This window comes from Virgibacillus sediminis, from assembly GCF_042643265.1.
Lineage (GTDB): Bacteria > Bacillota > Bacilli > Bacillales > Amphibacillaceae > Virgibacillus_O > Virgibacillus_O sediminis.
Genome location: NZ_JBHRRZ010000015.1, coordinates 115,344 through 172,347, shown reverse-complemented (window position 1 = coordinate 172,347; position 57,004 = coordinate 115,344). Strand labels below are relative to the sequence as shown.

64 protein-coding genes, 1 tRNA gene, 2 pseudogenes and 1 other annotated feature (1 of these 68 running past the window's edge) are annotated in these 57,004 nt (G+C 42.5%); of the genes and pseudogenes, 61 read left to right on the top strand and 6 right to left on the bottom strand.

Annotated elements, in window-relative coordinates; all coding sequences use genetic code 11:
• The 31 genes from ACFODW_RS09340 to ACFODW_RS09190 form a co-directional block, all read left to right on the top strand.
• Window positions 1-519, top strand: the final stretch of a protein-coding gene (locus ACFODW_RS09340) for a DUF2213 domain-containing protein (protein WP_390305642.1). Its footprint begins 570 nt before the window's first position; only the last 519 of its 1,089 coding nucleotides appear in the window; the start codon falls outside the window, past its left edge; the stop codon is at window positions 517-519.
• A gap of 14 nt (window positions 520-533) precedes the next feature.
• Complete coding sequence (locus tag ACFODW_RS09335) at window positions 534-992, top strand: structural cement protein Gp24 (protein ID WP_390305640.1); 459 nt, start codon at window positions 534-536, stop codon at window positions 990-992.
• A gap of 23 nt (window positions 993-1,015) precedes the next feature.
• Complete coding sequence (locus ACFODW_RS09330; RefSeq protein ID WP_390305638.1) at window positions 1,016-1,912, top strand: DUF2184 domain-containing protein; 897 nt, start codon at window positions 1,016-1,018, stop codon at window positions 1,910-1,912.
• 2 nt (window positions 1,913-1,914) lie between these two features.
• Complete coding sequence (locus ACFODW_RS09325; RefSeq protein WP_390305636.1) at window positions 1,915-2,241, top strand: hypothetical protein; 327 nt, start codon at window positions 1,915-1,917, stop codon at window positions 2,239-2,241.
• Between the two features lie 11 nt (window positions 2,242-2,252).
• Window positions 2,253-2,585 (top strand): DUF4054 domain-containing protein, encoded by a 333-nt coding sequence (locus tag ACFODW_RS09320; RefSeq protein ID WP_390305634.1) that lies wholly within the window; start codon window positions 2,253-2,255, stop codon window positions 2,583-2,585.
• Entirely contained in the window at window positions 2,585-3,076 is a 492-nt protein-coding gene (locus ACFODW_RS09315) for a hypothetical protein (protein WP_390305632.1), read from the top strand. The genes ACFODW_RS09320 and ACFODW_RS09315 overlap by 1 nt, the downstream gene beginning before the upstream one ends.
• A complete protein-coding gene (locus ACFODW_RS09310; protein WP_390305630.1) occupies window positions 3,073-3,444 on the top strand; it encodes a hypothetical protein in 372 nt (123 codons plus the stop codon). Before ACFODW_RS09315 ends, ACFODW_RS09310 begins: the two co-directional genes overlap by 4 nt.
• Entirely contained in the window at window positions 3,444-3,914 is a 471-nt protein-coding gene (locus ACFODW_RS09305; protein WP_390305990.1) for a phage neck terminator protein, read from the top strand. The genes ACFODW_RS09310 and ACFODW_RS09305 overlap by 1 nt, the downstream gene beginning before the upstream one ends.
• A 17-nt stretch (window positions 3,915-3,931) precedes the next feature.
• Window positions 3,932-4,948, top strand: a complete 1,017-nt coding sequence (locus ACFODW_RS09300; protein WP_390305628.1) for a DUF3383 family protein — start codon at window positions 3,932-3,934, stop codon at window positions 4,946-4,948.
• A gap of 16 nt (window positions 4,949-4,964) precedes the next feature.
• Window positions 4,965-5,366 (top strand): phage structural protein, encoded by a 402-nt coding sequence (locus ACFODW_RS09295; protein ID WP_390305626.1) that lies wholly within the window; start codon window positions 4,965-4,967, stop codon window positions 5,364-5,366.
• 5 nt (window positions 5,367-5,371) lie between these two features.
• Window positions 5,372-5,725 (top strand): hypothetical protein, encoded by a 354-nt coding sequence (locus ACFODW_RS09290; RefSeq protein WP_390305623.1) that lies wholly within the window; start codon window positions 5,372-5,374, stop codon window positions 5,723-5,725.
• 211 nt (window positions 5,726-5,936) lie between these two features.
• Window positions 5,937-9,146: a peptidoglycan DD-metalloendopeptidase family protein gene (locus ACFODW_RS09285; protein WP_390305621.1), complete on the top strand. Its 3,210-nt coding sequence runs from the start codon at window positions 5,937-5,939 to the stop codon at window positions 9,144-9,146.
• A gap of 3 nt (window positions 9,147-9,149) precedes the next feature.
• Window positions 9,150-9,725, top strand: coding sequence for a LysM peptidoglycan-binding domain-containing protein (locus tag ACFODW_RS09280; protein ID WP_390305619.1), 576 nt, complete (start codon window positions 9,150-9,152; stop codon window positions 9,723-9,725).
• Between the two features lie 10 nt (window positions 9,726-9,735).
• The gene (locus ACFODW_RS09275; protein ID WP_390305617.1) at window positions 9,736-10,050 is read left to right on the top strand and encodes a phage baseplate plug family protein; all 315 of its coding nucleotides are present in this window, start codon (window positions 9,736-9,738) and stop codon (window positions 10,048-10,050) included.
• Window positions 10,047-10,829: a phage protein gene (locus tag ACFODW_RS09270; protein ID WP_390305615.1), complete on the top strand. Its 783-nt coding sequence runs from the start codon at window positions 10,047-10,049 to the stop codon at window positions 10,827-10,829. Before ACFODW_RS09275 ends, ACFODW_RS09270 begins: the two co-directional genes overlap by 4 nt.
• Window positions 10,830-10,840: 11 nt before the next feature.
• Complete coding sequence (locus ACFODW_RS09265; RefSeq protein ID WP_390305613.1) at window positions 10,841-11,218, top strand: Gp138 family membrane-puncturing spike protein; 378 nt, start codon at window positions 10,841-10,843, stop codon at window positions 11,216-11,218.
• Window positions 11,215-11,571 (top strand): GPW/gp25 family protein, encoded by a 357-nt coding sequence (locus ACFODW_RS09260; RefSeq protein WP_390305611.1) that lies wholly within the window; start codon window positions 11,215-11,217, stop codon window positions 11,569-11,571. Before ACFODW_RS09265 ends, ACFODW_RS09260 begins: the two co-directional genes overlap by 4 nt.
• Window positions 11,572-11,716: 145 nt before the next feature.
• A complete protein-coding gene (locus tag ACFODW_RS09255; protein WP_390305609.1) occupies window positions 11,717-12,742 on the top strand; it encodes a baseplate J/gp47 family protein in 1,026 nt (341 codons plus the stop codon).
• Window positions 12,735-13,373, top strand: coding sequence for a DUF2612 domain-containing protein (locus ACFODW_RS09250; RefSeq protein WP_390305607.1), 639 nt, complete (start codon window positions 12,735-12,737; stop codon window positions 13,371-13,373). The genes ACFODW_RS09255 and ACFODW_RS09250 overlap by 8 nt, the downstream gene beginning before the upstream one ends.
• Before the next feature lie 15 nt (window positions 13,374-13,388).
• Window positions 13,389-14,132 (top strand): hypothetical protein, encoded by a 744-nt coding sequence (locus tag ACFODW_RS09245; protein WP_390305605.1) that lies wholly within the window; start codon window positions 13,389-13,391, stop codon window positions 14,130-14,132.
• Complete coding sequence (locus ACFODW_RS09240; RefSeq protein WP_390305603.1) at window positions 14,132-14,692, top strand: hypothetical protein; 561 nt, start codon at window positions 14,132-14,134, stop codon at window positions 14,690-14,692. The genes ACFODW_RS09245 and ACFODW_RS09240 overlap by 1 nt, the downstream gene beginning before the upstream one ends.
• 18 nt (window positions 14,693-14,710) lie before the next feature.
• The gene (locus tag ACFODW_RS09235; RefSeq protein WP_390305601.1) at window positions 14,711-15,082 is read left to right on the top strand and encodes a hypothetical protein; all 372 of its coding nucleotides are present in this window, start codon (window positions 14,711-14,713) and stop codon (window positions 15,080-15,082) included.
• The gene (locus tag ACFODW_RS09230) at window positions 15,082-15,321 is read left to right on the top strand and encodes a hypothetical protein (protein ID WP_390305599.1); all 240 of its coding nucleotides are present in this window, start codon (window positions 15,082-15,084) and stop codon (window positions 15,319-15,321) included. The genes ACFODW_RS09235 and ACFODW_RS09230 overlap by 1 nt, the downstream gene beginning before the upstream one ends.
• Before the next feature lie 120 nt (window positions 15,322-15,441).
• The gene (locus ACFODW_RS09225) at window positions 15,442-15,651 is read left to right on the top strand and encodes a hypothetical protein (protein ID WP_390305597.1); all 210 of its coding nucleotides are present in this window, start codon (window positions 15,442-15,444) and stop codon (window positions 15,649-15,651) included.
• On the top strand, window positions 15,630-15,851 hold the full coding sequence (locus ACFODW_RS09220) for a hypothetical protein (RefSeq protein WP_390305596.1): 222 nt from the start codon (window positions 15,630-15,632) through the stop codon (window positions 15,849-15,851). The genes ACFODW_RS09225 and ACFODW_RS09220 overlap by 22 nt, the downstream gene beginning before the upstream one ends.
• 172 nt (window positions 15,852-16,023) lie before the next feature.
• On the top strand, window positions 16,024-16,332 hold the full coding sequence (locus tag ACFODW_RS09215; RefSeq protein ID WP_390305593.1) for a hypothetical protein: 309 nt from the start codon (window positions 16,024-16,026) through the stop codon (window positions 16,330-16,332).
• Between the two features lie 104 nt (window positions 16,333-16,436).
• Window positions 16,437-16,631, top strand: a complete 195-nt coding sequence (locus tag ACFODW_RS09210; protein WP_390305591.1) for a hypothetical protein — start codon at window positions 16,437-16,439, stop codon at window positions 16,629-16,631.
• Between the two features lie 94 nt (window positions 16,632-16,725).
• Window positions 16,726-17,013, top strand: coding sequence for a hemolysin XhlA family protein (locus ACFODW_RS09205; RefSeq protein WP_390305589.1), 288 nt, complete (start codon window positions 16,726-16,728; stop codon window positions 17,011-17,013).
• A 10-nt stretch (window positions 17,014-17,023) separates the two neighbouring features.
• Window positions 17,024-17,263: a phage holin gene (locus ACFODW_RS09200; protein WP_390305587.1), complete on the top strand. Its 240-nt coding sequence runs from the start codon at window positions 17,024-17,026 to the stop codon at window positions 17,261-17,263.
• Window positions 17,263-18,336 (top strand): LysM peptidoglycan-binding domain-containing protein, encoded by a 1,074-nt coding sequence (locus ACFODW_RS09195; RefSeq protein WP_390305585.1) that lies wholly within the window; start codon window positions 17,263-17,265, stop codon window positions 18,334-18,336. The genes ACFODW_RS09200 and ACFODW_RS09195 overlap by 1 nt, the downstream gene beginning before the upstream one ends.
• Before the next feature lie 135 nt (window positions 18,337-18,471).
• On the top strand, window positions 18,472-19,290 hold the full coding sequence (locus ACFODW_RS09190) for a DUF3800 domain-containing protein (protein WP_390305583.1): 819 nt from the start codon (window positions 18,472-18,474) through the stop codon (window positions 19,288-19,290).
• 431 nt (window positions 19,291-19,721) lie between these two features.
• On the opposite strand, the gene ACFODW_RS09185 is transcribed toward ACFODW_RS09190, so the two are convergent.
• The gene (locus ACFODW_RS09185) at window positions 19,722-19,943 is read right to left on the bottom strand and encodes a hypothetical protein (protein WP_390305580.1); all 222 of its coding nucleotides are present in this window, start codon (window positions 19,941-19,943) and stop codon (window positions 19,722-19,724) included.
• Window positions 19,944-20,178: 235 nt separating this feature from the next.
• On the opposite strand from ACFODW_RS09185, the gene ACFODW_RS09180 reads away from it, so the two are divergent.
• Complete coding sequence (locus ACFODW_RS09180) at window positions 20,179-21,279, top strand: hypothetical protein (RefSeq protein WP_390305578.1); 1,101 nt, start codon at window positions 20,179-20,181, stop codon at window positions 21,277-21,279.
• Window positions 21,280-21,734: 455 nt separating this feature from the next.
• The gene (locus tag ACFODW_RS09175; protein WP_390305576.1) at window positions 21,735-22,055 is read left to right on the top strand and encodes a YolD-like family protein; all 321 of its coding nucleotides are present in this window, start codon (window positions 21,735-21,737) and stop codon (window positions 22,053-22,055) included.
• Window positions 22,056-22,456: 401 nt separating this feature from the next.
• On the opposite strand, the gene ACFODW_RS09170 is transcribed toward ACFODW_RS09175, so the two are convergent.
• On the bottom strand, window positions 22,457-22,711 hold the full coding sequence (locus ACFODW_RS09170) for a hypothetical protein (protein WP_390305574.1): 255 nt from the start codon (window positions 22,709-22,711) through the stop codon (window positions 22,457-22,459).
• 296 nt (window positions 22,712-23,007) lie between these two features.
• On the opposite strand from ACFODW_RS09170, the gene ACFODW_RS09165 reads away from it, so the two are divergent.
• From ACFODW_RS09165 to yihA, 7 genes are all read left to right on the top strand, one after another.
• Window positions 23,008-23,385, top strand: a complete 378-nt coding sequence (locus ACFODW_RS09165) for a hypothetical protein (RefSeq protein WP_390305572.1) — start codon at window positions 23,008-23,010, stop codon at window positions 23,383-23,385.
• Window positions 23,386-23,660: 275 nt separating this feature from the next.
• Window positions 23,661-23,723 (top strand) — tRNA-OTHER (locus tag ACFODW_RS09160).
• Between the two features lie 137 nt (window positions 23,724-23,860).
• On the top strand, window positions 23,861-24,847 hold the full coding sequence (locus tag ACFODW_RS09155; RefSeq protein WP_390305570.1) for a tetratricopeptide repeat protein: 987 nt from the start codon (window positions 23,861-23,863) through the stop codon (window positions 24,845-24,847).
• Between the two features lie 139 nt (window positions 24,848-24,986).
• Window positions 24,987-26,273 carry a trigger factor gene (tig, locus tag ACFODW_RS09150; RefSeq protein WP_390305568.1) on the top strand — a complete coding sequence of 429 codons (1,287 nt, stop codon included), beginning with the start codon at window positions 24,987-24,989 and terminating at the stop codon, window positions 26,271-26,273.
• 319 nt (window positions 26,274-26,592) lie between these two features.
• A complete protein-coding gene (gene clpX / locus ACFODW_RS09145; RefSeq protein WP_390305566.1) occupies window positions 26,593-27,870 on the top strand; it encodes an ATP-dependent protease ATP-binding subunit ClpX in 1,278 nt (425 codons plus the stop codon).
• A 211-nt stretch (window positions 27,871-28,081) separates the two neighbouring features.
• Window positions 28,082-30,412: an endopeptidase La gene (gene lon / locus ACFODW_RS09140; protein WP_390305564.1), complete on the top strand. Its 2,331-nt coding sequence runs from the start codon at window positions 28,082-28,084 to the stop codon at window positions 30,410-30,412.
• On the top strand, window positions 30,399-30,980 hold the full coding sequence (yihA, locus tag ACFODW_RS09135) for a ribosome biogenesis GTP-binding protein YihA/YsxC (RefSeq protein WP_390305562.1): 582 nt from the start codon (window positions 30,399-30,401) through the stop codon (window positions 30,978-30,980). The genes lon and yihA overlap by 14 nt, the downstream gene beginning before the upstream one ends.
• Window positions 30,981-31,085: 105 nt before the next feature.
• Here yihA and ACFODW_RS09130 read toward each other — a convergent pair whose 3' ends face one another.
• A complete protein-coding gene (locus ACFODW_RS09130) occupies window positions 31,086-31,574 on the bottom strand; it encodes a LiaI-LiaF-like domain-containing protein (protein WP_390305560.1) in 489 nt (162 codons plus the stop codon).
• A gap of 236 nt (window positions 31,575-31,810) precedes the next feature.
• Here ACFODW_RS09130 and hemA point away from each other — a divergent pair, with 236 nt between their 5' ends.
• From hemA to ACFODW_RS09090, 8 genes are all read left to right on the top strand, one after another.
• A complete protein-coding gene (gene hemA, locus ACFODW_RS09125) occupies window positions 31,811-33,184 on the top strand; it encodes a glutamyl-tRNA reductase (protein WP_390305558.1) in 1,374 nt (457 codons plus the stop codon).
• 17 nt (window positions 33,185-33,201) lie between these two features.
• Window positions 33,202-34,020 (top strand): cytochrome C assembly family protein, encoded by an 819-nt coding sequence (locus ACFODW_RS09120; RefSeq protein WP_390305556.1) that lies wholly within the window; start codon window positions 33,202-33,204, stop codon window positions 34,018-34,020.
• A 26-nt stretch (window positions 34,021-34,046) separates the two neighbouring features.
• Window positions 34,047-34,976 (top strand): hydroxymethylbilane synthase, encoded by a 930-nt coding sequence (hemC, locus tag ACFODW_RS09115; protein WP_390305554.1) that lies wholly within the window; start codon window positions 34,047-34,049, stop codon window positions 34,974-34,976.
• A complete protein-coding gene (locus ACFODW_RS09110) occupies window positions 34,976-35,743 on the top strand; it encodes a uroporphyrinogen-III synthase (RefSeq protein ID WP_390305552.1) in 768 nt (255 codons plus the stop codon). Before hemC ends, ACFODW_RS09110 begins: the two co-directional genes overlap by 1 nt.
• 2 nt (window positions 35,744-35,745) lie before the next feature.
• Complete coding sequence (gene hemB / locus ACFODW_RS09105) at window positions 35,746-36,729, top strand: porphobilinogen synthase (protein WP_390305550.1); 984 nt, start codon at window positions 35,746-35,748, stop codon at window positions 36,727-36,729.
• 36 nt (window positions 36,730-36,765) lie between these two features.
• A complete protein-coding gene (gene hemL / locus ACFODW_RS09100; RefSeq protein ID WP_390305547.1) occupies window positions 36,766-38,052 on the top strand; it encodes a glutamate-1-semialdehyde 2,1-aminomutase in 1,287 nt (428 codons plus the stop codon).
• Window positions 38,053-38,223: 171 nt separating this feature from the next.
• A complete protein-coding gene (gene spoVID, locus ACFODW_RS09095; RefSeq protein WP_390305544.1) occupies window positions 38,224-39,309 on the top strand; it encodes a stage VI sporulation protein D in 1,086 nt (361 codons plus the stop codon).
• 98 nt (window positions 39,310-39,407) lie between these two features.
• The gene (locus ACFODW_RS09090) at window positions 39,408-40,418 is read left to right on the top strand and encodes a hypothetical protein (RefSeq protein ID WP_390305542.1); all 1,011 of its coding nucleotides are present in this window, start codon (window positions 39,408-39,410) and stop codon (window positions 40,416-40,418) included.
• On the opposite strand, the gene ACFODW_RS09085 is transcribed toward ACFODW_RS09090, so the two are convergent.
• On the bottom strand, window positions 40,415-40,603 hold the full coding sequence (locus ACFODW_RS09085; RefSeq protein WP_390305540.1) for a hypothetical protein: 189 nt from the start codon (window positions 40,601-40,603) through the stop codon (window positions 40,415-40,417). The genes ACFODW_RS09090 and ACFODW_RS09085 overlap by 4 nt on opposite strands.
• A gap of 137 nt (window positions 40,604-40,740) precedes the next feature.
• Window positions 40,741-40,981: a binding site (T-box leader), on the top strand.
• 43 nt (window positions 40,982-41,024) lie between these two features.
• On the opposite strand from ACFODW_RS09085, the gene ACFODW_RS09080 reads away from it, so the two are divergent.
• Window positions 41,025-43,670 carry a valine--tRNA ligase gene (locus ACFODW_RS09080; protein ID WP_390305538.1) on the top strand — a complete coding sequence of 882 codons (2,646 nt, stop codon included), beginning with the start codon at window positions 41,025-41,027 and terminating at the stop codon, window positions 43,668-43,670.
• 23 nt (window positions 43,671-43,693) lie between these two features.
• On the opposite strand, the gene ACFODW_RS09075 is transcribed toward ACFODW_RS09080, so the two are convergent.
• Window positions 43,694-44,563 carry an ATP-grasp domain-containing protein gene (locus ACFODW_RS09075; RefSeq protein WP_390305536.1) on the bottom strand — a complete coding sequence of 290 codons (870 nt, stop codon included), beginning with the start codon at window positions 44,561-44,563 and terminating at the stop codon, window positions 43,694-43,696.
• A 5-nt stretch (window positions 44,564-44,568) separates the two neighbouring features.
• Window positions 44,569-45,471, bottom strand: coding sequence for an ATP-grasp domain-containing protein (locus ACFODW_RS09070; protein WP_390305534.1), 903 nt, complete (start codon window positions 45,469-45,471; stop codon window positions 44,569-44,571).
• A 59-nt stretch (window positions 45,472-45,530) separates the two neighbouring features.
• Between ACFODW_RS09070 and ACFODW_RS09065 the strand changes: the two genes are divergently transcribed.
• The 12 genes and pseudogenes from ACFODW_RS09065 to ACFODW_RS09010 all read left to right on the top strand — a co-directional run bounded on the left by ACFODW_RS09065 (window position 45,531) and on the right by ACFODW_RS09010 (window position 56,957).
• Entirely contained in the window at window positions 45,531-46,808 is a 1,278-nt protein-coding gene (locus tag ACFODW_RS09065; protein ID WP_390305532.1) for a bifunctional folylpolyglutamate synthase/dihydrofolate synthase, read from the top strand.
• A gap of 116 nt (window positions 46,809-46,924) precedes the next feature.
• Window positions 46,925-47,812, top strand: coding sequence for an SPOR domain-containing protein (locus ACFODW_RS09060; RefSeq protein WP_390305530.1), 888 nt, complete (start codon window positions 46,925-46,927; stop codon window positions 47,810-47,812).
• A gap of 172 nt (window positions 47,813-47,984) precedes the next feature.
• Window positions 47,985-48,476 (top strand): annotated as a pseudogene (radC, locus tag ACFODW_RS09055) (RadC family protein); the annotation flags it as partial.
• 496 nt (window positions 48,477-48,972) lie between these two features.
• Window positions 48,973-50,571, top strand: a complete 1,599-nt coding sequence (locus ACFODW_RS09050) for a reverse transcriptase/maturase family protein (protein WP_390305528.1) — start codon at window positions 48,973-48,975, stop codon at window positions 50,569-50,571.
• Between the two features lie 265 nt (window positions 50,572-50,836).
• Window positions 50,837-51,040 (top strand): annotated as a pseudogene (locus ACFODW_RS09045) (JAB domain-containing protein); the annotation flags it as partial.
• Between the two features lie 208 nt (window positions 51,041-51,248).
• The gene (locus ACFODW_RS09040; protein WP_390305526.1) at window positions 51,249-52,286 is read left to right on the top strand and encodes a rod shape-determining protein; all 1,038 of its coding nucleotides are present in this window, start codon (window positions 51,249-51,251) and stop codon (window positions 52,284-52,286) included.
• Window positions 52,287-52,298: 12 nt separating this feature from the next.
• On the top strand, window positions 52,299-53,168 hold the full coding sequence (mreC, locus tag ACFODW_RS09035) for a rod shape-determining protein MreC (protein ID WP_390305524.1): 870 nt from the start codon (window positions 52,299-52,301) through the stop codon (window positions 53,166-53,168).
• Complete coding sequence (gene mreD / locus ACFODW_RS09030) at window positions 53,168-53,707, top strand: rod shape-determining protein MreD (protein WP_390305522.1); 540 nt, start codon at window positions 53,168-53,170, stop codon at window positions 53,705-53,707. The genes mreC and mreD overlap by 1 nt, the downstream gene beginning before the upstream one ends.
• Window positions 53,708-53,740: 33 nt before the next feature.
• Window positions 53,741-54,427 carry a septum site-determining protein MinC gene (gene minC / locus ACFODW_RS09025; protein WP_390305520.1) on the top strand — a complete coding sequence of 229 codons (687 nt, stop codon included), beginning with the start codon at window positions 53,741-53,743 and terminating at the stop codon, window positions 54,425-54,427.
• Complete coding sequence (gene minD, locus ACFODW_RS09020; protein WP_390305516.1) at window positions 54,420-55,217, top strand: septum site-determining protein MinD; 798 nt, start codon at window positions 54,420-54,422, stop codon at window positions 55,215-55,217. The genes minC and minD overlap by 8 nt, the downstream gene beginning before the upstream one ends.
• Before the next feature lie 113 nt (window positions 55,218-55,330).
• The gene (locus ACFODW_RS09015) at window positions 55,331-56,107 is read left to right on the top strand and encodes a peptidoglycan DD-metalloendopeptidase family protein (protein ID WP_390305513.1); all 777 of its coding nucleotides are present in this window, start codon (window positions 55,331-55,333) and stop codon (window positions 56,105-56,107) included.
• Complete coding sequence (locus ACFODW_RS09010) at window positions 56,091-56,957, top strand: M50 family metallopeptidase (RefSeq protein ID WP_390305511.1); 867 nt, start codon at window positions 56,091-56,093, stop codon at window positions 56,955-56,957. The genes ACFODW_RS09015 and ACFODW_RS09010 overlap by 17 nt, the downstream gene beginning before the upstream one ends.
• Window positions 56,958-57,004: the final 47 nt, after the last annotated feature.

The following is a 57,004-nucleotide window of genomic DNA, read 5'->3' as shown; positions in this document are numbered from 1 at the left end:
AAAATTGACGGTAAAGAATACGAGGTGGATCCGGTCGTAAAATCTCGATTGGACGCACTAGAAGCTCAGAAGGACTCAGCGGAAAATAAGGCGAAAGATTATGATGCACTGCAGGGTAGATATGATGCACTTGAAGCGGATTACAAAAATGCAAAAACAGAATTAGAGGATGCCAAGAAACAGAATCTCTCTGAGGATGAACTGGATAAGAAGGTACAGGAGCGTGTGGAGCTTGTCTCTGGGGCAAAATCCTTCTTAGGTGATGAGTATGATTTCACAGGCAAAAAAGAGCGTGAGATCAAAGAAGCGGTCATCCAGAAGGTAAAGCCGGATTTCAAAGGAGACGGCAAGTCAGATGAATATATCAACGCTTTCTATGACGCTACAGTGGAACGTTCGAAGCAGGACGGATTCTCCTCTACTGGTGAAAATCATTTGCATACTGGCGGTTCTTATACAGGAGATAGCGATCTGGAAGAGAAGCGGAAGAAACGTTTAAATCTACGTGATTCTAAATAAAAGGAGGATAAACGATGCCAATTACAAGCTATGAAAAGTACATGTCTGAAGCAAAGTCGAAAGGTAAACTAGCAAACTATCAGGATTACAGCGCAATTACTAAAGGTGCTGCAGCTGATGTTGCTTATGGTATCGCTGTACAGCTGGGGACCGACCCAGAAACCGTCGTACCATTTGCAGGCAGTACACCAGAGGGAATTGCACTTGCCAGGGAACAGCATGACTGGATCACTAACGCAGATGACCAATTCTATCCGGTCAATAAGCCGGTTGCTGTTGTTACGAAAGGCGTTATCTGGGTGGAAGTCGAGGAAGACGTCCTTTCTGGAGATACACCGGTAGTTGACAATGCCACTGGAAACTTCCGTCCAAGCTCTACAGCCACCACCGAGGTAACGGAAATGCCTTCCGCTAAGTTTCGTTCAGCGGCTGCAGCTGGTGATCTTGCTCAACTAGAAATTAACCTACCATAACTTACAATGAGGAGTGAATAACTATGACGACATTTAGAGAAGACGCATTGATCCGCCCACAGGACCTCAATGCCATTGACAATACGATTTATGAGACAAACCGCGAGGAACTAAAAGCTCGCGGTATTTTTAATGTGAAAACAAACGTGCCAGCCGGTGCAGAAACTTATTCCTATGATGTAATCAAGCGTTCTGGCGCCGCCAAGATATTGGCCCCTGGAGCAGAGGATATCCCGTTGGTTGATGCAGATATGGAGCGCCACACAGAACAAATTTACTCTATTGCTGCAGCTTTCCGTTACTCTATTCAGGAATTGCGCCAAGGGCAAATGTCAGGTACGCCTATTGAAACAACGAAGGCAGCCACTGCTCGTCGGGCCATTGCTGAAAAAGAAAACAAAATCGTGTGGAAAGGCGATGCTAAACACAACATTCTGGGCGTGGCAAACGCAGAAGGAATTCAGATCAAAGCACTTGATAATGGTGCTGATGGTTCTGCAAGGTGGACGGACAAGACAGGCAAAGAGATTGTTGCCGACCTACGTCAAGCGCGTTCTGCCATCAATCGTCTTCCTGGCCATCAGGCGGACACACTCATTGTGACACCTGATGCCATGGAAGAGTTGGAAAAAGAGTACAACGAAAATACGGATAAAACGGTCTTGGAATACCTGAGAAGCCAGAACTGGTTCTCTCGCATTGAATCCACTTCTGACCTTGAAGGGATGGGCGACAGCGACACAAACAGCTTCCTGGTATTTGATAGTTCCCCTGCGGTAATCGAGGTACTGATACCGATGGACATTACTCGTCATCAGCAGGAATACAAGTTCCCTAACTACAAAATCCCATTGGAAGAACGCACAGGCGGTCCAATTATCCGCTATCCTATGGCAATTGTGAGAGGAGATGGCATTTAATCATGATTATTCATAATAAAGGAAATTACGTAAGGCATGCAGCTGGTGTAATGCTAGTGCCAGGTACTAATGAGGTCACAGAAAAGAACTGGAAAAAATTCAGTTCCCATCCAATCATCAAGTCGCTAATCAAAAAAGGGGAAATCGTTTCCCATGAGAAAGCGAAAAGCACGAAGGATTTCAATGTAGATGAAGCGGTGGAGCTGGTAGAAGACACCACTTCCATCTCACTACTGGAGGAGTGGCAGGAGACGGACGACCGCAAAACGGTGCAAGAGGCTATTGAAGTTAAGCTTTCTGAGCTCCAGGGTAACGACGAAGAGGAATAAGGAGTGGTCTTATGGAATCTCTCACAACAGCTGCAAGAGTCAAGTCAATTGCCTCCCATTTAAAAGCAGTAAGCAATGAGGATATGGATGTATATATTGAGGACGCCTCTCAGGAAGTGTCCTCTTCTCCAATCAAGGAAGAGTATCGGGAACGAGCAACACGTTATCTGGCGGCGCATATGGCTTCTCTGAATGTCCGACAAGCACAGAATCAAAAAGTCGGAGAAATATCGCAGACATTTACCACAACAGGTGGTGCAGGAATTGACTCCACACCATACGGCCAAGAATACGATCGCATTCTTAAAAAATCCAAGCCTCTTCTTAATTTGACGGTGATATAATGAAGAATTCTCAAATGAATATCACCATAAAAGAAGATAATTTTCCGAAACTGCAGAAAGTCATCGACGATCTGGGGCGCTATGCATTGAGTATTGGAATCTTCGGTGAGGATGATACGGGCGACGAGTCTTATGTCATGATTGCCAATGTCCATGAGTTTGGTATCACCATTGCTTTGCCAAATGGTGAAATTCGTGTTCCAGAACGTTCATTTATGAGGTCCACCTTCGAAGAAAAAGAACGGGAATGGACGGCATTCATAGAAGAACGACTGGATCGTGTCTTAGCTTTCCAGATGAGTGTCGAGCAGATGTATGAACAGATGGGAGCTAAAGTGGTTTCGGATATCCAAAATAAAATTAGAACGCTCGACACCCCGGAAAATGCTGAAAGTACAATCAAGAAAAAACGTTCATCCAATCCATTGATCGACAAGGGTGGCGCCGGTGGCCTGATAACTCGTGTAACCTGGAAAGTGATCAGAGAATGACGATATTCGATTTCAGTACGGTGTTTGGCGAATTCAGCCGTCCTTTTCAACACATCCCTTACTCTGAGAGTTACCGAGACTACACAAACGGTGGCCAGTGGGTCAAAGGAGCAGAACTCCCGCCAGTAAATATGGAGGGAGTCATCCTCCCCCTTGGCAATGATGACTTGCAATTTGACACAGCTGGCACTTATACCATTCAAGACCGAAAACTCTTCCTCCAGGAGCCGGAAACATTGGAGGAAGAAGCCGTTGTGGAGGTGGACGGCTTAAGATACCGGGTGACTGGCGATAAGCCATATGGCCATTATGCAGGATTCAATGTCTATTTCCTCAAGCGGACAGACATAGGAGGTGAAACCTCTTGATGACCTTAGAAGTCCGAAACAACTTGATACAAGCGTTGTATAACCATTTGAATATCCCGATTATTCCAGATGATGATGACGGGTCCATCCCACCGAGACCTTATGTAGTCTATTCCGTCACCTCAGACAACCAAAAAAACGGAAGTGACAGCATTACCTATACCGAAACAGACACGGGCTTTACCAAAACCTATGCTAATCAAAAAGAGGCATCTTATTCGTTTAATGCACACTCAGACAGCCGAGATGAAGCGTTGGAAATTTGCTACAACCTTATCGAATATTTCGAGCGTATTGGTCGGGATATTTTAAACGACAAGGGGATTGCTGTTGCCGAGGTATCGACCACGCAAAACAGAAGTGTATTACTTGGAGAACATTACGAGCGCCGGCATGGATTTGATGTGCGGATCCGTTATGTAGACCGCTCAGAGTACGAAGAAGAACCGATAGAAGAACTTAACTTATAAAACAGGAGGTTAGATAAATGCCTTTAAGTGATGTAACAGTACGAATTAATACCAATAACCCAACGGGCACTGTCGGTTTTGGTAAGCCGTTGATTGTGGGTGAAGCAACAGGGGGCCATCCTTATACCGAATATGTAGGCTTGGAAGGGCTGGCAGAAGACTTTGATGATACCACGGAAGTTTACGCAAAAGCGAGCGCTCTTCTGGAGCAAACAAACAGACCAGCCCGGTTTGCAGTGGCCGCCTACGATCCAGCCTCAACAGATGCAGGAGCAGCAACAACTGCCGCTGATCTGGTTGACAGTTTGCTATCCAGAGACTGGTATTTCTTAATTGCCACTAATACAGATGTGGTGGATATCGGGGATGTTTCGGATGTGATTGAGGGGTCAACTAAATTTCCGAAACTATATACCGCTCGAGTCGCATCTGTAACTGATCTAACAACACTCGGGACCACTAATGATCGTACTTTTGTGGCGGTTCATCCGGCGGACGAACACATTGACGCGGCCATTGTCGGAGAAATCGGATCACAGGAAGTCGGTTCTGTCACTTGGCAGGGACACACGCTCAAAGGAATCACACCACAGGACCTTTCTCCAGGAGAGCTTACAGACATTGAGGACGCCAATGGTTACGCTTATGTGACGAAGGCAGGAGACGATGTCACGTCTGAAGGCAAGGTATTGTCTGGAGAGTATATCGACGTCATGCATGGCAAGGACTGGGTGAAAGCCAATATCGAGCATACCGTTCAAAAAATAAAGAACCGAGCAGGGAAAATTCCTTATACAGACGGCGGCATTTCCACATTGGAGGCAGGAGTCCTCTCTGTGCTGAAAACAGGATATAATCAAGGAATTATTGCTGATGATGAGGGCGGGACTCCACTCTATAACACAAATTTCTTGAGCCGTGCAGAAACATCAGAAGAAGATCGTGCGTTACGTCGATACACAGGCGGAAACTTCGGTTTCGAACTAGCGGGGGCCATCCACGATGCGGAAATCAGCGGCTCTCTCAGCTATTAATAAGGAGGGGTAGACAATGCCAGTAGGAACTTATGATTCCAGTAAGGTTATTTTAACAGTGGATAATACACACATCACCGGCCTTGCAGACGGGACTTTTATCTCGTTTGAATCAGCCGCAGATGGATTTTCTTATGTAGTAGGGGCAAACCCCGGAGATGTAGTTGTTTCAGAAACAAACGACGAGACACGTACAGCTACAGTCGTATTGCAGGCAACAAGCCCATATGTAAAGTTTCTGGACGATATTGCCAAGTCAAAGCGGATGGTGCCGGTTTACTGCATGAACAACAATGAACCGAAAGAAAAAGCAGGCGGAACAATGGCACGGATTCAACGTCCAGCCTCAAGATCATATGGGAAAGAAGCGGAGAACAGGGAATATACGATTGTCGTATTTGATTACACCGAAGAGTGATCTAGATGAGTAAAAAAGCGAAAAAGCAAAGCAGATCAACGAGGCAGTCCAACAGGGCTGCTTCTTTGTATTTAAAACAAAAATCGGAGGTAGACAAAATGCCAAAACTAGGAACCAAGAAAACAGTTGAAATCGAAGGAATCGAATATACATTGCAACACCCTGGCACACGAGCCTATGCGCAAATTCAAGACCGAATTCAGCTTGGAGGCGGAAAGGTTTCATCTGAGAAAATGTCAGAAGAACTTTTTAAGCATGTCGTTGTAGAACCGAAAGTAAGTTTTGAGTATTTCGATGAGCATGACGGGTATGAAGAGGTGGTCGAAGAGGCCATGACCTTTCTTAGGTCTGGAAAGTGATGGCCGAGACGACGTTTATTACAAGAACAAAGTAAAGAAAGACTGGTGGTTTTGGCGCCCGATTGTTGCCAAGGTGATTTCTTATTCGGAAGCACTGGAAATGAGCCAACACCAATTATACGAAGTAAACGCGGCGATAGACCGCCAAATTGAGTTAGATAATAATGCCTTGAAAAACAGGTGACGAATTCAAAAAGAAGGGAGGGAGAGCATGGCTTTACGCGACCTGATTGTAAGTGTTTCAGCCAATACCTCGAGTCTTCAAGATTTAAATAAACACATGGATCACATGACAGGCAACACCAGCAATGCCAACAAAGAAATGAAAAATATGGAGAAGCGCACCAGCAAGGTTGGCAAAGTGATGAAGGGTGCGGCCATTGGAGTGGGAGCTGTTGGTACTGCAGCCGCCGGTGCGGGCGCCGGATTGTTTGCAATGACCAAAAGTGCAACAGAGGGCTTTGACCGCATTGCCAAAACAGCACCGAAGTTGGGTATAACAACCGACGCTTTTCAAGAGATGGAATACTGGGCCGGGCAGAATGGTATCGCTTCCCAAACAATGGAGCGGGCTGTAGGGCGTTTGAACCAACGTATGGGGTTAGCCGCAGAAGGTAACGAAAAATACGCTAGCGCCCTTACGAAATTGGGTGTAGACATGAATGCTGTAAAAGATGGCACAGTGTCCACAGAGGACGCCATGGCACAAAGTATTCAGACGCTATCACAAATGACCAGTGAGCAAGATAAATCAGCCCTAGCTTCTGAATTGTTCGGAACAAAGATGGCACGTGATCTGATGCCAGCATTAAAAGATGGCGCGTTGACGATTGAAGAGGCGAAGGAAAAAGCGGCAGATTTAGGCATTGTAATTGGCGAAGACACCTTATCAGCAGCCGAAAAATTTCAGGATTCCTGGGACGACATTTCTCAATCGTTTACTGCTGTTGGCCAGAAAATTCTTATCCAGTTTATGCCGATATTTCAATCCATGATGGACTGGTTTATGGCAAAAATGCCGCAGATACAAGCCATTATTCAAAAATCCTTCGATGTGATTGGCTCTGTATTCAACACAGTCACTAATTGGGTCCAGTCCCTGATTGCTAGTTTCCGCGAATGGTACTCCAGTAACGAATCCACGATGACTGGAATCTGGCAGACGATCCAGACGACATTCGGTCAAGTGGTTTCGTTTTTGCAGGAATCTTGGGCTAATATACAGTCATTTTGGGAGGAAAACGGCGAATCAATTTTCCAGAATGCCAAAAACATATTTTCCTCTGTCCGCGACACCGTAATGACAGCTTTTAATGCTGTTTGGACCATCATCCAAGAAGTTTTAAGCATGGCCGTACCATTTATCCAAGAAAAACTTGGCGTTATTCAGAAGTTTTGGGATGAAAATGGCTCGCAAATTATGGATGCCGTACAGAATGCTTTCTCCTTTATTCAATCTGTAATTCAGTTTGTGATGCCGTTGGTACTTGGCATTATTAAAATGGTCTGGGGCAATATCCAAGGTGTCATATCCGGAGCTCTAGATATCATTATGGGTCTTGTGAAGACGTTCTCGGGGCTTTTTACTGGTGACTTCTCCAAAATGTGGGAAGGAATCAAACAAATGTTCTCGGGTGCTATCGAATTCATTTGGAATTTCATTCAACTGACGTTCTTTGGTCGCATCCTGAAAGGTGCTAAAGCTTTTGTAGGGGCATTCAAAAGCGGTTTCTCCGCAATGTGGACAGCCTTGAAAGCTCTGTTTACTGGAAGTATTTCCGGTTTAATCTCTGGAATACGGACAGGGTGGACGACTATTTCCAAGGCTACTTCAAAAGTATTTACCGGTATTTGGAATTTCCTTAAATCTATCTGGGCTAAAGTCTATGCCTTTATCTTCACTTCTGTCTCGGGAATACTTGGCAAGGTGAAAGATACCTGGTCAACCTTGAAGACTGCAACGGCTGATGCATTTAAATCGGTGTACAACGGGATTAAGGATCGATTTACCGATATTGTCGATGCAGCGAAGGCTTTACCGGGGCGAATTGGTGATGGAATCGGTAGTATGGCTTCTAAGGTGAAAAGCGGTGTTACCAGTGTGATTAACACCTTGGCAAGAACCCTTGGAAAAGGGGTAAATGGCGTTATCGGCGGAATTAACACAGTGCTAGGCTGGATCGGCGTGAAAGAAAGCAATCACATTGACTTATGGGATGTTCCACAATGGGCTCAAGGAACTGGCAACGGCTCACACCCTGGGGGGTTGGCTATGGTCAATGATGGAATTGGTTCCAATGCCGGCCAAGAATTAATCAGAACACCTGATGGACGTACTGGCATGTTTGAAGGCCGGAATGTTATTGCTAATCTACCAAAAGGCACGCAAGTATTATCTGCTACTGATACCAGAGCCTTGCTTGGGTCTATACCGCAATACAACAGTGGAACAGACGACAATTCAGGGTTCTTCGGGAACGTCAAGAATGTTGCGACTGACCTGTACGACGGTGCAAAAAACATCGGTGGAAAAATAAAAGATATGGCAGTTAACGCTTTTGATTACATCAAAAATCCGGGAAAGCTCCTGAATAAGGCACTTAATGCGCTAGGAATTAGCTCACCTGCAGGTGGAAGTTTTATCGGTGATATGGCAAGAGGCGCGTTTAACAAAGTCAAAACTAGTGCGGTTGATTTCGTTAAAAACAAGCTGGCTGACTTGGGCGGAGATGGAAGTGGTGGCTTCGGTTTCGGCGGAGCATTTAGAAAAACATCCTCTTATGGATTTCGGATAAACCCAGTTACCGGACAACCGCAATTACATGCTGGTGATGACTACGGTGCCCCTGTCGGTACACCAATCCCTGCGCAAGCTGCAGGACGTGTCGTACAAGCTGGATATCATGCCATACGAGGGAACTATGTCCGGATTAAAAGCGGCATTATGGAGCGTATCTACCAACACAACGCACGCAACCTGGTCAGTGTGGGGGATGTCGTAAGAAAAGGACAGTCGATCGGGACAGCAGGCTCTACCGGACGTTCAACTGGCCCTCACTTGCACTATGAAGTGTTGCGTAACGGTCAGAATATCAATCCGAAAGGCTATGCCAACGGTACTAACGGACCTCTCAAGCGCTCCGAATGGGCTTGGGTAGGTGAGCGTGGTCCAGAGCTAATGCGCCTTAATAGAGGTACCGAGATTTTCAGTAACCGAGAAAGTAAGGCCATGGTCTCCGGTGGTTATACGCCACGGTCCACATCTTCTGGAGGCGGAAACTTCGCCCCAGAAATCAATATCACCATTGAAGGAAATGCCGATGAAGGCACAGTGGATAAGTTGGAAAGAATGATTGACGAAAAGATTGAAGAAATGTATGCGACATACAACCAACGCATGCTCTTCAATAGGGAGGGATAAGGATTGGAATTAAACGGAAAAGCGATGTTGGAAGGTTATGAGCTGCATGTGACTAGCGAAGATTACGACCATGGCGGAAAGGTTACTAGCCACAAAACCGAAAGCGGAATTGATTTAACTGACCATACAGAAAGCGATCCACAGGTTGTATCGTTGTCCGGCATCCTTACCCGCCCTACTCAAGAGCGAGTCCAGACGCTCATCAATAAATTGTTGGATTGGAAGGAAAATGGAACCAAACTGCAATATGAGGGGCGGCAAATCGTCCCGAACGTACTGATAGAAAGCTTGAGTTACAATGCGGATAAAAATATCGCCAACGGCTTCAACTTCAGCATGACACTTAAAAAAGTGCGCTTTGGAGAGACTTCTTATACACCACAGACGAAACCAGTGACAAACTCTGGACAGAAACAGACGAAAAATAAAAACGAAGAGGCTGTTTATCATGTTGTCAAGAGAGGTGATACCTATTGGGGGCAAGCCCGGAAATACGGAACTACTGTTAAGCAGCTGGAAGAATGGAATCCTTGGCCCGCCCGAGGAATACCTATCGGGGTGAAAATGCGGGTAGGATAGGAGAGATAATATGCGATATGAATACGTACCTGTCGAAAAAGAAAATATCCCTTACCGATTCGATATTGCACTGCCTATTGAAATATTCACTTTCGAAGTAAAATACAACGAAACCCATGACTTTTTTACGATTGATTTATTTAAGGGTGACGAGACCTTGGTGCTCGGAGAAAAAATTGTATACGGCATGCCGCTCTTTGACGACGTATACGATCATCGTTTCCCAGCTCCCACCATTATCCCTTGGGATGAATCGGGCAATGAGCAAGAAGTCACTTACGATAACTTAGGGGAAACGGTCTTTTTGGTGGTGGATAATCAATGAGTTTATTCGGCAGAAAAGCTGAAATCAATTGTGAGGGTCTGACACTGGACAGTGAAGCGTTGGACATCGAATTTGATGTTCCGTTTGATAACGATGTAGAACCAAACAAGTCTAGTATAAAGATCTACAATCTGACAGACGACACCATTAACCGGTTTAAACGCAATAAGAAACTGATACTGAATGCCGGATATAAGGGAGACATCGGTGTCATCCTGTCCGGTTATATATCGAGAACAAAAACAGCGCGTCAGGGAGTGGATAAAGTCACCACCATTAACGTTCTGGACTCCGAGCCTCTCGACACACAGAAAACCCTCAATAAAACATACAAGAAGAACATCAAGGCTTCACAAATCATAAACGATCTGCTCTCCATTCTAAAACTGGATGCTACAGTCAATCTGGCACGGAATAGAACTTATTCAAAGGGTTATACCGTCGATGGGGAAATTGTAGAAGCACTCGCCAATATCGCCAAGGATTGTGGCGTTACTTTCTTTATGTCGAAAGGGAAAGCCTATATCAGCGGCATACACAGCGGGGAAGCAAGTCAGTTTACCCTGAGCGAGGAGACTGGTCTGATTGGCACGCCTGCTATCTTTGAAGAGGATGGACATTCTGGATTTAGCGTCACTTGCCTGCTGCAACACCGTATTGCCACTGCCAATGCCGTAACTTTGCAATCTGAGATTGCTGACGGGAAGTTTTACGTCTATAAGGGTAAACATCGTTGGAGTGGCAGTGAGTTTGTCACTGAGCTGGATATCATATATTAGGAGGTGTGTCTTTGAGTGAAGATATGGTTTTCTATCGGCAATTTAAGCGGGATATCCTCCTTTCCATCAACACGTCGATGCCAGGTAGAGTTATAGAATACGATAAAACGAACAGAGAAGCCAAGGTACAACCGTTATTCAAAACGAAAGAAAAAGGGAAGAATCCTGTATCTCTGCCAGTATTGGAAGGTGTGCCGGTACTCTCTCAGAGATTCGAGGTAGACGGGATAGAGAAAGAGTACGTACCTATCCTCAAAAGGGGTGATGTGGTCTTGCTATCTATCTCTCAGCGGGAGATTGATGATGTATTAGGTGGGAAGAGTGCATACCCTAGCCCGAACCTACTGTTTCCCTTAACTGGCGCCGTTATTGTGGGGGTGATTAGTTGAAAACGATAAAACTGGATGACAACAGAGATCTAGCTTTCGAAAAAGGTGACTTTGTCATGATTGACGAGGAAGAAGAAGTGTTGCAATCAATTTACATCTTACTCGAGACGAATAAAAAAGAATGGTTCTTCGATCCAGATATGGGACTGAGGCGCAGGTCCGTAACCGGAAAGCCTACCGACGGCGAAGTTCGTGCAGCAGTCACGGAGACAATCAGCCAAGAAGAACGTGTTGATATAGAAGAAATAAAGATTAATCAAGACCGCAAAGCCAGGAGGCTAACGGTCTTTTTTCGTGCGCGCATACGGCGAAGTGGATCAGTAGTGCAAGGGGAGGTGGAAATGAATGCTTGATAAGAATGGATATCGCAGAAAAACGTATGACGAAGTTCTCACCGAAATATTGAATAGAGCTAAAGAATTGTTTGGCGAAAACACCAACGTTTCAAAGCGCTCTATCTTAGGCATTCTCCTGCGTATAATAGCATGGTTTTTGTCCTTGTTATGGAAAGACAATGAGGACGTTTATTATTCCGCTTACCCTTCTACGGCAACAGGAGTTCAGCTAGACAGAATCTTACCTTACGCTGGTATTAGACGGAACCCTGCTACACGTGCAATTGGAACGATACAATTAGCAGGAACAGCAAACTACACGGTGCCGGCCGGATTTGCTGTGGCTACTGATACAGATATATTTTTTCTCACAACGAACGATATTACACTTGATAGCAATGGTACAGGAACAGGTACGATCGTTGCTCAATCGCCAGGAGAACAAGGGAACGTCGGCGCTAATGTCATTACGGTTATCGTTAATCCTGATGCGAATATAGATAGTGTCACCAACCCTGAAGCCACAGAGGGCGGAAGAGAAAAGGAAACCACTCAAGAAGCTAGAGAGCGTTTCTATGCTTCCCGAGAGGGTCTAGGATCACGAACAGAGCCTTCCATCCGTAGCGCAATATTGGATGTTCCGGATGTCCGTGCGGTATATGTAAAAAACAATCCAAGCAACACAACGGATCCATATGGAACGCCACCTAAAAGCTATCAGACGTTTGTCTTAGGCGGGAGCGATGCTGGTGTGGCTCAAGCTATATTGAATACTGGATCATTAGGCATTCAGCCTTATGGCACTACGCAAGTGATATTAAAGGATGATAGCGACAACGACCAGGTCATTGGCTTTACAAGAGCGACTGAGGTACCTATTTATGTTCGGGTAACTGTTACAAAAAACTCTCTTTTCCCAGCTGACGGGGTGGAGAAAATCAAATCGTCCATTATCCGTTATATCGGCGGCGAAAACAAAAGTGGATCTGTGTATACCGGATTAAACATGGGAGACACGGTGACGTTATCGCGCTTGATAGCTAGGGCATACCAAGTCGAAGGCATTGAAGATATATATATTGAGATTTCTAAAGATGGCGTGACATACAGTGATACAAACATATCTATTGATATCCTAGAAGTGGCACAGGTGAATCATGCGGATATCGAGGTGGCTGTCAATGTATAACATTCAAGATATTATGAATCGGTTCGCATCGTTTTTGCGTAAAGATCCAGACAGTAATCTAAGAAAATTGATGACCATCTTTTCTGAACAACTTCAAGACCTTGAAAATACGAATGCAAAAATCAAGGAATGGCGAGACATCGACAATGCCGAAGGGCAAGGATTAGACCAAATCGGAGAAATTGTCCGTCAATCTAGAGGGGTTGCCTCAGATGAAATATACCGTGTGCTCCTGAAGGCGAAAAATGCTCAGGCGTATTCAGACGGCGCTGTGAATAGTGTTATCAAGGTTATTTCGATTGCTTTAGATATTGAGCCAACCCAATTCAAAGTGACCCCTAAGTGGAATGATGCAGACGAACCGGAAGAGGCAGCTGTGAAAGTGTTAGAAGTACCAGTTCACAGGTTGAATGAAGTTGGTTTAACTACAAGTCAATTCAGCGTTTTAGTTCAACGTACCTTATCAGCAGGGGTTCGCTTAGATTCTATTGAATTGTCCGGGACATTCTCTTTTGGAGGCATTCCGATAGAAAATGATGCAAATGCCGGATTTGCTGACATAGATGGAACAACCGGCGGATATTTCGGAACAGTATTTATTCCTGCCACAGACGAAGAATTGCCATTATAGGAAGGAGGAGCTTAAATGCCATTTCAAAATCCACTATTAGGGTGGAATGTCGCTGGTGTAGAACCACCTCAATCATTAAAAGACGTGGGATGGGAAGCTACACAGAAACCGCCAGCAGCTTACTTCAACTGGACATTTTATTTGTTAGATCAAGCATTGGCTGAATTGCAACAAAACGCTATTCATCAGGAAAAGATCGGTGTGGCCGGAGGGATAGCCAAGTTAAACGCTGAAGGTAAACCTTTGAACGCCGATGGAACCCTGGCCGGTGAAGTTACTCAAAATGAGTTTAGTAACCACACAGGGAATACGACCATACACATCACAGATGCCGAGCGAATCGATTGGAATGCCAAAGAAACCCCTTCCGGCGCCCAAGAAAAGGTAAATACGCACGAGAATAAAACGAATAACCCGCACGGGGTTACTGCTGCGCAAACTGGAGCAGAACCAGCATTCAGTAAAAATACAGCATTTAATAAGAACTTCGGCGCAACCGCTGGAACGGTAGCGGAAGGTAACCATAGCCACACCGCTGCGGAGGTAGGTGCAGAACCTGCTTTTACGAAGAATACAGCATTTAACAAGGACTTTGGAACAACTGCTGGGACAGTCGCGGATGGTGGTGATCTTGCGACACATCAGGCGGATGAAATGCCGCATCAATTTACTGATAGCGCAGGTTCGACTTTCCGCTATGGCTTTAAAACGAATACAAATAAAGATGGACTGGTTTTCGTTTATGAGGAGGTATTGTAGTGGCTACAGAAATTAATTTACCAACAAAGGCAACTCAGGATGATACAAATACCAAAGTTACTGATATTCAAGGTGATACGGGGAGAATAGAGGCGGACACTCAAGAAATACAAAATAGGGCAGCTAGAATTGAAACTGATACGCAAGACATTCAAACTAAAGCTGGTAATATTTATAGTGATACACAGTATATTAGAAGCCAGTTTCCTGTTCAAGCGGGCGTTGATTGGAGTAACAAGAAACCAATGTTAGCAAGTTCAGGCAATTCGAGTGAATCATGGACTACCGTAGTCTCTGCTACTGGATCTGGTTATGTTTTAGGTATTGCACAACATGTGCAAGCGATAAGTGATTCTACGTATGGTCAGTTTGAGTTAATAATAGACGGATACAGTGTAGAAGGGATTAATTATCTTTCTTACGCAGGTGACACAGACGACGGGATATCTGGTGCAGGTATCTCTACTATTTTCAGGTTTAATAGTTCATTTGAAATTGTTCACCGTGGTTATTTAGGGGGTGGGACTGTTCGTACAGTTGTAAGTTATGTTTTAGACTAAAAATAAGGAGGTAAAATGATGAAATTCGAAGTGAAATCGAAGGGAGAAGTTTTGAGTGTTAAAGAGGTAATGACGTCTAATCAAACAGTAAAAGTAAAAACTTATTTCGACCAAGAGTTCCACACAAAACTAACGACCGACAAAGAAACTATAACCGCAGACGGATCAGCTGGCACAACCATAACAGCAACCGTTTATAACTACCTGGACGAACCGCAGGCTGAATGGTCAGGCGACATCATATTTGAACTGGACGGAGAACAACAAACTATCCTAACCACAAACGGACAAGCAGAAATAACATTCAGCACAAGTGTGCCAAGGGAATATACAATTAAAACAAATATCCCTAATTTCCGAAACGGTGAAATAAGGGTGGTGGCTGAGTAGTGGCAAATGTTAAAGCGAAAGGATTGGCAAAGAAAGTAAGAGGCGGTTTTTCAGTCGAACCAACACCGGAATACCTTGAAAAACAAGAACGTGAAAAGCGTATGAAAGAACGTAAAGCAAACAGCGTCAAAGGGAAGGCGAACCTGCAAGGTGGCGTTCCGAATGAAGAACTGTACGAACTTATGCTAGATATGGCGGATAGACAGAGCGAGATGTATGACTTATTGAAAAGAAAGTAAGACGCGTAGAGAACACGATACATCGTAACGAAAACACCTTAAAAGGTGTATTTGTATGAATAAAAAGGATTTCTACCTCCTATTGTCGAATATTATAGGTAGAATGGGAGGGTGAAAATAATGAAGGAAGAATATCTTATTTATGCAAAGACTCTTCACGAAATTGGTGATAAGATTATTAGTATTACTAACCATACAGCAAATTTAAATGCCAATTTAGTGTACACTAAGGAGCAATTACTCGAAAATAAAAACAACTCAGAAATGGCTTTAGAAGAATATAATTCATTAGTAAGAGAATTGGTAGAATGGAAGTTCCAGATATTGTAGTAAAGGAACATAATGGATTAATTAGTGGAGTAACTTGTTTTGTTCATGCGAATAGTCTATTGATTGACAGTATTAATGTTAACGAGCAAACTGTAGATAAAAGACAAATGGCTCAGGGACTGGCAATAAATGAAATAGGTGTAGGTACTGTGAAAAAATCAACTGAACGTATATCTGATATATTGGCTAAGCATCTTTAATAGGGGTGCTTTTTCTTATGCCTGAAAAAGGGTTGATCCCATGGGAAGGAGTTTATTTGGTTCCTCGTACAAATACAGGTATATAGCGATCAAAGAAGGCTTATTTTTTATGCCTCTAGGAAGGACTATTGTCTCTTCTTGTCGAAGAGAATAGGCAAGGAGGGGAGAAACTTTGCAATTTTATAGTAAAGAAGGTCTGGTAGAAGGGTATAAAAAAGACAATGTTGATACTATAATTACAATGGCATTTATAGTTGATGGCATGACTTTATTGGAACTTGGCATAACACAACAAGCAACAGTAAGCCCAGATTCCGGAGTGGATCAGGGCAAGGTTTATCACTGGTTATGGGAGCAAGGAAATGAAATAATCTTAAGAGAGAGCTTTAATTATGGGACAAAAGTAACCATAACAGCTAGCGATGTAAAAAACGGAAATATAGTAACTTATTTTGAAAACCTTAAAAAGGAAAACATATAGCATCCTCCGTGGTGCTTTTTATTTTACGCTCAATCAAGCGTTTTTTATGCTTAAATATTCCCATCCTGTCACCCGATATAGTAATAAGGGATAGGGGGGATACAATGGAAGCTTTACAAGAAACAGTTAATGGATTGGCAATGCAGCTTGTTAACCTGGCAGTTTTGATATTGGTATTTATGGGGATAACAGCGATTATCCTACGGTTTATACCTATATTTCAAGAGATTAAAAATTTTATTTTAGGACTATCATCATTGGCAGCAACTTATTTTTGGTTTCAAATTACTTTTATGTAAAAGCATCTCACACGAGGTGCTTTTTCTTATGCCTGAAAGGTGGTGAACTCTGGCATGAATACGAGAAATCTTACATGTGAAAAGGGGGTCGCAAATGTCACATGATAAGGATGTGGAAGATGTGGACGTGTGGAAAGAAAAAATACAACAGGACATAAATGAATTGAAAACGAATCAGAACAATCTCCAAACAGATGTCGCAGCTTTAAAAATGAATGATAAGTTGCAAGATAGGGAGATAAGCACCATTAAAGAAACATTGTCCGGCATCAAAGAAGATACTCAATGGATCCGCAGGAAAATCACCGGAGCTGTCATTACTGCAGGTATCACGGCCATAGTAGGTGGCGTTATAGGCATAGCAATAGCAAATATTTTCTAGGAGGATAAAAATGAAAATAAATTGGAAAACACGTGTCCGCAGCTATCCCTTCTGGATGGCTGTTTTTGGTTTGGTTGGATTAATCGTCACCAGGTACATGGGATTTGATTCAGGGGAATTTCAAGATATCGCTGATGCAGTCATGTATGTGCTGATCACCGCCGGTATTGTGGCAGACCCAAATACCGAAGGCTTTAAGGACAGCGAACTGTCACTGGGATATACGAAACCTAAAAAGGAGGTTAAATAATGGCCTATAAATTCGAGAGGTTGCCGCAGCTGGTTGATAAACGCAACAGTTTAAGAACAAATGGAAGGTATAGCAACCGAAGGCAGTCTATCCGCACACGTACTTGGCATCATTCTCTCACTAGAAAACATTTAGGCGGATCTGATGCCGCAAGCTTTGCCAAATTCCATGTAGAAACGCATGGCTGGCCGGGTTGCGGATATGCCATTGTAATCGAGCCGAAGAATATAGTAAACACACCTAATGGAAAGCGCGCCCGCATTGTCTATGCCAACAGTATCAATAAAAGGACGTACCATGCTGGTAATAGCAATGACTACAGCTTGGGTATCTGTGTAGCTGGTGATTATCGGTATGACGAAATGGACGAGCCTACACTTGCCAGCATAGATGAATTGCAGGCAGCCTTGGTTGCAGATGGAATCGGTCGAGAAGATAAATCTCATAATGAAATGCCAGGGTATAACTGGAAGGCTTGCTGTGAGTATAATTACATGCAGGCGTTCAAGTTTCTGGATGGGGATATCAAACAAGCTCCTATTCCGGACACTTACACTATTCAAGAGGGAGATACTCTCTGGAGTGTTGCCAACGGTCTGAAGGATGTAAATCTGGATGATCTGATGGCGGCTAACCCTGACGTTGATCCGACCAAATTGAATATCGGTCAAACAATCAACCTGGGCAAAGCCAAAAAAGCATCTGCACCAAAGAGGCAAACAAAGTCAAGTACCATTAAAAGCGCCGGCCTTGTTGTAGATGGCTACTGGGGAGCATTGACGACAAGGGCATTACAAGAATCCCTTGGAACCCCGGTAGACGGCGTTATAAGTAACCAGTACCGGAATATCGTTACAATCAAAATAACAAGCGGAATCACCTTTAGCCATGGCGGTAGTACAGTAATCAGAGCCCTACAGAGGAAAATCAGGGCGAAGGCGGATGGATACCTGGGGCAAGAGACAGTAACCAAACTGCAACAGTATTTAGGAACACCAGTAGACGGTATCATCAGCTCACCTTCTACAATGGTTAAAGAATTGCAACGTAGGTTGAGCCTTGGGACATTTTAAAATAAAGCCTCCCTAGATAGATATTTAGGGAGGCAAATATTTTGTGGATAACTATTTATATTGTGGATAACTTGAATGTTGTGATAATATAATATTGCTACTAGTTAAAATATCCTAGAAAAGGAGGAACGTTCTTTGAACAATTACAGTAATCAATGGAAAATATTCTGTGAGGAATCCGGAGATAAAGGTATCCCTAGAAGTGCCGGTTCTTCGCATTTCTATATAATAACCGCTATATTGGTGAGAGCAGAGGATGCAGAAAAATTTAGAAGTTCTATAGAGGAACACACATTTAAGGAATTGCGCTTAAGGCAACCATTAGAGTGGAAACAGCTAAAGTCTCGTTTTAAAAGGGATGATAAAAGGATTTCTAAGTTTTTAAGAAGAGTGGAACGAGATTCACCAGAATTTTTAATTACTAATGTCTTTTGTAATAAGGAAGAGACTAATGGACCAGGGCTAGTAGATAGGAATGTATTTATGAATTATCTATATGGATTGATGTTTCGACGAATTGCCGGTTTTCTCAGTAAAACAAATTCCCGTGCAGAATTAATAATTGATAGAAATACAGATAAAATGGCACAAGATAGTTTAAAAAATTATATTTCAGACGTTACCAGGTATTATACCGGAAGCCATCCTAGGCATTCAAAACCAAAATGGATTAACCCAGAGGATGATCCAATCCTAGGGATGTCTGATTTCATATCTGGTGTAGCTCTTCGCTCATGGACCGACTATGTGGAAAATGTAAGTGACGAATGTAAAAAATGTGAAGTGACTAACTGTATGTACAATTGTGATGAAAGCAATTATAAATACAAACGAAGTTTCCGATATATTCAAAAATGGAATTATAACACATTATCTAATTGGGACTGGCAAGGTCTTTTATATCACCCTTATGTATATAAAGATAATTACCCCCATTTAATTCAACCAAAATAAAAAGATCTCCAATTAATAGGAGATCTTTAATCTGGTATATGTAAGGCGGGAGGATCCCACACCGTTAAAAGGTGCTGCCGCTAAAAAGGAGCTCATCGCTCGACGCGACCTGCCGCCTAATTCAATTCTACCATAATTGGAGTTCTTGTCAAACAGATATTATAAAGAAGAGGTGTAGGAGGATCTCACACTAAATTAGTGCTGCCGCTAAAAAGGAGCTCATCGCTCGACGCGACCTGCTACACCTCTGTATTATATATATCCTTTTTTATACAAAATATACCGTTTGACGAGACGAAATAATAATTTATGGATGCCAATTTCACCTTCTCTTATTCCCTAGAAAACCCCTTCAATTTGAAGGGGCAAATTAAGGGGTATTCAGAGGTGGCCTTCTTAGCCTTCGCACATAGCACCTGTTTATACCCCACTTAATGTTCTTTTCTCCTTAAGTAACCTCCCGCACACCTATACACGATTTTCTTTTCAATTAACCTTTCAATAATCTTTTTTCCATACATTTGTAACTGCCTATCATCAGTGAGTTCCTCAATCGTCACGGCATTAGGGTATCTCTTATCAAGTTGGACCAATACGCTGATTTCTGTTAAATCTAAATTGTATTCTCTCGAAAGCTCTAAATAATTTGTCATATTTCCTCACTTTTTGTCGTATTTTCATTCATAATTTTACCAAAGAAGTTTTTATGGAGGATAGTCCTATATACATTAAGTTTTTGTAAATAGCAGTTATGTCATTCAAAATTCCTTATACATAAGATTAACTTTGTAAGCTAATTCACTATAAAATATAATAAAGAGACAAAATTTGGAAAAAAGATGTTATATTATTGGTGTTGCAAATTTTATTAATTTCAGGAGGATTCGGATGGATAACGAGTTAACAAAACAAGTTAGTGTACTTGAAATCCCTGATGATATAGGGTATTGGTTACTACGTGCTGACGGTGGGAAATATTATGATGATTTCTTCCTTAACAATTTTATAGCTATTTCAGATAATAAAATCTCACTGGAAAAATTGCGAGATTACCAAGAAAATAGTATTGCTGGGATAACCCTCGACCATTATAAGCAAGTCTATAAGGATACATATTCGGATTGGTCCAATCAGCAAATAGCCCATGCAGCTAGTAGGACAGAAAAATTCTGTGATGAAATGAAAGTGGGCGATTTAGTACTAGTTCCTGCGAAGAGATCAAACAGCTTTCTGCTCGGTGTAATAAGTGGAGAAGTTTATGAAATAACAGATGATGACCTCAACTCTGGTAAACATATCCATTATGCTATAAATCCCTATTTTAAAAGGAGAAAAATGAATTGGATAAAGGAGATACCTCGCTCAGAAATCTCCGAAAAACTTTACTGGATGTTATCAGCTCATCAAACTATATTTGATTTACAAGATCACAAGGAATATATTAATCAACTCCTCGCCCCTATATATATTCAGAACGGAAGTTGTCATGGAACGGTTAAAATATCAAAAAGGGAAGGTTTGAATTCCGATGAGTGGTACGATTTACATTCCACAATTAAAAAATATACTGATTTAACTTCGGAAGAAGTAATTGTTAAATCTAATGTTCAAAGTCCAGGTTTATTAGAGTTTATTTCTAACAATTTAGCATCAATTATGGCTATTACAACGGTTTTAGGCGGAGTTTTAATAGGGGAAGTCAACTTACTTGGAATTAAAGTTAAAGGGATATTACCGTATTATCAATCGCATAAAAAACAAAAAATAGAGATGGAGATAATGGAAGAAGATAAAAAGGCAAAACAATTAGAAAATCATAAAGCTGAGTTCGACTTACATAGAGAAAAAGAAATTTGGGAAATAAAAAAAGAGACTGAAGCCGAACAGTTACGTGAACAACTTCGAATCTCTAGTTTCGATGCTGGTAAAATAATTGCAAATCAAATGCAAACGGATACTTCGGAGAATCCGAATGGGGATGAACTCTAAAAAATACGAGAAATAATGATATTAATAATATGTAAATAATTAAATTGACTGGTAAGAAAAGGGAGAGTAGTTTTACAAAAAGATAAATTATGGATAAGGTGAAACAATAACCATAAATAATCTGAATGTATTTAATCATGTCCTCCCATCCCTTCTTATTATAACTATATAATCTCATTAATGAGGATATTTTTCAAGAAAGGAAAATATTACATTTTTAAGACTATAAACTCCACTTTGTGTTTACAGTTATGATTTGAAGCAACAATAAATAATGGAAAGTCCTTATACCTAAGGGCTTTTCCCTATCTGCAATCTCCTCAGAGTGGATTCGGATTCCCAAAACATATATTTCCTGACAGCCCTAAAATTAACTTTGCATGATTCTTCTGCTCAGTGGTAGTATAAGAACAAAGGTTCCGAACGTATATTCTTATCAGGAGGATGAAAGTATAATGGGAAAAGTAAACGATCGTGGAACAAAAAAATGGACTTCTATAATGATGCCGGAGCACACCAAGCTATTGGAGGAGATGTGGAAGCAGCAGGATTACAGGGAGAGACCCATGCTTAACGACCATCAAATTGAAGATATTAATATTGCTTTGCAGCTGGCCCTAAAAGATGATCTCACTGTGGAGATAGAATACTTTAAGAATCATTATTATCACAAAACCAAAGGGAAGCTGTTAAGCGTTGATGTCCTCAGTCAATACATACAGATAAATAACGATTGCATCCCGCTGCCTAATATAACTGGCGCCTGGATTGATTAAAAAAAGACCTCAGGTTATTACGCCCGAGGAATTTGTCTGCTTCGAGAGAGGTATAGTATAGGGCCTTCCAGAACATAAAGGTAGCACAGCTACAGTATTAGTATTTTTAACCAAAATATACTTAAACATCATACTTTATTTTCGAGAATTAGGCGGCCTGTTCAATTTTACGTTAACCGGTTTGTTTATCCCGACCTCCCAGCTCTAATTATGTTAATGGCATGGTATTTCTTCATGATTAGAGTGTCCTCTGCCGTAAAAGGTGCTATTTCCTCAGCCAAGTCAGTCATTGATTAAAGATAGAAATATGGTAAAATTAGATTCCTATCAGCTCTTATACTATTGTCTCAGGTGTGGAAAGCTTGGGACTATGAGATAGCCCCTCTTTTGAGGGGGCTATTTTAGTAAGGGTAAATTTCACGGTCTGTTATTTTGTTATATGCCGAATAAAACTTTTCCTCAATGTAATTTAGATGGTCTGTGTACCGTTCTTCGACTTCTTTTTCCGCAAACCCTAGGACAGCCCTTAACAGAAAATCAATTGTATAATCCTTTTGTCTATCTGATAAATCTAAGTTCCAATAAAAGGGTTCCTCGTCATCAAGGATTTCTCTGCACATCTTCGCAATTCTTTCATATCTTTTATAATCACTCATTTTTAGCACCTCCAATGAAAGGTATTCTTTGGCTAGGAAATTTATTCATTAGTAATAGCCGGAATTTTAACCCATCAATACTTTAAATAAACACATTCAGTTAAATGCTGGAAATCGAAACGTAATTCCTTTGGATAGTATCCTGAATGTACTTATTGAATAGCCCCTCGGTTGGGGGCTATTATTTTGGGAAAGATTGGTTTTTATGCAGGAATTCATTTAACCATGTCGAACCTTTATTATATATAGCACCATTTGCATAGTTATTAATTGAGAGTATTAAGGAGAATAGTCAAATGAAAACTGAATACATGAAAGAAGCCTATGGGTTGCTGTACGAATTAGAAACCGGGCTGGGGCAATACATTGAAATGACAATGGAGAAAACATATGGAATCGGCTGGCAGGTCCAAGCTCCCATTGCGATGAAATATAAACCTCACTCCAAACGATTTGACTCCTTCTATTACCACGAACTTGTCTCCATCCTGCGAGCATACCCCTGTTTTTCTGAACTTCCTAAAGACGTTTACCTACAGTTGCTAAGAACCGTCCCCATTCGAAATAAAATTGCTCATTGTAAGAGTATTAGTGATGAAGAAATGATGCAATTACAAAATACTTGTGGGTTAGCTATGAAATATATATGCTTTACAGAGGAAATTACTTGTTAGGCAGGGGTAAGGAGTCGTTCTTATTAGGTAACCTAGGCTTGAAACCTGAGGTGGTACATTCCTAAAACCAAGTTTGGTACTTATAACTGTATTTATTTATGGAGGAGTATTTGTGTTTCTTCCTATATAATAGAAGGAATGGTATCATGGGAAAGGTAAATGGGGTTGAACTGGGGTTGAAACTCCTCATTTGGGGTCGGAAATGAACATACTTAACCCCATAAAGCAAAATCAAAACCCTATAAACTCAAGGTTTTTCATAGAACATCCGTTTCGTACCCGGTAACAACAACAGCCTTCTAAGCTGTGGGTCGCAGGTTCGAATCCTGCCTGGGACGTCAGCGGAGAGAAACCTATAATTATTTAGGTTTCTCTTTTATATTTTTCGGGAATCATTTTATACATAAAAGCTGTGAGAATGTATATCTATTAAAAGAACCATGAATACTAACAATGGAGGGAAGGGGGAGAAGGAATGGCGCAGCAGTCTGCTAACGACAATATAATACTTTTTCCTAAATGGAAATTTGCCTTAGAAGAAGAGAGTTTGAAGGCATTAAAAGAGAAGAGATATGATGAAGCGCTGGCAAAGTTGGACCAGCTGTTGAGCTACCACGTGGACAATCATGAAATCATAATAGGAAAACTAATTTGTCTGATGGAACTGGGAAGATACAGTGAGGCCCAGGAACTATGTGAAGAGTTGCTCGGATATAGGGATGAGCATTATTTCCATTACGTACATATCTACTTGACCATACTATTTCAAACTAATCAATATGACCTGCTGATGGAACAAGTGGAAGTGGAACTTGAAGGTGAGAGTATACCTTCCGCGCTTAAAGAACAATTTGAACAGCTTTATGATATGAGTAAAAAAATGCAGAATGATCTGGTCATTGAGGATAGCAAAACACACATAGGTGAATTCTGGCAGGCCGTGGAAGAAGAAGATCATAGAAAACAATGGCGGCTTGTCGAGAGCTTAAGGAAATCAAATACCGTAGAACCGGAAAGACTATTAAAATATTTAATGGAACCAAAAGTCCATCCGGTAGTCAAAACGTCAATATTCCTATGGCTCCAAGATGCAGAATCATCCAAGGAGGTTACCGTACATAAGCTTGGTCAACAGATTACAGTGGTACCGAATGAGACAGGCGGGATACAGGTGAATGGGCTGGCTAAGCAGATCGGGTTGCTTATAAGTGAAATAGAACAAAAGAATCCATCATTGTTCCATCTGCTGAATGACTTGCTCTACCGATATTTATATGTCCGTTTTCCAATCATCCCGCCGTATGAAGATGCTCTACAAGTGGCCGAGGCCCTGCGTACTGTAGGCAAAGAATACTTGAATGTACATAATGAGTCCGTGATTAAAGCCGACCCGGCTGTTGAGGAGTATATGGAAGAAATAAAGCTATGTGATGTTTTATATTATAGTGTGATTGAAGATTGATATGATCGCCTTGTCAAATGCTTGAAAGGCAATATAATTATGTTATAATAAGATGGTTGCAAATTTAGCATCAAGAAGATCATGCTGATTGTATGAACGTGAAAAATGAATGACTCAATAGATTTTGGAGGGAATAGTAATGTCAGCAAAATGGGAAAAACAAGAGGGAAATGTTGGAGTATTAACGTTCGAAGTTTCTGCGGACGAATTCGAGAAAGCTTTGGATCAAGCATTCAAAAAAGTACGCAAGGATATTCAGATACCTGGATTCCGAAAAGGGAAAATTCCGCGTAAAATCTTTGAAAGCCGTTTTGGCGTAGAATCACTCTATCAAGATGCAGTAGATATTGTACTTCCAAATGCCTATGTTCAGGCGATTGATGAAACAGGCATTGAGCCAATTGAACAGCCAGAGGTGGACATCGAGAATATCGAGCGCGGGGAAGACCTTGTTTTCACTGCAAAAGTCCAAGTGAAGCCGGAAGTATCTCTGGGCGATTATAAAGGCCTGGAAGTGGAAGAACAATCTGTGGAAGTAACTGACGAAGAAGTCGAAGAAACAATTGAAAAACTCCGCCAAGACCATGCAGAACTTGTCGTAAAAGAGGAAGGGACAGTCGAAGAAGGAGATACAGTGGTCATCGACTTTGAAGGATTCCTCGACGGCGAGGCATTTGAAGGCGGAAAAGGGGAAAACCATTCCTTGGAAATTGGTTCCGGCCAATTCATTCCCGGCTTTGAAGAACAGTTGATCGGTAAAGATATCGATGCCGATACAGAAATCGAAGTAACCTTCCCTGAAGATTACCATGCGGAAGAACTGGCTGGTAAAAATGCTACTTTTAAAGTGAAAATCCATGAAGTGAAATACAAAGAGCTTCCAGAACTGGATGATGAATTCGCTGTAGATGTAGATGAAGAAGCTGAAACACTGGATGATCTTAAGAAAAAGAAAAAAGAAGAACTTGAATCCCAGAAGAAACAGGATGCTGAAAACCAGAAGCGGGAAACCTTGCTGGAAAAAGCCTCCGAGAATGCAGACGTTGACATTCCAGAAGTAATGGTTGAAACAGAATTGGATCAGATGGTGCGTGAATTTGAACAGCGTCTTCAAATGCAGGGAATGACGATGGAAATGTATTCCCAATTCTCCGGTCAAGACGAATCAGCATTGAAAGAGCAAATGAAAGAAGATGCTGAGAAGCGAGTGAAGACAAATCTGACATTGGATGCTATTGTAAATGCAGAAAACCTCGAGGTTTCCGAAGAAGATGTTGATGCAGAGCTTGAGAACATGGCTTCCATGTACGGTACTGATAAAGAACAGCTTAAGCAGATGCTTGGCGGAAACACGAATGCCATCGAAGAGGATCTCAAATTCAGAAAAGCTATCGACTTTCTTGTCGAAAACAGCAAAGCAGTATAATAACCTATTAAATGTTTAGGTACAGGTGAATAGGGAAAATAATTGGACAAGGTGCGAACATTCGCACCTTGTTTCCATTTTATCCATATTTATTAGAGGGAGTTGGCCGGTTAAATGTTGATTTTGCTACTTAAATCCAGGATTGGACATATAGTATAAGTAAATATGTTTGACTTTTCCCTGAAATTGGCCATAATTGATATAATCCCTGCTTAAAAGGTGTATTGTTTTGTAATTTAATATTCATCTGATATGATGACTATAAAAGTTGTACCTAACTGAAAATGGGAGCAGATATAAACTTTTAGGGGTGAATTGAATGTTCAAATTTAATGAAGAAAAAGGGCAATTGAAGTGCTCATTCTGCGGAAAGAGTCAGGAGCAGGTCCGTAAACTGGTTGCGGGGCCTGGTGTATATATATGTGATGAATGTATTGAACTCTGTACGGAAATTGTGGAAGAAGAACTCGGCACCGATGAGGAAGTTGAGTTGAAAGAGATTCCTAAACCGAAAGAAATCAGAGAAACGCTGGATGATTATGTGATCGGCCAGGATAAGGCGAAAAAGAACCTATCTGTTGCTGTATACAATCATTATAAGCGGATTAATTCACCGAAAAATGCGGATGACGTAGAGCTTGCAAAAAGTAATATTGCAATGCTGGGACCGACCGGAAGTGGTAAAACACTGCTTGCTCAGACGCTTGCAAGAATTATCAATGTCCCGTTTGCTATGGCCGACGCGACTTCTTTGACAGAAGCCGGCTATGTAGGGGAAGATGTGGAAAATATCCTGCTGAAGCTTATCCAGGCTGCTGATTACGATGTGGAGAAAGCAGAGAAAGGCATCATCTATATAGATGAGATTGATAAAGTTGCCCGTAAATCTGAAAACCCATCAATAACACGGGATGTTTCTGGAGAAGGCGTTCAACAAGCCCTTCTTAAGATCCTGGAAGGTACTGTTGCCAGTGTGCCGCCACAGGGAGGCCGTAAACATCCACATCAGGAGTTCATCCAAATCGATACGACTAATATCCTGTTTATCGTAGGGGGAGCTTTCGATGGTATTGACCAAGTTATCAAGCGCCGTCTTGGTGAGAAGGTCATCGGTTTTGGTTCGAATGCCGAGCAGGAAAATCTTGAGCCCGCTGAACTGCTGGAAAAAGTATTGCCGGAAGACCTGCTGCGATATGGTCTTATTCCTGAGTTTATCGGAAGGATTCCAGTAGTGGCCAGTCTTACTCCATTGGATGAGGAAGCATTGGTGGAAATTCTCACGAAGCCGAAAAACGCATTGGTTAAACAATATAATAAACTATTCCAAATTGATGATGTGGAACTGGATTTTGAAGAAGGAGCTTTAGAGGAAATTGCGAAGAAAGCAATTGAACGCAAAACAGGGGCCAGGGGTCTCCGCTCCATCATCGAAGGAATTATGCTTGATGTGATGTTCGAGCTTCCTTCCAGAGAAGATGTAGAGAAGTGCATCATAACCAAGGATACGATTATTAGGGAAGATGGAAGTCCTAAATTGGTATTCAGGGACGGAACAGTCAAGGAAGGTAACAAAACACTTCCAAAAGAAAGTGCCTAATTCATAAAAATTTATCAATTTGGGAAGACTGACCTGGTGTATAACTTCTTCGCTATTCAGGCTGAAGGGATATGCTTTGGTCAGTCTTTTGATATCAATGGGCAGACAGGGATTGTCTGTATTAAACATTTACAAACAGGTGAGTTTTCTATAAACTTTAAGAACGTACATAAGACGAAATAATACCTAATTACGATGGAGGTACATATTTATGCCAAATGAGCCAATTCAACTTCCCCTCCTTCCTTTACGCGGGCTTCTGGTTTTTCCTTCCATGGTACTGCATCTGGACGTAGGCAGAGATAAGTCTGTCGCCGCGCTGGAAAAGGCAATGATGGATGACCAGATCATTTTTTTGGCCGCCCAGAAGAAAGTGAGCATTGATGATCCGGAGACATCGGATATCTATCATGTCGGAACAACTGCAAAAGTAAATCAGATGATCAAGCTTCCAAATGGAACACTGCGGGTCCTTGTGGAAGGGCTGGATAGAGCACAGATCATTCGTTATGTTGAAGACGAAGATGAATTCCTGGTGGAAGTGGAGAAACTGGAAGATATACAGGGAGATCCCCATGAAGAAGAAGCATTGATGCGTTCCCTTCTGTCCCAGTTTGAAGAGTATATAAAAATTTCAAAGAAGATTACCCAGGAAACATTGAATACGGTAACTGATATCGGAGAGCCGGGAAGGCTTGCTGATATTATTACTTCGCATTTATCACTCAAAGTGAAAGAAAAACAAGAGCTGCTTGAAATGCTGGATATTAAGGAAAGACTCCAGCACCTGGTTAAACTTATATCGAATGAGCAAAAGGTTTTGGACCTAGAAAAAAAGATCGGGCAGCGTGTGAAAAATTCCATGGAGAAAACTCAAAAAGAGTATTATCTTCGTGAACAATTGAAAGCAATTCAGAAGGAGCTAGGTGAAAAAGAAGGAAAGACAGGAGAGGTCGGCCAACTTCGGGAAGAGGTGGAACAGTCCGACATGCCTGAGCATATCAAGGAAGTTGCACTCAAGGAATTGGGAAGGTATGAAAAGGTGCCACAAAGTTCTGCGGAGAGTTCTGTTATCCGAAACTACCTGGACTGGCTCCTTGCTTTGCCTTGGACTAAAAGGACCCGTGATACGATAGAAATTCCGACAGCGGAAAAGATACTTGATGAGGATCACTATGGCTTAGAGAAAGTGAAAGAACGCATCTTGGAGTATCTGGCCGTTCAAAAATTGACAAAGTCCATTAAAGGTCCCATCCTCTGTCTAGTCGGCCCTCCAGGGGTGGGGAAGACATCATTGGCTAAATCGATTGCCCGTTCCATCAACCGCAATTTTGTCAGAATCTCGCTTGGCGGAGTTAGAGACGAAGCTGAAATAAGAGGCCACAGAAGGACCTATATTGGTGCAATGCCCGGAAGAATTATTCAGGGTATGAAGAAAGCGGAAACCATTAATCCAGTGTTCCTTTTAGATGAGATTGACAAAATGTCCAATGATTTCCGTGGAGATCCGTCATCAGCTATGCTTGAGGTGTTGGATCCTGAGCAAAATGTTAATTTTAGTGATCATTTCATTGAAGAGACTTATGATTTATCCAATGTATTATTTGTCGCCACAGCCAACTATGTCAATAATATACCAGGACCTTTGCTGGATCGGATGGAACTTATTTCTATTCCGGGGTATACAGAGGTAGAAAAGCTTCATATCGCCAAAGAACATCTGTTGCCGAAACAGCTGAAAGAAAACGGACTGAAAAAAGGTAATATGCAGGTCAGAGATGATGCATTGCTGAAGCTGATCCGGCGCTATACCCGGGAAGCAGGTGTGAGAAACCTTGAACGCCAGCTTGCCACACTTTGCCGGAAGACAGCTAAAATTATTATCTCTGAGGAGAAAAAGCGAGTGATAGTAACGGAGAAAAGTATAGAGGACTTGCTTGGAAAGCCGGTATACCGTTACGGTATGAAAGAGCAGGAAGATCAGGTGGGTGCAGCAACAGGGCTGGCATATACTTCAGCCGGCGGTGATACGCTGTCCATTGAAGTTTCCCATTATCGTGGCAAAGGAAAGCTTACCTTGACAGGGAAATTAGGGGATGTCATGCAGGAATCTGCCCAGGCTGCCTTCAGTTATATCCGCTCCCGTGCAGAAGAACTGAGAATCGAACCTGATTTCCACGAGAAATATGATATTCATATCCACGTTCCTGAAGGTGCTACTCCGAAAGATGGACCTTCAGCTGGTATTACAATGGCCACGGCCCTTGTTTCCGCTTTAACAGGAAGGGCTGTAAAGAGGGAGGTAGCTATGACGGGAGAAATTACGCTCCGTGGTCGGGTACTTCCGATTGGGGGACTTAAAGAGAAATCATTAAGTGCCCATCGTGCTGGAATTTCCACAATTATTATACCTGAAGAAAATATAAAGGATATTGATGATATTCCGGAAAGTGTGCGCAATGGCCTGACATTTGTTCCGGTCAGCCATTTAGATCAAGTCCTCAAGCAGGCACTTGTGGAGGAAGAAAATGAAGATAACTAATGCAGAAATTGTCATCAGTGCAGTAAGCAAAAAACAATATCCAGATGACCGCCTGCCGGAAATTGCTCTGGCAGGACGGTCAAATGTGGGGAAATCTTCGTTTATTAATAAGTTAATCAATAGAAAAAACCTTGCTAGAACCTCTTCTAAACCGGGGAAAACACAAACGTTGAACTTTTACCGGTTAAACGATGCTTTCTATTTCGTAGATGTTCCCGGTTACGGATATGCGAAAGTTTCCAAAAAGGAGAGGGAAAAATGGGGTACGATGATGGAAGAGTATTTCGAGACAAGGGATACATTGAAGGCTGTTGTCCTTATTACTGATAGCAGGCATGAGCCTACGAGGGACGACATTCAAATGTATGACTTCCTAAAGTATTTCGAATTGCCGGTGATCGTCATTGCTACGAAGATTGATAAGGTGCCGAAAAACAAACGGTCTTCCCATTTAAAAAGGACGAGGGAAACATTAGAGATGGAGCCTGAAGATGAATTGGTCGCTTTTTCTTCAGAGACAGGTGACGGAAAAGACGAGTCTTGGAGACTGCTGAGGAGATATCTCTAAAAACGGCTGCTATTCAAAGGAGGGTCCTTTGGAATAGCAGCTTTTTTATTCAGAAAGTTATTGGATAGTGGATACCGAACAGACTACACGTGTGGGACTATGCTCTTACTTTTTCTTTTTCCTTTTCAATAAGTAAATACCTATGAAGATTAAAATGAGAGGCCAAAAGTTTTCAAGGAAATCCGACATTATATATATCCAGGATAGCCATTCGGGCAATTGTATGGAAAATATTAATAGGATAGAAAGGCTGGTCAGAAGCAAACCAGTTATAAAACCGTCTTTGGTTTTTGTAGATTTAATAATGAAAGCAAGGCCAACCAGCAGCAAATACACCCCCCAATGATCGATCCACCATTGGTAGTGCTGATTGCCGTGAAGGTGAATACCGATACCAAGTAGGAGAGAGCCTGAAAATAAATTATCATACAACTTTGACGTATAGCCATGAATAACCAGTGCCAAGCCGACGATAATAAGTAATGTCGTCCAGGAATAAAAATCGGTGAATAAAGGCAGCCTCCATTCCCGGAACAGAAAATAAATGCCTATCCCAATTAAGATATAGGCAATCAACGAATTTCTTTTATTCATTTCTATATCACCCCGCTACACATTCATCTATATACTGATTCCTTGCTAATTGAAAAACGTTATGGTAAATTACATTGGAACTCAATTTATAACAAAGTACGGCCTGAATCTATTCTATTGTTTCATTATCTGTTCACATTTTCAAAAAAAGTGCAGGGTAATTTATGTTAGAATATTGTTAGAAGATAAAAATTGTGGAAGCACATTTACTGTATAGAATGTTGGGGGTATTTAGTTTGCATATCGTGAAAGTTGGACTCAATTATAAGACAACCCCGGTTGAAATCAGGGAAAAACTTACCTTTGCTGAACCGTCGCTGGTAGATGCGATGATTGAACTCAAAGAGCGTAAGAGTATTCTTGAGAATGTGATTGTTTCCACATGCAACCGGACGGAAGTATATGCGGTCGTTGATCAACTTCATACAGGCCGTTATTATATAAAACAGTTTTTGGCAGATTGGTTTCAGGTGGAAAAGGAAGAATTTTCCTCCTATCTTCAAATTGCTGAAAATGATGGTGCAATAGAACACTTATTTCGAGTATCTTGTGGGCTGGACTCCATGGTGGTTGGAGAAACACAGATTCTCGGACAGGTAAAACAGTCCTTTCTGACTGCACAGCAAGCAAAGGTAACCGGAACGTTGTTCAATGAACTGTTTAAACAAGCTATTACCTTTGCAAAGAAAGCACAGAAGGAGACGGCTATAGGTACACAGGCGGTTTCGGTCAGCTATGCAGCCGTAGAACTTGCCAGGAAAATATTCGGCAAGCTTCAGGATAAGCATGTCGCCATTCTTGGTGCAGGGGAAATGGGAGAGCTCGCTGTAAAGAACCTTCAAGGTTCAGGTGCAGATCATATTACAGTAGTAAACCGGTCCCTGGAGAAGGCAGAAAAGCTTGCGGCGAAATTCCAAGCAGAAGTAGCATGCCTGGAACAGCTTCCAGCTGTGGCCGAGAAAGCTGATATTCTTATCACCTCTACTGGCGCTGATTCCTATGTGGTAACGAAGGATATGATTGCGCCAGTATTAAAGAAACGAAAAGGAAACCCGCTTTTTATTGTAGATATTGCCGTTCCCCGGGATGCTGATCCGGAGCTAAGCCAACTGGAGGATGTATTCCTCTACGATATTGACGATCTGCAGCATATCGTGGATGAAAATATGGCTTCGCGAAAAGCTGTTGCCGAGGAAATTGAACTTCATCTGGAAGGGGAAATTGTGGCGTTTAAAGAATGGGTGCGTACGCTTGGAGTTGTTCCGGTTATTTCAGCTTTGAGAAAGAAGGCACACTCTATTCAGACGGAAACAATGAAGAGCATTGAAAGAAAGATTCCTGATTTGACCGACCGTGAAAGGAAAGTTTTGAATAAGCATACAAAAAGCATTATTAATCAGCTGCTGAAAGAGCCGCTTACTCAAGCAAAGGAATTGGCTGGCGAAAAGAATGCAGAGGAGTCTCTGGACCTGTTTGTAAGTATTTTCGGGCTTCAAGATGAAGTAAAAGAAGAACTGATGAAACAGGCCAGTGAAAATAATGCATATCCAGCACTGAATGACAGCGGAAAAGCATCCTTGCCATTGCTGCATAAACTAACCGGCATGTAAACGAAGGGATTCCAAATATGTTTGAACTGAAATGGCTTTCCGAGATCATACTGCTTATTTACGGATCCAGTCTGTTTGGATATTTTATTGATTTCATTCAAAACAACCAGAAGGCGAATCGAATTGCTTTCTGGTTGCTTAGTATGGTCTGGTTTATTCAGACCCTGGTTTTTGTCATATATATTTTCTATGAAAAAAGTTTCCCGGTAGCTACATTGAATGACAGCCTTTTTTTCTACTCGTGGATTCTGGTCACGCTATCACTAGTTATCAACAGACTATTTACCATTGATTTTATCGTTTTTTTCATTAATCTGTTCGGATTTTTTCTTTTGCTGTTCTATCTCTTGACGGAGGCTCAGAATCAGATGCCTGGCAATGGTATTGAATTAGTACACGAGATTCTCATCGCTCATATTGTGCTTGCCGTTTTGTCATACGGGTTTTTTACTGTTTCCTATATTTTTTCATTTATGTACGTCATTCAGTACAGGTTCCTTAAAAATAAGAAAGGCCTGAAATGGATGTGGAGGCTGGGTGATCTTAAAAGACTGGATACCTATTCCTTTACATCGGTGACACTTGGAGTCCCTTTGCTATTAATTAGCATTATTTTAGGTGTAGTATGGGCATATGTAACCGAATCGGAATTTTACTGGTTTGACGTGAAAACCGCAGGCTCTATTCTGGTTCTGTTTGTTTATATAGGGTACCTGCTGCTCAAATTGGTGAAAGGTTATCAAGGAAAAGGGCTGGCTGTGTATAATACAGCAGCTTTCCTTATTTTATTAGTGAATTTCTTTTTATTCAGTGTATTATCCAATTTTCATTTTTAATGGAAAATTAAAGAAGGAGGATGACTATGCGTAAAATAATTGTTGGATCCCGGCGCAGCAACCTGGCTCTTACCCAGACTGAGTGGGTAATAGACCAGTTGAAAAAAGCGGGTGTAGAAAATGAATTTGAAATCCGGAAAATAGTTACCAAAGGTGATAAGATCCTCGATGTAACACTCTCCAAAGTAGGAGGGAAAGGCCTGTTTGTAAAAGAGATTGAGCAGGCGATGTATGACGGAGAAATCGACTTTGCGGTACATAGTATGAAGGATATGCCGTCCGAAATGCCTGATGGATTGAAGATATCCTCCATACCAGTCAGAGAAGACCACAGGGATGCCTATATCGCTGTCGACAATGTTCCCCTGAAAGAACTGCCTGCCGGAGCTATAGTTGGGACCAGCAGTCTGCGACGGGCAGCACAGGTTCTTGCAGAGCGTCCGGATGTATCTATCAAATGGATTCGCGGTAATATTGAAACGAGGCTCAGAAAATTACAAGAAGAGGATTATGATGCAATCATCCTGGCCGTATCGGGTTTGAAGCGCGTGGGATTAAGCGAAGAATTGATCACAGAATATCTAGAACCAGATGTATGTGTTCCTGCTGTCGGACAGGGAGCCTTGGCTATAGAAAGCAGAGAAGATGATGATGAGCTGGATGAGCTGCTTGCAAAAATAAATGATGATTATACAACAACTACAGTGACGGCTGAACGAACCTTCTTGCATCTGCTTGAGGGAGGCTGCCAGGTTCCTATCGGTGGTTATGCTTATCTGGAAAAAGAAGAAATTGTACTTACTGCCCTAGTTGGAACTCCGGATGGCAAGACAATCTTGAAGGAGACTGTACGAGGCAGCGATCCTAGGGAGGTTGGAAAAGAAGCAGCTGATAAACTCATTTCTCAGGGCGCTAAGGATATTGTTGATCAAGTGAAAGAGGAGCTGGATCAGTAATGACCATTTCCCTCGAAGGAAGGAAAATCCTTATAACCAGGGAAGTGAACCAAGCAAAGGTCTTTGCCGATAAAGTTAAAAAGTATAAGGGTATCCCCATAGTGGTTCCGCTGCTGACGGTTGTCTGCAGGGTATCGGAAGCCAGCAAAGGGGCCATAGGCCGGCTAGGAACGTTTAAATGGATTTTCTTCACGAGTGCCAACGGGGTTCGTTGCTTCTTTCAAACATTGAACCATTTTGGGCTGGATGGCCAACCTTTCTTGAAGGAGTTAAAAATAGCGGTGGTCGGCCATAAAACTGAGGATGCATTAAAATCCTTTGGTTACAGAGCTGATTTCATTCCTTCAGAATATCACGCAGAGGCGATGGGGCAGGAGTTCTTGAAGAAATATGATGACCCGGCGCCCATCCTTCTTGTACGAGGGAACCGCTCAAGAAATGTTCTGCCCGATGTATTTTCCAAGCTGAATATACCTTTTGATATGATACAGGTATACGAAACTTCCTTTAATTTTCAGATGAAGGAAAAGCTGCGTGAGAATTTAAAGGATGGGAACATCGACTATCTGACATTTACCAGCCCGTCTGCTGTAGAATCATTCTGCGAAATGGTTGATGAGCGGAAAATTCCCTCTTTCTGTATCGGTACTACTACTCAGATTCGTGCCAAAGAGCTGGGCTTCCAGGAAACCTTCTCGCCTAATGAGTTTACAACTGATAGTGTCCTGGAATTGATCAGTGATTATATAGCTGGAAAGGATAGATGAAGATGAATATTAATCAGGAATTTAAGCGGCATCGCAGGTTAAGATCTTCTGCATCCATGAGATCCCTTGTCAGAGAGAACCATCTGCGTACCGAAGATTTTATTTACCCGATTTTTATCGTAGAAGGAAAGAGTAAGAAGAACCAGGTACCATCCATGCCCGGAGTTTATCAAATATCCCTTGACCTTCTTGAAGAAGAGCTAGAGGAGATTTACCATTTGGGTATCCGGGCAATGATGATTTTTGGAGTGCCGGATGAGAAAGATGAGCAAGGGACTGGAGCTTTCATAGAGAGCGGAATTGTACAGGAAGCAACCCGTATTATTAAAAAGGCCTATCCCGAGATTTTGGTTGTAGCAGATACCTGTCTTTGCGAATATACTTCGCACGGGCATTGCGGGGTCATCCATAATCATGATGTCGACAATGATGAGTCATTGAAACTGCTGGCTCAAACAGCAGTTTCCCAGGCAAAAGCTGGTGCAGATATCATTGCCCCATCCAACATGATGGACGGGTTTGTAGCTGTAATTCGTGCTGCTCTGGATGAAGAGGGTTTCCACCATATTCCTATTATGTCCTATGCTGTAAAATACGCTTCGTCGTTCTACGGCCCTTTCCGGGATGCGGCAGACAGTACGCCGCAGTTCGGTGATAGGAAAACATATCAAATGGATCCGGCTAACCGCTTGGAAGCTCTGCGTGAGGCGGAATCGGATGTGGAAGAGGGAGCAGATTTCCTTATCGTCAAGCCGGCCATGTCCTACCTTGATATTGTCAGGGATGTCAGAGACCGCTTTAATCTGCCCGTAGTCGCTTACAATGTAAGCGGAGAGTACTCGATGGTCAAGGCAGCCGCACAAAATGGCTGGATTAATGAAAAAGAATTAGTACTCGAAAAGTTAACAGCGATGAAACGAGCGGGAGCTGACTTGATTATCACATATTTTGCAAAAGACGCAGCAAAATGGTTGGCTGAAAAATAAATCAACTAAATTATAGAGAGATAGGATGGATATATGATGAAAAGTTTTGATCATTCTATAGATGCCTATAAAGATGCCGTCGATCTTATGCCGGGAGGAGTAAACTCTCCGGTCCGCGCATTCAAATCAGTTGGTATGTCACCAATTTTTATGGAATCCGGCAAAGGCTCGAAAATAAGAGATATCGATGGAAATGAATACATTGATTACGTACTGAGCTGGGGGCCCTTGATTCTCGGCCATGCTGATGACAGGGTTGTGTCTGGCCTGCAGGAAACAGCGGCCAATGGAACAAGCTTTGGTGCACCTACCATTATCGAAAATAAGTTGGCTGAGCTGGTGATCGACCGTGTACCTTCCATTGAAATTGTAAGAATGGTAAACTCCGGAACAGAAGCAACCATGAGTGCATTGAGGCTGGCACGCGGTTATACCGGAAAGGATAAGATTCTAAAATTTGAAGGTAACTATCATGGCCACGGTGACTCGCTTCTCATTAAAGCAGGATCAGGAGTTGCCACACTTGGACTTCCAGACAGCCCAGGGGTTCCTGAATCTATTGCCCAGAATACTATCACGGTACCTTACAATGATATGGAGAGCGTCCGTTATGCATTTGAACAGTATGGTGATGACATTGCAGCGGTAATTGTAGAGCCCGTATCCGGTAATATGGGCGTGGTCCCTCCCCGTAATAAGTTTTTGGAAAACCTGAGGGAAATTACCGAGGAATACGGAACTGTATTGATTTTTGATGAAGTAATGACTGGTTTCCGAGTTGACTATCAATGTGCCCAAGGGCATTTTGGTGTGACCCCTGATCTTACTTGTCTTGGTAAAGTGATTGGAGGAGGCTTGCCAGTAGGAGCATATGGAGGCAAGCGGGAAATCATGGAGAAAGTAGCTCCCACAGGCTCCATTTACCAGGCGGGAACACTATCCGGAAATCCATTAGCCATGACTGCCGGCTATGAAACATTAAGTGCCCTCGATGAATCCTCTTATGAGGAAATCAGTCGAAAAGTTGATAAGCTTGTTCGTGGGTTCGAGCAGGCTGCCGAGGAGTATAATATTCCTCTCCATATCAACCGGGCAGGTTCCATGGTGGGAGTTTTCTTTACTAACGAAGATGTAGTGGATTATGAATCAGCTCAAACTTCAAATCTTGATTATTTTGCCCAATACTACCGGGCCATGATTGAAGAAGGGATTTTCCTTCCTCCATCCCAATTTGAAGGCTTGTTTTTATCAACCGCACATACAGATGAGGATATTGAAAAAACTGTACAAGCCATACGTACTGCTTTCTCTAAAATTAAATAGCAGACCATCCCCATAGGAGATGAATAAGCTGTTTCCCCATCAGTAGCAAAAGCCATTCCATACAAAGGAATGGCTTTTGCTATTCCTAAGCATAACCTCTGAATAGGTATCATATAAATAATCTAGATATTGCCAACATAGGGTATTTGTATGTTGAGGGGAGGAGTTCATTTGTCTAACGACCAGTCCGCATTCAGTTTTGAATTAAATGAATCCCTTTATTTCGAGAAGGGACAGGAAGTTGAAGAGTTGCGAGGCATTTCGCTAGATCCTGAAATTTCCATCCAATCTTTCAATGACTATATTTCTATAAGAGGGGCTATTGAACTGAATGGAGAATATGTGAAGGCGGATCATACAAATGCAGTAGAAGAGGGAGCGGAGCAACAATCAGAATTTCAGGCAAAGCGGTATGTGGAAAGGGTAGTCGACGCCGAAGACGGCATCTCTTCATTCACCCATCGTTTCCCCGTAGAGATATCGGTCCCTACCTATCGGGTAGAAGATTTGAATGAAATAACTGTGGCCGTACAATCATTTGATTATGAAATTCCTGAGCAAAGGCAGTTGAAATTGTATTCGACCATTGAAATCGTCGGAGTAAATGGACTGTCGGATGCAAAGCCGGAAGAAGAATCAGAAGAGGAAGAAATACCCCAAACAAGAGAATCGATCGATGAATCATTCGAGTTTGAAATTAAACAGCCTGAAGATCAACAACAGGAACAGGAAACAGCCGAAGACTCAGAACAAGCCGATGAATATCCGGAGCTTCAAGCAGAAACGAATTCACATCCCAAGGAAGATTCACACCCCGTGGAAGACCCAGATGAAAAGGACCGCTGGAAATATAAAGAGACAAAGTCTTTGAAGGAGTTCTTTGATAAAGGAAAATCAGCAGAACAAGATGAAATCGAAGATAAAGGGGAAAATGCAGTAGAAGCGGCCGAAACAGCTGAATCAGCTGTGGCTGGTAAACAGGAGGAAGAAGAAACCACGGTAGTTGAAGAGCATGTGCAGAAGGCGGCAGAAGAGGAAGTAGAAGATGTGAGTTACCTGGCTGATATGTTCAGGAAGTCGGAAGAAGAAGAATATTCCCGTATGCGTTTATGCATAGTTCAAGACAAAGATACCATCGAATCAATTGCAGAACGTTATGAAATTTCTGCCCTGCAGCTAATCAAGCAGAACGGCCTGGACGATGATTATGATATATCAGAAGGTCAGCTCCTGCATATTCCTGCCAAACGGAGATGAACACCCAGCCCCTTGCTCAAATGACAAGGGGTGTCTGCTTTTTAGTAGATGATCACGTCATATTATCTCTCCCATAATTTGTACAGGTGGTGATTTAAGTGGAAACTGTCCGAAAGGTAATGAATTCTTACTCCGTTTATCCGAATTATATTACGAAAGTAACAGATAGGCTGTTTCGTATCCAGGATGGCCAAGGGGATTATGCTTTGAAAAAGAGCTTATTGACAAGGGAGACAGTTGCTGGCTGGGAGAATGCTTATCATTTGGCTGCATCCCAGAATTTGCGGAGCGTCCTGCCTGTATACTTGACTCATAAAGGAAACCTCCATGTGGAGATGGATGGATCCATTTATTATCTGACACCTTGGGTACAGACCGATGAACGGCAGGACAAGAAAGAATATATTAAAGGACTTTTCCATGGCCTGGGCGATATTCATGCCAACACAAAAAGAAGTGAAAGCATTGACAAAGACGAAGTATGGAACAGTTTTGATACATATAAGGAATACTGTATAGGCCTCCAACAGGATTTGCTGTCCTTCGTCGAACGATTCGAAAACAATCGCTATATGTCCCCAGTAGAATTGCTGGTTTGCACACATTTTAAAGAACTGGAAGCTGCCTGTTTTTTAGGGGCCAAGCGAACGGAGCAGTTAATGGAAAAAGGAAGACAAGATCGCCGGTGGAACTGGAGTTTATGCCATGGAAATCTTCGAATGTCGCATACGCTCCAAACCGCCGCCGACCCCTTTCTTATTAATTGGGAAAATACCATGTATGATAATGCTGTGAGGGATTTATCCGGCCTATTCAGCCGTGAAACCATTTATCACAATCATTCCGGCAGCCTGTTCATGGAATTATTCCCAGAATACATGGAAAAAAACAAGCTGACGACCACGGAATTATATCTCCTGATTATACATCTGGTGAATCCCTCCAGCTATTTAAAACTCATAAGAATGTATACAGCCGAAGATGGACCTCTTATGGACCATATACCTTCACTGCAGCAGAATTACCGCCGTATTCTGTTTGGGCTTGAATTTTCCAGATATATTGAGGAAGAATATGAATCATTCTCTTTCAATGAAAACGGCAATTAAATCCATTCCAAGTAAAAGGCAATGAACAGTCCGACCAGCAAGCCGAGAAGGAAAACATCTAGAGTGGAAGGAAAGAAAAGTGTCCGTATGAGCTGGAAGACAAGAATAGGCAATGTAACCTTCTCAATAACTTCAATGCAATGTCTTGCCCATGGGGGAAGACGATACCGATAATATCGGGCCATAGGAGCCACCCCTTTCATTTGTCTAAAAAGAAAGATTTATTACCTATAATATGTATAGAGAGTGCCTTTCTGTGCAAAGACTGGAATAACAGTTGACGACATTCCTGCGAATAGATAAAATGAATAATAATGAAATACCACAAGCGTGGAAAAGGAGTAGTACAAAATAATGCCTGCAGAGAGGGAAATCATGGGCTGGAAATTTCCTAGGATTCATTATTTTGGAAGTCGCCTTGGATGCTGTTTCTTTGAAAAGAAAAGATTTGCTTTTCTGAATAGAAGAAGCCGGGATATGGCCGTTATCATAGAATGAGTGTACAAAACTGTGTTTTGTAAACAAAGGTGGTACCACGGAAATAAACCCTTTTCGTCCTTTATTAAAGGATGAGAAGGGTTTTTATATGAAATGGAGGTAAAGAAATTGAAGGAACACGATCATGCTGCTCTGCCGCCAAAATATGACCCGCAGACAGTAGAAAAAGGCAGATATAAGTTTTGGCTGGAAGGAAAATATTTTGAGGCTACAGGAGATCCTGATAAGGAGCCTTTTTCCATCGTCATTCCACCGCCCAACGTAACAGGAAGGCTCCATTTGGGCCATGCATGGGATACAACCATGCAGGATACCATCTCACGGATGAAACGGATGCAGGGATATGATGTTTTATGGCTGCCGGGCATGGATCATGCAGGCATCGCTACCCAGGCAAAGGTGGAAGCTAAGCTGAAGGAGCAGGGGTCCAGCCGTTATGAACTAGGCAGGGAAAAGTTTTTGGAGAAAGCATGGGAATGGAAAGGCGAATACGCTGACTTCATCCGTGCCCAATGGGAAAAAATGGGCTTAGGCGTGGATTACAGCCGCGAGCGCTTTACCCTGGATGAAGGCCTCTCTGAAGCCGTTAAGGAAGTTTTTATTAAATTGTATGAGAAAGGACTCATCTATCGCGGGGAATATATTATCAATTGGGATCCTGCAACAAGGACAGCCTTATCTGATATCGAAGTCATCTATGAGGAAGTAGAAGGCAAATTCTATCATATGCGTTATCCTTTAAAAGATAGTGAGGAAACCATTGAGATTGCAACAACCAGACCGGAGACCATGCTCGGGGATACTGCAGTTGCTGTCCATCCGAAAGACGAACGCTATCAGCATTTAATCGGGAAAACGGTTGTTCTGCCGATTACCGGCAGGGAAATTGAAATAGTCGCAGACGAGTATGTGGATATGGAACTTGGGTCTGGAGCGGTGAAGATAACACCTGCACATGATCCGAATGACTTTGAAATAGGCAATCGCCATAATCTTCAGCGGATACTGGTCATGAACGAAGACGGGTCCATGAACGAGAATGCAGGGAAATACCAGGGGATGGACCGATTTGAATGCCGAAAGCAAATAGTGGAGGATCTACAAGAACAAGGTGTTCTCTTCCAAATTGAAAAACGTGTACACCAGGTCGGCCATTCCGAACGAAGCGGGGCAGTAGTCGAGCCTTATCTGTCCACTCAATGGTTTGTGAACATGCAGCCGCTTGCTGATGCAGCCATCGACCTTCAGGATGGGAATGAGAAGGTTAACTTCGTACCCGAAAGGTTTGAGCGCACCTATCTGCATTGGATGGAGAACATCCGTGATTGGTGCATATCCCGACAGCTGTGGTGGGGCCATCGTATTCCTGCTTGGTATCATAAAGAAACAAATGAAATATACGTCGGCAAGGATGCTCCGGAAGATGCTGAAAACTGGGAACAAGATGAAGATGTTCTCGACACCTGGTTCTCTTCTGCACTATGGCCTTTCTCTACAATGGGCTGGCCGGATGAGGAATCAGATGACTTCAAACGTTATTTCCCAACTGATGTGCTTGTCACCGGGTATGATATCATCTTCTTCTGGGTAGCAAGGATGATATTCCAATCGAAGCAGTTTACGGGCAAACGCCCTTTTAAAGATGTTCTGATCCATGGACTCATCCGGGATGCAGAGGGAAGGAAAATGAGTAAGTCGCTGGGCAATGGAGTTGACCCAATGGATGTAATCGAAAAATATGGAGCCGATTCCTTGAGGTATTTCCTCCTAACCGGGTCTACTCCAGGCCAAGACCTCCGCTTCCATTGGGAGAAAGTCGAAGCAACCTGGAACTTTGCCAACAAAATTTGGAATGCTTCCCGTTTTTCTCTAATGAATATGGAAGGATTTACTTATGAGGACATTGATTTACCCGGAGAAAAGTCTCTAGCCGACAAATGGATCCTCACTCGTCTAAACGAGACGATTGAACAGGTGACCAGAAATACGGATAAATATGAGTTTGGGGAAGCAGGGCGCCATTTATATAATTTTATCTGGGATGAATTATGTGATTGGTATATAGAGATGGCGAAACTTCCACTTTATGGGGAAGATGAACAGAAGAAAACAATGACACGGTCGGTACTTGCGTATGTTCTTGATCAGACCATGCGGATGCTTCATCCATTTATGCCGTTCATCACAGAAGAGATCTGGCAGCAGCTTCCACATAAGGGTGACTCTATTACTGTTGCTTCTTGGCCGGAAATCCGCCATGAATTCGATGACAAGGAAGCATCAAAGGAAATGGGCCGTCTTGTTTCGATCATCAAATCTGTAAGGAATATCCGGGCAGAGGTGGATACACCAATGTCACGGCAGGTGGAATTGCTCATCCAGGCAGAGAATGCCGACATTGCGGCGGAACTGGAGAATAACAGGGAATACCTGGAGCGTTTCTGTAATCCGAGTGAATTAAAGATTGCTGAAAAAATTGATGCTCCGGAAAAAGCCATGTCTTCCGTAGTAACCGGGGCTGAGCTATTCCTGCCGCTGGAAGGCTTGATTGATTTCGACAAGGAAATCCAGCGGTTGGAAAAGGAATTGGATAAATGGAATAAAGAAGTGGAACGTGTGCAGAAGAAACTGTCAAACGAGGGCTTCGTAAAGAAAGCGCCAAAGGCTGTAGTAGATGAAGAAAAGCAAAAGGAAAAGGACTATCTAGAGAAACAGGCGAAAGTTAAGGCAAGGCTGGAAGAATTGAAAAACTAAGACCGGAAAAAGCGGCATTCCTTCTAAATGGAATGCCGCTTTTCCATATGCTTACGGATATAGGTCATATATTCACATACAATATTAGGTCCGTTCACCTGGCTTAAAGTTCTGGAACCAACCACATCTTCTATTTCATTAAAAAGGAGATTCCCGTCATGGTCGATCAAAAAGTCTATGCCGACCATGCCAAAAGGAAAATGGCTGGTTATTTTCTGTACGATATCCATCTCTTTTCCCGTAAGCTGGTATAAGGAGGCGCTCCCTCCAAGCTTATAATTCGCACGGAAATCATGCTGATTCTCCCGCAGAACGGCAGCAGTAACTTGCTTTCCCACGACAAATACCCGAAGGTCTTTCCCGAGCTGGACATCTGCTGATTGAACCAAGATTGTTGTATCAGCAAGTTTGCCCCTGACTTGCTTCCAATCCTCAGCAGTATGGATGATGTATACTTCTTTTCCCCCTCTTCCGCCTGACTCCTTTACTACGATTGGCAGGTTGAGCGGGGGAGCAGGGGGTAAATCTGTTTTACGATAAAACAGACTGTCCGTCATTGGCACTCCCATCTTCTGTACATATTGGTGGGTCCATGCTTTATCATTACAGATTCTAGACACTTCCGATGGGTTAAAGACCGGTATCCCCATATTCTCTAAGTGGAAGCTCAACAGCGGATCGACCGCCCTGTTAATGGCAAACTCCGGGGGGGGCAAAAACTTATCGTTTTTCCAAATACCATGGCCTTTTTCGGTAATGCCCATGGTTATTTCTTCCCGGTAGATCAGCTTCAAAAGCAATCCTTGCCATGCGGCTTCCTCTTTCATCCATTCAATATACGTCTCATTAGCTGCTGCGTCTTCTTTCCGGTAGATGAGCCATCCTTTTATCATCCGATTTACTCCTCACCTTTTGACATGCTGTCCAGGATGTAATCCATAATGTCATCTGCCACATTGATTCCTGTACAGTCATACATATTTCTAATATGTGCATTCGAGTTAATTTCACAGATGAGAGGCTTTCCTCCTGGCCCAAGAAGCAGATCAACTCCGGCGATATCTGCACCAATACATTTAGCCGCCATGATGGCAAGCTCAGCTTCCTCTTCTGTTGGCTGATATGCTTCCATAGTACCTCCGGCTGTGATGTTGGCACGAAAATCATTGGCTGATTTACGCTTCATCGCTGCAGCAATCCTGTTTCCTACTACATGCAGCCGAAGGTCGGTTCCATAACTAGTCTTAATAAACTGCTGAAACATGAAAGCTTTACCTGCAAGAGCATTTGCTTTTTCATATAGTTCAGCTTCATTGCTTACAAGGTACACTTGTTCACCAAATGAACCATAAGCCTCCTTAAGGATCATTGGAAACCCGAGTTCTCGCCCTGCAGTATGTATAATTTCTTCCTCAATAGTTCCGCTGGAAAAAATTTTGGGGGAGATGATCGTCTTTGGTATAGGGAGATTTTGACTTGCAAGCCGTTGGTAAGAAGCTATCTTATCGTCACTCCGCTCGATCGCCTCTGCACTGTTGAACACTCTTACCCCCAAGAGCTCCAGTTGTCTTGCCAAGTAAATATCTTTATCGGCAAATACCACATAATCGGGCAAATTACTTTCCGAAAGCTTTAGGAGATCAAGATTGCTGGTATCCAACTGGCTTAACAGCTCATTGTTTTTGAATATCTTAGTTTTGCTCTGTTTCCTGGACGCTGCGTCGTGCATCCACTCAGCGAAATCCAGAAATTTATTTCCAGGCAAGTTGCCGTTATAGATGATCCATCCTTGTAGATTCAATTGTATATATCCTTTCTGCTATACTATTAGGGATTGAAAAATAGAAAGTGGTGTATCAAATGTTTAAGTCCTTTCAAGAGGCGGAAGCCTTTTTTGAATATCGCAAATCAGCCGGAATAAAACCGGGCACCGGACGGATCGACATACTGCTGAGGCTTTTGGACAGCCCTCAGGAGAAGGTGAAGGGAATCCACGTAGCAGGAACGAACGGAAAAGGCTCTACTGTCCATTTTTTAGAACAGGCCCTCATATCGAATGGTTACCGAACGGGAGTATTCACCTCCCCAAGTCTCTCGGGGATTACCGGCCATATGCTGGTTAACGGTGAGCAAATATCAAGGGTAACCTTTCTCCAGCTATGTAATCAGGTACTGCCGGCAATACAACAGATGGATAAAACAGATAACGCTCCGACAGAATTTGAAATACTCACAGCAATCGCCTTTCTCTATTTCTCCATTACGACAGATATTGTCTTAGTGGAAGCAGGAATGGGTGGAAGGGAAGATACAACCAACTGTTTTCAACCGCTAGTCTCCATTATAACAAACGTTGCAATGGATCATATGAATTTTTTGGGTGACAAGATAGAGAAAATAGCTTGGCATAAAGCGGGTATCATTAAGCCTGGCATTCCTGCTGTAATTGGAAAAATGCCCGAAGAAGCCTCCCTCATCATAGAAAATGAGACACACGTAAGAAAGGCAGAGACTTTTATGCTGGGCAGAAATTTTTCTGTTACCCATCATGCTGGAACTACGGTGATAAAGTTACATAATTTTACTGGTTTTGGTGAAAGGTCGTTTACCGTACAATTAAGAATGAAAGGGAGACATCAGGAGATAAACGCTTCGCTTGCATTGGTTACTCTCGCCTTGATAATGGGAAAAGGGCAGAATATCGATATGGATCGCTCTGTGCGGGCAATAGAACAGGCACAGCTCCCAGGGCGTTTTGAATTAGTGAAAGGAGAACCGCCAATTATTATTGATGGGGCACATAATCCAGCTGGAATGGAGTCTTTTCTCCAAACAGTAAAGGATCATTACAAGGACAGGGAGACACATTTAATCTTTGCCGCGTTCCAGGACAAAGATACCTCCACAATGTTAAGACAGGCCGTGGGTCAATTTGATTCCATTACTGTAACTTCCTTCGAGCATCCCAGGGCAGCCTCGGCAGATGAGCTGGACAAGATGGCAGGGGGGCTGCCGGTTTCTGTTGTGGATAGTTGGCAGGATGTGTTAAGTCAGAAAAGGTCACAAGAGAATGCTTGTTATTTCATTGCCGGTTCCCTGCATTTTATTGCAGAAGTAAGGAAGTTCTTTCTTGGATGAAAAACAGTGCGGTTTTTGCTGAATGCTTTTTTAAAAGTTTGACAGGGTTCGTCTTACTTTTCATCTCTCCTATGCTAGAGTTGATGATATATTAACCAGCGGCGGGAGGGCAAGAAATGGACAAGAAAAGAAAAGTGCAAATAAAGGAAGATGGTAATAGAATCAGTTTTAAATTAAATGACCCTGCCAATGAACAACAGGCGGCTGTACTGGAAGATTCAGAGGAAGATCCGGCAGAGCCACTAACTATGGTCACAGATCATCAAAAAAAAAAGAAACAAACAGGCCGTGGGAGATTTTCTCGTTTTCATCTATGGAGGCCCGTTTTACTTGCAGGCATATCAGCCATCGGCATTGGATCAGTTTTAGGGTTTGTCATGCTCCGGATGATTGCCGGCATAGATGCGGGGGTGCCTCAAAATGGCAGCTTGCCGGCCGGCACAGTAGATACAGAGGAACAGGAGGCGCAGTCGAAAGAGGGTTCTAGGACACCAGAAGGTTTAGAAGCTTTCGTAGTACAAGGCGGTGTATTTGGGAACAGGGAGAATGCGGAAGAATGGGCAGGGAAATTTTCAACGGCAGGAGTCCCTCAAGTGATTTGGCTGAGGGATGGCCAGTATTTCCTTTTTGTCGGCGCCGCAGAAACAGAAGATGCTGCCACCCGTTTATCAGAGAAAATGGAATCTCAGCAATTGGAGACCTTTGTAAAAGAATGGGAGACCGGGCAGGCTGAAGTCGAACTTACTGACACTGAAAGCGAGTGGCTGCTAAGCTTCGAGGAGGTATGGCAAAGCAACTTGGCAAGGCTGCCGGATGCTGTTTCTGTTGATATAGACAGCTGGGAAAAATTACTGGAAACATTTCCGGATGAGTCGGAAAAGCTTTCCTCATTGAGAGATGAAATATCCAGTCAAAAGGATAGATTTAAGCAGCAGGATGTCGAAGGAGCCCAGCAGGCACTTTTAAATCTCTGGTATCAATATGAACAAGCACTAAGAGAATAGTGGAATGAATGGAATTTTAATTTTTCCTTGGAATACTAGCGGCCGTTCTGCCATTTTTGAGAACGGTTTTTCTAGTTTTAGCAGAACAAATCTGTAAATAATCGGTTTTTAGGCATTTGTAAGTTTTCTTCCTTTCCAATAAGATGGTTCTATCTTAGGAAGGAGGAGGAAAATGACGACAACATCGATCATGCTTAAAGATGTACCAAAGGAAGACCGCCCGAGGGAACGGCTTCTAAAGCTGGGAGCATCTCACCTATCTAATCAGGAACTCTTGGCAATCATACTTGGTAGTGGAACGAAGGAAGAGTCTGTCATGACACTTGCCCAGCGGGTGCTGATGCACTTTGAAGGGTTAAAGCTGCTTAATGATGCTGCTATCGAGGAACTGGTTGCCATAAGAGGTATAGGTGTGGCAAAAGGAGTACAGGTTCTTGCTACCATTGAGTTTGGAAAGCGGATGAACCAGTATAAGCCGAATGAAAGGTATGTGATTCGTTCTCCTGAAGATGGAGCAGATTATGTAATGGAAGAAATGCGAAGTCTTAATCAGGAGCATTTTGTCGTATTATTTTTGAACACAAAAAATCAAATCATCCATCGACAGACGATTTTTATTGGCAGCCTCAATGCTTCTATTGTCCATCCCAGAGAGGTAGTGCGCCCATAAGGGCATATAGAAAATCTGCTCTAACAAAGCAGTAGGGAAATATCACTAGATCCACCCTATCATCAGCCAACTAATCCGCAGGGGAAACTGAGCGGGGAGTGTAGCATGTTGGCAAAGCCATAAGTTGTCTAGTTGCCAAGACACGACTGAATGGCCAGATGAAATCATAGATGAGGATGAAGGCTGAATTGCCTGAATGATAGCTTTAAGTGGACTACGGGGGCCTTCAACGGGAGGCAGCGATAAACGTTGAACGAAATGTGCATGTGTCTTAAAAGCTTCGAGGTACATGAAGTGACACCATTTCGGCTGACTTCTATATGGAAGAAACGAGCGAAAGTCACATCCGACACTATGAAAGTTATGTTTCTATATGCCTAAAAGGGGATTGCCTAAGTTGGAAAGCCATTAAGGCTATGACAGCCGTGTCTGAATATCCAATATGGCAACGGAACTCTTATAGTAGTCCGAGATAGGGAAAGCCTATTACATGGCGAAGGAGAGTAGTTTATCACGTTTAGTACAAAATTGGGAAGGAGCGAGAGGCTCTATGAGAAATCCGATCGTAGTATTAAACAGTTTAGCTTCCCATGCAAAAGATGAAAATTACACATTCCAACGTCTTTATCGAAATCTATACAACATTAACTTTCACCTGGAAGCTTATACAAAAATTCACCCCAAGAGAGGGATGGGGTCAAGAAGGATAAAAAACCCAGGTACCGTCGATGGAATGGGGTTAAAAAGAATAAATGCGCTTATTGATAAGCTGAAAAAACAAAGCTATCAGCCGAATCCCACAACCAGCATTTATGTTCCTAAAAATAATGAGAAATCGCGATCACCCGGTCTGGCAACCTTGGAGGATAAATTAGTTCAAGAAATGGTCAGGAGTATACTTGAAAGCATATACGAACGCCAGTTTTCTGATAGCTCTCATGCATTCCACCCGAATAGAAGCTGTCATACTGCTCTTACACAAATAAAAAACACTTTCACGGATACGCGTTGGTTCATAAAGGCTGACATAAAAAATTTTTATGAAAATATGGACCATCACACCCTCATTAATGTCTTGAGGAATAAAATCAAGGATGAAAAGTTTATCAACTTAATTTGGAAATTTTTAAGAGCAGGTTATTTAGAGGAATGGGAATTCCGCCAGGCATGCTCTGGAACTCCCAAAGGTGGAATAATCAGTCCAATTCTTTCTAGCATCTACCTACATGAACTGGATCAATACATAGACGCGTATACAGCCAAGTTCAATAAAGGTAGTATCAGAAAGCAAAAGATCAGACGCCATCACCTACCGTCGAATATAAACGATGGGGAGTACCATAATAGACGCCAATGTTCTGAATTGGATAAAGGGATGCATGAGGGAAGAGCAGGAATGGAAAAACTTTATAAAGAACAGTCCAATTCTGACTATCGAAACATGAATTATGTGAGATATGCAGATGAATTCTTAATTGGAATCAATGCAAGCAAATGGGAGGCAATGGAGCTTGAGAAGGAATTAACTGCCTATCTTGCAGAAAAACTGAAATTGGAACTAAGTAAAGAAAGAACGTCGATAACCCATAGTAAAAAGAATGCAAGGTTCTTATGGCATGATATAAGAGTATCGGGGAATGGGCAGACAATAAGAATGCCAGGCGGCACTCAAAAAAGAAAGCATAGCTTTCACGTTAAACTCTATGTGCCACGTGAGAAATGCATCAAAACACTCATTGATTTAGGCGCATTAAGCTTAGGGAAAAATAATCATTGGAAACCGATTCACAGATCCAATCTCATCCATAAAGAGGAACTAGAAATAATAAAGCAATACAATGCAGAAATAAAAGGATTGTATAGTTACTATAAGTTTGCCAGTAATGTAGGCGTGCTGCAATCTTTTCGCCAAACGATGAAATGCAGCATGGTTAAAACTTATGCTTATAAATATAAAAGTACCACGCGCAAAATAATAAGCCAATACTCTATCAACGGTAAATTCGGCATAAGATATAATACCAAGGACGGGCAGCGCATTGCCTATTTTAATGGTTGGGGAACGGAAAGGTCCAAAGGTTATGACTAGAGGTGCCGATAAAGAAACCAGCCTAATGAAAATGCCTCATAAGATTATGATATATTTTAATGAAAGCATGGGAAAATACATGACTGAAAGAAATTCTAAGATAGGACGGATTTGAATGTGTGTAAGATGCTATCACGACTACACAATGGGAAGTTGGATTGATAAATGGAAAGCCGTATACTCTGGGAGGAGTACGTACGGTTTGGAGGGGAGTTCCCGGAAACCTGTTTAAGTAATTAAACAAGGCGCCAGGTACTTACCCTACTTTCGCGAAGCGGTAAAACATTCAGCAGCCTCCCTCATTGTTGCCCACAATCACCCCTCTGGCGATCCCTCACCCTCACAGGAAGACATCCACGTTACTAGGCGGCTGGCAGAATCCGGGAAAATGATTGGTATCGAACTTTTAGACCATTTGGTGATAGGGGACAGGAAATTTGTCTCCCTCAAGGAAAAAGGATATTTATAATACTATCTATTTTGCAGTTTTTTTCGTATAATTGTATAGACGAGCATGTACAGCGCCATTTTTCAATTTTCATGGAAAGTGGCGCTTATTACGCGTGCTGCAGAAATTGTCATTTTATTTATTTACTAGAATGGTGTAAAAATAGATATGGTTCAATGATCATCATATTATAAAGAAACCGACTTTTATGTTGGAGAGGGAGATTTGTTTGGGAAGATTTAGCTTATCACAGGATCTGGGGATAGATTTAGGTACGGCCAATACACTAGTGTTTGTCAAAGGAAAGGGAGTTGTCGTCCGGGAACCTACCGTAGTCGCACGTAATACATATACAGGAGAAATTGAGGCTGTCGGGGAGTCAGCCCGCAATATGATCGGGAGGACTCCGGGAAATATCACGGTTATCCGTCCAATGAAAGACGGAGTCATCGCAGATTATGATACGACGGCTGCAATGATGAAGTATTATATTAAGAAAGCAATGCAAAACCGCTCATTTTTTGCCAAGAAGCCAAATGTGATGATTTGTGTTCCTTCTGGGATAACGATGGTAGAAGAGAGGGCTGTCCTGGATGCTACTAAACAGGCGGGGGCAAAGGATGCTTTTCCGATTGCAGAGCCCTTTGCTGCTGCAATTGGCGCTGGCCTTCCTGTTTGGGAACCAACCGGCAGCATGATTGTGGATATTGGCGGAGGCACTACAGAAGTCGCGGTAATCTCACTTGGAGGAGTAGTAACCAGCCAATCCATCCGCACTGCGGGTGACGGAATGGATGAGGCGATCATCCACTATATCCGTAAACAATACAGCCTGATGATAGGTGAAAGGTCTGCAGAATCAATTAAGATGGATATCGGTGCGGCCGTTCTTAAAGAGCCGGTTGAAACGGATATCAGGGGCAGGGATTTGTTGACAGGATTGCCCAAAACCATCACTATAACAGGAGAAGAAATTCTGGGCGCCATCCAGGATACAGTGGATGCAATTGTAGCAACGGTGAAAAACACCTTGGAAAAGACTCCGCCGGAACTTGCTGCGGATATAATTGACCGAGGCATCGTCCTTTCCGGAGGAGGAGCTTTATTAAAAGGTTTAGACCAAGTCATCAGTGATGAAACAAAAATGCCTGTGTTCGTGACCGAAAATCCATTGGATAGTGTAGCGCTTGGGACTGGAAAATCCCTTGAATATATCCAGCACTTTCGCGCACATCCGAATGTGTCGTCACGTCCTTCCATTGATTAAGTAGGTGTAAGTATGTCATTTTTACGTAAAAGAAGGTTATTTATATTATTAATAGGTTTTATTGTGCTGGTTGCATTAATAGGTTACTCCTTGAGTGACAGGGATAATATTACTACCGCAGAGCAATTCATAAATGATACAGTGGGCTGGGCACAGCGGACGGTCCACGCTCCTGTCCAGTTCGTTACAGATATTTTTACAAATATCGACGACGTTCGGAACGCGTATGAGGAAAATAGGATCCTGAAAGAAAAGCTGGCCGAATATGGCGGCCTTATCTATGAAGTTCAGGAGCTTAGGGAAGAGAACGAAGAACTAAGAGACACGTTGGGAATAACGGATTCAATCAGGGAGTATACCCCGGTTCAGGCTTCGGTAGTTTCTCGTTCTCCTGAAAGGTGGATGGAACAGATTACCATTAATAAGGGCGAGCAGGATGGTATTCGTCCCAATATGGCGGTCATCACCTCCGAGGGAATGATTGGCAAAGTACAAACATCTTCTCAATTCACTTCCACTGTGCAGCTTCTTACCGGGTTTGACCAGCTGAACAGGATATCTGCCACTATATCCCGGGAAGATGGACAGGATATTTTTGGGATGATCGAAGGATTCGATCCTGAAACAGATTCCCTGCTGTTTCGGATAATTGAAGAGTCCGATGAAGATCTCAAAGAGGGGGAACTAGTAGTATCTTCGGGAATGGGGGGCGTTTTCCCAGCAGGCCTACAGATCGGGGAGGTCAAAGATGTAGTTCCTGACCAATATGGTCTGACACTAACAGCCTTAGTGGAGCCAGCCGCCAATATGTATGATATAGACCAGGTGATCGTTGTGGATCGGGAGCTCCTGGAAGAAGAGGAAGGCGGGGATGAGACCTAATGAAACGTTTATATATTCCCGCCATTCTCTTTATTATGACCATCCTTGAGGGAGTGGCCTTAGAACTGCTGCCCCCAAATATAGTTAGCGGAGAGATGTTGATTATCCCCCATTGGGTGCTTATGTTTCTGATTTTGCTTGCTATTTTCTATGATAAGGAATCTACATATTATTCCGTGATGTATGCCCTGGTCTTCGGGCTGTTAATTGATATCGTTTATACAGGGATTCTTGGTGTATATATGTTTTCTTATGCAGCCGCTATCTATTTTGTCCTTGGATTAAAAAAACTCCTGCATGATAATATTTTAACAGGACTAATCCTTGGAATTGTAGGAATTATTTCTGCAGATATTTTCATCAACATCATTTATATGATTGTAGGGATTGCGCCCAATGGTTGGGAATATTATTTTACGTATCGGCTCTGGCCTACCGTGTTGGCCAACCTCCTGTTTTTAATAATTATTTATCCAATTTTTGCCAAAAGGCTGATTGGCTGGAGTGATAACCAGGTATTTGAAAGAAATAGATTCTAGACTGTCCAGGTAATCTTAATGAGGTGACTTAACGTGCAAGACAGGAAACAATTAATAACAATCAAGGGGACGAGAGACGGCCTTTCTCTTTTTATCGATGATGATTGTGTTTTCGATGATGCGATAAAGGAGCTGGAGTCCAAACTAGCTGTAAGCCGGCCCCGACAGGATGAACCGATTGTGTCTGTGTCTATTAAAACCGGCAGACGCTATCTGAGTGAAGAACAAAAAGACAAAATTATGGAAATCATGGATAATGAAAGCCAATTCATTATCCAATCAATTGAATCCGAAGTTATTCATCAAGAAGACGCCAAGCGATGGAAGGAAGAAAGTGAAATTAAAGCATTCCACCGTATCGTGAGATCAGGACAGGTTCTGGAGGCAAAAGGGGATCTCCTGCTGATAGGTGATGTCAACCCTGGCGGTAAGGTGATCTCTACAGGCAACATCTTTATTATGGGGAGTTTGTACGGGATTGCCCATGCTGGAGCGGATAAAAATCGTGGTGCATTTGTTGCTGCTTCTTATATGAAGCCCAGCCAGCTGCGTATTGCTGATTACATCAGCCGATCACCCGATTACGAAGCGGAAGGTGTGTATATGGAATGTGGAATGATTGATGAGCAGCAGGATAAGATTGTAATCGACCGGCTCCAGGTTCTATCCAAAAGAAGAATTGATTTGAGCAGGTTTGAAAGGAGAATGCAAAATGGGTGAGGCAATCGTTATTACATCCGGCAAAGGCGGAGTGGGGAAAACTACTACATCTGCCAATATAGGCACAGCTTTGGCTCTATTGGAAAAGAAAGTATGTTTAATAGACACTGATATCGGGCTGAGGAATCTGGATGTGATTATGGGGCTTGAAAATCGAATCATCTATGATATAGTGGACGTCATTCAGGGCCGCTGTAAGCTGAAACAGGCAATGATTAAAGATAAGCGTTTCGATGATCTCTCATTACTCCCAGCTGCCCAAACAAGTGATAAGTCTGCCTTGACAGCTGAAGGCATGAAAGAAATAATTGAGGAATTAAAGCCGGAATATGATTATATTATCATTGACTGTCCTGCTGGGATAGAGCAGGGGTATCAAAATGCTGTAGCCGGTGCTGATCGGGCGATTGTAGTTACCACCCCAGAAAAATCCAGTGTCAGGGATGCTGACCGAATTATCGGATTGCTGGAGAAAGAAGATATGGAGCCGCCAAGATTGGTTATCAACCGTATCCGCAACCATATGATGAAAAGTGGGGACATGCTGGACGTGGATGAGATTGTCCAAGTCCTTTCCATAGATTTAATCGGTATCGTAATTGATGATGATGCCGTGATAAAGGCTTCCAACAATGGTACACCAGTAGCGTTAAAGTCTGACTCGAAAGCTTCCATTGCATATCGTAATATTGCTAGGAGAATTTTGGGTGAGACTGTGCCGTTACAGTCCCTGGAGGATGAGAAAGGGATGCTTGAGAAAGTCAAAAAATTCTTCGGAATCGGCAGTTGAATAATCAGTAGCCATTAGAAGCAGTGATTGTAATCAATCATTGCTTCTTTTCATATCTTCTCCTTGTCCCACATATAATCTTCTATAAATGTATACGAAGGATTGTGAGGATAATGAGCAGAGGCATTAGAAAAGTTCGTCAATCCATTGAAAGGCGGAAGAAGCTCCGAGGGTTGTCTTCCGGTAAGGAACCAGAAAAAGAGAGCCAACTATTCCCGGCGTTTTTGCAGGAAGAGGAAAAGCATGGTGTCTATCCTGGTTTTGCGGAAGCTCAAGGTGGGGCGGAAAAGGCTGGCTGGAATCCAGTCAAGGGACTGGCTGTAAGGGCTGCTGTGTCTGCTCTATTATTCGCCGGGGCAGCGTTTTTCAGTCAAACAGATTCCGAACTGTTTAAGGAGCCAAAGGATTGGACAAGGGCGGCACTGACAGAAGAGTTTCCTTTTGCAAAAGTCAATGCCTGGTACCAGGAAACATTTGGAGGGCCGATGCAGCTTGCACCGCAACAGGCGGCCAATACGGAAACAGTAGAACAACTGACACTACCGGTTTCTGGAAGCGTGAAAGAATCTTTTCAGACAAATGGTAAAGGAATAAAAATTGCCCCAGGGGAGGAAACTGGAGTAGCAGCATTGGAAGATGGGGTAGTTGTATTTGCCGGAAATGATCGGGAAACGGAACAGACGGTTATTATTCAGCATCCAGATGGCAGCAAATCGACGTATGGATTTCTCAGCTCGTTAGATGTCCACCTATATCAATTCGTCCAGCGCAGCCAAAAGGTCGGCAGTTTTACTCCAATGGAAGAAAGCGAAACTATGTATTTTTCTATAGAGAATAAAGATAACTATATTGATCCTGTCCAGGTGATAAAAGTTGACGAAACTCCATAGTTTTCTTCCTAGTATCCATGTCCACCCCATTCTTATGATATTTATTGTCATATCCTTTCTGACAGGGACTTTTGCAGAATTGGCCGTCATCCTATCAATTGTTTTTTATCATGAGCTTGGCCATTATACGATGGCCAAGCTGTTTAAATGGCGGGTTGATAGTATCATTTTGTGGGTGTTCGGCGGAATAATGGAGACAGATGAACACGGCAACAGACCGGTAAAGGAAGAGGCTTTGGTAACCATTGCCGGTCCTCTGCAACACTTGTTCATCTACTTCTTCATTTATCTTTTTTCCGTTTTTCAAGTTTTCCCTGACTCCATCATAGATCTATTCCTCTACTACAATACCGTAATTCTCTTATTCAATCTGGTACCAATATGGCCTTTGGACGGCGGGAAGTTATTGTTCCTGTACCTCTCCAGCCATCTCCCGTTTAAAAAGGCATATTACTCCATCTTGGTATTTTCCATGGCCGTCAGCTTTCTCTTATTAATTGGAATGCTGGTATTCTATCCATTCACCTTAAGTGTTTTTCTAATCTGGCTGTTCTTATTAATGGAAAACAGGTCGGAGTGGAAGCAAAGGCATTTTGTTTTCCTGCGCTTTCTGCTTAAACGCTATGAAGGTAATAATCCAGTAAAGGCTGTTCAGCCAATTAATGTCAATTCAGATAGTACATTTATGGAAGTTTTTTCGGAATTCATGAGGGATAGGAAGCATTCCATTTATATTTCTTATCCGGATGAGCGCAGGTCTTTATTGGATGAAAATGATTGCCTTAGAAGCTATTTTCATGATAGGCTGTATGATAAGCGTATTGGCGAGGTCATGGACTATGTATTATAGTTAACTGGACAGCTTGACAAAGGGCTGGAATACATGGTAATATCAAT

What these genes read in the sequence shown, in the direction of transcription:
- tig (WP_390305568.1), top strand. Translation starts at nt 24,987, where the DNA reads ATGTCAGCAAAATGGGAAAAACAAGAGGGAAATGTTGGAGTATTAACG.
- ACFODW_RS09060 (WP_390305530.1), top strand. Translation starts at nt 46,925, where the DNA reads ATGGACAAGAAAAGAAAAGTGCAAATAAAGGAAGATGGTAATAGAATC.
- ACFODW_RS09330 (WP_390305638.1), top strand. Translation starts at nt 1,016, where the DNA reads ATGACGACATTTAGAGAAGACGCATTGATCCGCCCACAGGACCTCAAT.
- ACFODW_RS09050 (WP_390305528.1), top strand. Translation starts at nt 48,973, where the DNA reads ATGGCGAAGGAGAGTAGTTTATCACGTTTAGTACAAAATTGGGAAGGA.
- ACFODW_RS09310 (WP_390305630.1), top strand. Translation starts at nt 3,073, where the DNA reads ATGACGATATTCGATTTCAGTACGGTGTTTGGCGAATTCAGCCGTCCT.
- mreC (WP_390305524.1), top strand. Translation starts at nt 52,299, where the DNA reads ATGTCATTTTTACGTAAAAGAAGGTTATTTATATTATTAATAGGTTTT.
- ACFODW_RS09270 (WP_390305615.1), top strand. Translation starts at nt 10,047, where the DNA reads ATGAGTTTATTCGGCAGAAAAGCTGAAATCAATTGTGAGGGTCTGACA.
- ACFODW_RS09225 (WP_390305597.1), top strand. Translation starts at nt 15,442, where the DNA reads ATGAAGGAAGAATATCTTATTTATGCAAAGACTCTTCACGAAATTGGT.
- clpX (WP_390305566.1), top strand. Translation starts at nt 26,593, where the DNA reads ATGTTCAAATTTAATGAAGAAAAAGGGCAATTGAAGTGCTCATTCTGC.
- ACFODW_RS09075 (WP_390305536.1), bottom strand. Translation starts at nt 44,563, where the DNA reads ATGATAAAAGGATGGCTCATCTACCGGAAAGAAGACGCAGCAGCTAAT.
- ACFODW_RS09320 (WP_390305634.1), top strand. Translation starts at nt 2,253, where the DNA reads ATGGAATCTCTCACAACAGCTGCAAGAGTCAAGTCAATTGCCTCCCAT.
- ACFODW_RS09120 (WP_390305556.1), top strand. Translation starts at nt 33,202, where the DNA reads ATGTTTGAACTGAAATGGCTTTCCGAGATCATACTGCTTATTTACGGA.
- hemB (WP_390305550.1), top strand. Translation starts at nt 35,746, where the DNA reads ATGAATATTAATCAGGAATTTAAGCGGCATCGCAGGTTAAGATCTTCT.
- ACFODW_RS09220 (WP_390305596.1), top strand. Translation starts at nt 15,630, where the DNA reads ATGGAAGTTCCAGATATTGTAGTAAAGGAACATAATGGATTAATTAGT.
- ACFODW_RS09015 (WP_390305513.1), top strand. Translation starts at nt 55,331, where the DNA reads ATGAGCAGAGGCATTAGAAAAGTTCGTCAATCCATTGAAAGGCGGAAG.
- minD (WP_390305516.1), top strand. Translation starts at nt 54,420, where the DNA reads ATGGGTGAGGCAATCGTTATTACATCCGGCAAAGGCGGAGTGGGGAAA.
- ACFODW_RS09335 (WP_390305640.1), top strand. Translation starts at nt 534, where the DNA reads ATGCCAATTACAAGCTATGAAAAGTACATGTCTGAAGCAAAGTCGAAA.
- ACFODW_RS09065 (WP_390305532.1), top strand. Translation starts at nt 45,531, where the DNA reads ATGTTTAAGTCCTTTCAAGAGGCGGAAGCCTTTTTTGAATATCGCAAA.
- ACFODW_RS09200 (WP_390305587.1), top strand. Translation starts at nt 17,024, where the DNA reads ATGAAAATAAATTGGAAAACACGTGTCCGCAGCTATCCCTTCTGGATG.
- hemC (WP_390305554.1), top strand. Translation starts at nt 34,047, where the DNA reads ATGCGTAAAATAATTGTTGGATCCCGGCGCAGCAACCTGGCTCTTACC.
- ACFODW_RS09300 (WP_390305628.1), top strand. Translation starts at nt 3,932, where the DNA reads ATGCCTTTAAGTGATGTAACAGTACGAATTAATACCAATAACCCAACG.
- ACFODW_RS09250 (WP_390305607.1), top strand. Translation starts at nt 12,735, where the DNA reads ATGTATAACATTCAAGATATTATGAATCGGTTCGCATCGTTTTTGCGT.
- ACFODW_RS09085 (WP_390305540.1), bottom strand. Translation starts at nt 40,603, where the DNA reads ATGGCCCGATATTATCGGTATCGTCTTCCCCCATGGGCAAGACATTGC.
- lon (WP_390305564.1), top strand. Translation starts at nt 28,082, where the DNA reads ATGCCAAATGAGCCAATTCAACTTCCCCTCCTTCCTTTACGCGGGCTT.
- hemL (WP_390305547.1), top strand. Translation starts at nt 36,766, where the DNA reads ATGAAAAGTTTTGATCATTCTATAGATGCCTATAAAGATGCCGTCGAT.
- ACFODW_RS09130 (WP_390305560.1), bottom strand. Translation starts at nt 31,574, where the DNA reads ATGAATAAAAGAAATTCGTTGATTGCCTATATCTTAATTGGGATAGGC.
- ACFODW_RS09245 (WP_390305605.1), top strand. Translation starts at nt 13,389, where the DNA reads ATGCCATTTCAAAATCCACTATTAGGGTGGAATGTCGCTGGTGTAGAA.
- ACFODW_RS09165 (WP_390305572.1), top strand. Translation starts at nt 23,008, where the DNA reads ATGAAAACTGAATACATGAAAGAAGCCTATGGGTTGCTGTACGAATTA.
- ACFODW_RS09315 (WP_390305632.1), top strand. Translation starts at nt 2,585, where the DNA reads ATGAAGAATTCTCAAATGAATATCACCATAAAAGAAGATAATTTTCCG.
- ACFODW_RS09210 (WP_390305591.1), top strand. Translation starts at nt 16,437, where the DNA reads ATGGAAGCTTTACAAGAAACAGTTAATGGATTGGCAATGCAGCTTGTT.
- ACFODW_RS09170 (WP_390305574.1), bottom strand. Translation starts at nt 22,711, where the DNA reads ATGAGTGATTATAAAAGATATGAAAGAATTGCGAAGATGTGCAGAGAA.
- ACFODW_RS09155 (WP_390305570.1), top strand. Translation starts at nt 23,861, where the DNA reads ATGGCGCAGCAGTCTGCTAACGACAATATAATACTTTTTCCTAAATGG.
- ACFODW_RS09285 (WP_390305621.1), top strand. Translation starts at nt 5,937, where the DNA reads ATGGCTTTACGCGACCTGATTGTAAGTGTTTCAGCCAATACCTCGAGT.
- ACFODW_RS09275 (WP_390305617.1), top strand. Translation starts at nt 9,736, where the DNA reads ATGCGATATGAATACGTACCTGTCGAAAAAGAAAATATCCCTTACCGA.
- ACFODW_RS09235 (WP_390305601.1), top strand. Translation starts at nt 14,711, where the DNA reads ATGAAATTCGAAGTGAAATCGAAGGGAGAAGTTTTGAGTGTTAAAGAG.
- yihA (WP_390305562.1), top strand. Translation starts at nt 30,399, where the DNA reads ATGAAGATAACTAATGCAGAAATTGTCATCAGTGCAGTAAGCAAAAAA.
- ACFODW_RS09185 (WP_390305580.1), bottom strand. Translation starts at nt 19,943, where the DNA reads ATGACAAATTATTTAGAGCTTTCGAGAGAATACAATTTAGATTTAACA.
- mreD (WP_390305522.1), top strand. Translation starts at nt 53,168, where the DNA reads ATGAAACGTTTATATATTCCCGCCATTCTCTTTATTATGACCATCCTT.
- ACFODW_RS09295 (WP_390305626.1), top strand. Translation starts at nt 4,965, where the DNA reads ATGCCAGTAGGAACTTATGATTCCAGTAAGGTTATTTTAACAGTGGAT.
- ACFODW_RS09175 (WP_390305576.1), top strand. Translation starts at nt 21,735, where the DNA reads ATGGGAAAAGTAAACGATCGTGGAACAAAAAAATGGACTTCTATAATG.
- ACFODW_RS09305 (WP_390305990.1), top strand. Translation starts at nt 3,444, where the DNA reads ATGACCTTAGAAGTCCGAAACAACTTGATACAAGCGTTGTATAACCAT.
- ACFODW_RS09180 (WP_390305578.1), top strand. Translation starts at nt 20,179, where the DNA reads ATGGATAACGAGTTAACAAAACAAGTTAGTGTACTTGAAATCCCTGAT.
- ACFODW_RS09290 (WP_390305623.1), top strand. Translation starts at nt 5,372, where the DNA reads ATGAGTAAAAAAGCGAAAAAGCAAAGCAGATCAACGAGGCAGTCCAAC.
- ACFODW_RS09325 (WP_390305636.1), top strand. Translation starts at nt 1,915, where the DNA reads ATGATTATTCATAATAAAGGAAATTACGTAAGGCATGCAGCTGGTGTA.
- ACFODW_RS09205 (WP_390305589.1), top strand. Translation starts at nt 16,726, where the DNA reads ATGTCACATGATAAGGATGTGGAAGATGTGGACGTGTGGAAAGAAAAA.
- ACFODW_RS09110 (WP_390305552.1), top strand. Translation starts at nt 34,976, where the DNA reads ATGACCATTTCCCTCGAAGGAAGGAAAATCCTTATAACCAGGGAAGTG.
- ACFODW_RS09195 (WP_390305585.1), top strand. Translation starts at nt 17,263, where the DNA reads ATGGCCTATAAATTCGAGAGGTTGCCGCAGCTGGTTGATAAACGCAAC.